This window comes from Chryseobacterium gregarium DSM 19109 (assembly GCF_000430845.1).
GTDB classification, from domain to species: Bacteria; Bacteroidota; Bacteroidia; order Flavobacteriales; family Weeksellaceae; genus Chryseobacterium; species Chryseobacterium gregarium.
Genome location: NZ_AUMU01000001.1, coordinates 115,343 through 173,013, shown reverse-complemented (window position 1 = coordinate 173,013; position 57,671 = coordinate 115,343). Strand labels below are relative to the sequence as shown.

48 protein-coding genes (1 of these 48 cut by a window edge) are annotated in these 57,671 nt (G+C 39.6%); 21 read left to right on the top strand and 27 right to left on the bottom strand.

What is annotated here, in order from left to right:
* Positions 1 to 33 precede the first annotated feature (33 nt).
* The gene (locus H561_RS0100910; RefSeq protein ID WP_027385286.1) at positions 34 to 477 is read right to left on the bottom strand and encodes an RNA recognition motif domain-containing protein; all 444 of its coding nucleotides are present in this window, start codon (positions 475 to 477) and stop codon (positions 34 to 36) included.
* Between the two features lie 437 nt (positions 478 to 914).
* Between H561_RS0100910 and H561_RS0100905 the strand changes: the two genes are divergently transcribed.
* The 7 genes from H561_RS0100905 (at position 915) to H561_RS0100875 (ending at position 9,122) form a co-directional block, all read left to right on the top strand.
* Positions 915 to 1,316, top strand: a complete 402-nt coding sequence (locus tag H561_RS0100905; protein WP_027385285.1) for an acyl-CoA thioesterase — start codon at positions 915 to 917, stop codon at positions 1,314 to 1,316.
* On the top strand, positions 1,313 to 1,873 hold the full coding sequence (locus H561_RS0100900; protein ID WP_027385284.1) for a helix-turn-helix domain-containing protein: 561 nt from the start codon (positions 1,313 to 1,315) through the stop codon (positions 1,871 to 1,873). The genes H561_RS0100905 and H561_RS0100900 overlap by 4 nt, the downstream gene beginning before the upstream one ends.
* 108 nt (positions 1,874 to 1,981) lie before the next feature.
* Positions 1,982 to 4,816: a heavy metal translocating P-type ATPase gene (locus H561_RS0100895; RefSeq protein WP_027385283.1), complete on the top strand. Its 2,835-nt coding sequence runs from the start codon at positions 1,982 to 1,984 to the stop codon at positions 4,814 to 4,816.
* Between the two features lie 4 nt (positions 4,817 to 4,820).
* Positions 4,821 to 5,558, top strand: a complete 738-nt coding sequence (locus H561_RS0100890) for a DUF72 domain-containing protein (protein ID WP_027385282.1) — start codon at positions 4,821 to 4,823, stop codon at positions 5,556 to 5,558.
* A 57-nt stretch (positions 5,559 to 5,615) separates the two neighbouring features.
* Positions 5,616 to 6,284, top strand: coding sequence for a YggS family pyridoxal phosphate-dependent enzyme (locus tag H561_RS0100885; RefSeq protein ID WP_027385281.1), 669 nt, complete (start codon positions 5,616 to 5,618; stop codon positions 6,282 to 6,284).
* A 47-nt stretch (positions 6,285 to 6,331) separates the two neighbouring features.
* Positions 6,332 to 7,516, top strand: coding sequence for a sigma-54-dependent transcriptional regulator (locus H561_RS0100880; protein WP_027385280.1), 1,185 nt, complete (start codon positions 6,332 to 6,334; stop codon positions 7,514 to 7,516).
* A 244-nt stretch (positions 7,517 to 7,760) separates the two neighbouring features.
* A complete protein-coding gene (locus H561_RS0100875) occupies positions 7,761 to 9,122 on the top strand; it encodes an MATE family efflux transporter (protein WP_027385279.1) in 1,362 nt (453 codons plus the stop codon).
* Positions 9,123 to 9,357: 235 nt separating this feature from the next.
* Here the strand turns inward: H561_RS0100875 and H561_RS0100870 are convergent, their stop codons facing one another.
* From H561_RS0100870 to H561_RS0100850, 5 genes are all read right to left on the bottom strand, one after another.
* Positions 9,358 to 9,864, bottom strand: a complete 507-nt coding sequence (locus H561_RS0100870) for a GNAT family N-acetyltransferase (protein WP_228372202.1) — start codon at positions 9,862 to 9,864, stop codon at positions 9,358 to 9,360.
* Positions 9,865 to 10,019: 155 nt separating this feature from the next.
* A complete protein-coding gene (locus tag H561_RS0100865; protein WP_027385277.1) occupies positions 10,020 to 12,422 on the bottom strand; it encodes an alpha/beta hydrolase family protein in 2,403 nt (800 codons plus the stop codon).
* A gap of 184 nt (positions 12,423 to 12,606) precedes the next feature.
* Positions 12,607 to 13,038, bottom strand: coding sequence for a DoxX family protein (locus H561_RS0100860; protein ID WP_027385276.1), 432 nt, complete (start codon positions 13,036 to 13,038; stop codon positions 12,607 to 12,609).
* 55 nt (positions 13,039 to 13,093) lie between these two features.
* The gene (era, locus tag H561_RS0100855; protein ID WP_027385275.1) at positions 13,094 to 13,969 is read right to left on the bottom strand and encodes a GTPase Era; all 876 of its coding nucleotides are present in this window, start codon (positions 13,967 to 13,969) and stop codon (positions 13,094 to 13,096) included.
* A gap of 403 nt (positions 13,970 to 14,372) precedes the next feature.
* On the bottom strand, positions 14,373 to 15,368 hold the full coding sequence (locus H561_RS0100850; protein ID WP_027385274.1) for a LacI family DNA-binding transcriptional regulator: 996 nt from the start codon (positions 15,366 to 15,368) through the stop codon (positions 14,373 to 14,375).
* 414 nt (positions 15,369 to 15,782) lie between these two features.
* Here H561_RS0100850 and H561_RS0100845 point away from each other — a divergent pair, with 414 nt between their 5' ends.
* Both H561_RS0100845 and H561_RS0100840 read left to right on the top strand, forming a co-directional pair.
* Positions 15,783 to 16,109, top strand: coding sequence for a DMT family transporter (locus H561_RS0100845; protein ID WP_027385273.1), 327 nt, complete (start codon positions 15,783 to 15,785; stop codon positions 16,107 to 16,109).
* Between the two features lie 45 nt (positions 16,110 to 16,154).
* Positions 16,155 to 16,865 (top strand): T9SS type A sorting domain-containing protein, encoded by a 711-nt coding sequence (locus tag H561_RS0100840; RefSeq protein WP_027385272.1) that lies wholly within the window; start codon positions 16,155 to 16,157, stop codon positions 16,863 to 16,865.
* Between the two features lie 46 nt (positions 16,866 to 16,911).
* Here the strand turns inward: H561_RS0100840 and H561_RS0100835 are convergent, their stop codons facing one another.
* From H561_RS0100835 to gpmI, 5 genes are all read right to left on the bottom strand, one after another.
* Positions 16,912 to 17,679, bottom strand: a complete 768-nt coding sequence (locus tag H561_RS0100835) for a class I SAM-dependent methyltransferase (protein ID WP_027385271.1) — start codon at positions 17,677 to 17,679, stop codon at positions 16,912 to 16,914.
* Positions 17,679 to 18,488 (bottom strand): type I methionyl aminopeptidase, encoded by an 810-nt coding sequence (gene map / locus H561_RS0100830; RefSeq protein ID WP_027385270.1) that lies wholly within the window; start codon positions 18,486 to 18,488, stop codon positions 17,679 to 17,681. Before map ends, H561_RS0100835 begins: the two co-directional genes overlap by 1 nt.
* A 160-nt stretch (positions 18,489 to 18,648) precedes the next feature.
* The gene (locus H561_RS0100825; protein WP_027385269.1) at positions 18,649 to 19,080 is read right to left on the bottom strand and encodes a BT0820 family HAD-type phosphatase; all 432 of its coding nucleotides are present in this window, start codon (positions 19,078 to 19,080) and stop codon (positions 18,649 to 18,651) included.
* A 90-nt stretch (positions 19,081 to 19,170) separates the two neighbouring features.
* On the bottom strand, positions 19,171 to 20,151 hold the full coding sequence (locus H561_RS0100820) for an acyl-ACP desaturase (RefSeq protein WP_027385268.1): 981 nt from the start codon (positions 20,149 to 20,151) through the stop codon (positions 19,171 to 19,173).
* A gap of 141 nt (positions 20,152 to 20,292) precedes the next feature.
* Complete coding sequence (gene gpmI, locus H561_RS0100815; RefSeq protein ID WP_027385267.1) at positions 20,293 to 21,834, bottom strand: 2,3-bisphosphoglycerate-independent phosphoglycerate mutase; 1,542 nt, start codon at positions 21,832 to 21,834, stop codon at positions 20,293 to 20,295.
* A gap of 343 nt (positions 21,835 to 22,177) precedes the next feature.
* Here gpmI and H561_RS0100810 point away from each other — a divergent pair, with 343 nt between their 5' ends.
* Entirely contained in the window at positions 22,178 to 22,501 is a 324-nt protein-coding gene (locus H561_RS0100810; protein WP_027385266.1) for a translation initiation factor, read from the top strand.
* A 96-nt stretch (positions 22,502 to 22,597) separates the two neighbouring features.
* On the opposite strand, the gene H561_RS0100805 is transcribed toward H561_RS0100810, so the two are convergent.
* From H561_RS0100805 to H561_RS0100795, 3 genes are all read right to left on the bottom strand, one after another.
* Positions 22,598 to 23,497 carry a leucine-rich repeat domain-containing protein gene (locus H561_RS0100805; protein WP_027385265.1) on the bottom strand — a complete coding sequence of 300 codons (900 nt, stop codon included), beginning with the start codon at positions 23,495 to 23,497 and terminating at the stop codon, positions 22,598 to 22,600.
* 56 nt (positions 23,498 to 23,553) lie between these two features.
* Positions 23,554 to 25,701, bottom strand: coding sequence for an alkaline phosphatase PhoX (locus H561_RS0100800; protein ID WP_027385264.1), 2,148 nt, complete (start codon positions 25,699 to 25,701; stop codon positions 23,554 to 23,556).
* 281 nt (positions 25,702 to 25,982) lie between these two features.
* Positions 25,983 to 27,809: a cytochrome-c peroxidase gene (locus H561_RS0100795; RefSeq protein ID WP_027385263.1), complete on the bottom strand. Its 1,827-nt coding sequence runs from the start codon at positions 27,807 to 27,809 to the stop codon at positions 25,983 to 25,985.
* A 280-nt stretch (positions 27,810 to 28,089) separates the two neighbouring features.
* On the opposite strand from H561_RS0100795, the gene H561_RS0100785 reads away from it, so the two are divergent.
* The 3 genes from H561_RS0100785 (at position 28,090) to H561_RS0100775 (ending at position 30,534) form a co-directional block, all read left to right on the top strand.
* A complete protein-coding gene (locus H561_RS0100785) occupies positions 28,090 to 28,944 on the top strand; it encodes a nucleoside phosphorylase (protein WP_027385262.1) in 855 nt (284 codons plus the stop codon).
* Positions 28,945 to 29,305: 361 nt separating this feature from the next.
* Positions 29,306 to 29,605 carry a hypothetical protein gene (locus H561_RS0100780; protein WP_027385261.1) on the top strand — a complete coding sequence of 100 codons (300 nt, stop codon included), beginning with the start codon at positions 29,306 to 29,308 and terminating at the stop codon, positions 29,603 to 29,605.
* Between the two features lie 119 nt (positions 29,606 to 29,724).
* Positions 29,725 to 30,534 carry an enoyl-ACP reductase FabI gene (locus H561_RS0100775; RefSeq protein WP_027385260.1) on the top strand — a complete coding sequence of 270 codons (810 nt, stop codon included), beginning with the start codon at positions 29,725 to 29,727 and terminating at the stop codon, positions 30,532 to 30,534.
* Between the two features lie 142 nt (positions 30,535 to 30,676).
* Here the strand turns inward: H561_RS0100775 and H561_RS0100765 are convergent, their stop codons facing one another.
* The 7 genes from H561_RS0100765 to H561_RS0100735 all read right to left on the bottom strand — a co-directional run bounded on the left by H561_RS0100765 (position 30,677) and on the right by H561_RS0100735 (position 42,270).
* Entirely contained in the window at positions 30,677 to 32,116 is a 1,440-nt protein-coding gene (locus tag H561_RS0100765) for a glycoside hydrolase family 30 protein (protein WP_027385259.1), read from the bottom strand.
* A gap of 85 nt (positions 32,117 to 32,201) precedes the next feature.
* Positions 32,202 to 33,011, bottom strand: a complete 810-nt coding sequence (locus H561_RS0100760) for a glycoside hydrolase family 16 protein (RefSeq protein ID WP_228372201.1) — start codon at positions 33,009 to 33,011, stop codon at positions 32,202 to 32,204.
* A 202-nt stretch (positions 33,012 to 33,213) separates the two neighbouring features.
* Positions 33,214 to 35,436, bottom strand: coding sequence for a beta-glucosidase BglX (bglX, locus tag H561_RS0100755; RefSeq protein ID WP_027385257.1), 2,223 nt, complete (start codon positions 35,434 to 35,436; stop codon positions 33,214 to 33,216).
* A 9-nt stretch (positions 35,437 to 35,445) separates the two neighbouring features.
* Positions 35,446 to 36,906: a glycoside hydrolase family 30 protein gene (locus tag H561_RS0100750; RefSeq protein WP_027385256.1), complete on the bottom strand. Its 1,461-nt coding sequence runs from the start codon at positions 36,904 to 36,906 to the stop codon at positions 35,446 to 35,448.
* A gap of 22 nt (positions 36,907 to 36,928) precedes the next feature.
* On the bottom strand, positions 36,929 to 37,783 hold the full coding sequence (locus H561_RS0100745) for a hypothetical protein (RefSeq protein ID WP_155845708.1): 855 nt from the start codon (positions 37,781 to 37,783) through the stop codon (positions 36,929 to 36,931).
* A gap of 19 nt (positions 37,784 to 37,802) precedes the next feature.
* Positions 37,803 to 39,350 (bottom strand): RagB/SusD family nutrient uptake outer membrane protein, encoded by a 1,548-nt coding sequence (locus tag H561_RS0100740; protein ID WP_027385254.1) that lies wholly within the window; start codon positions 39,348 to 39,350, stop codon positions 37,803 to 37,805.
* A 10-nt stretch (positions 39,351 to 39,360) separates the two neighbouring features.
* On the bottom strand, positions 39,361 to 42,270 hold the full coding sequence (locus H561_RS0100735) for a SusC/RagA family TonB-linked outer membrane protein (protein WP_027385253.1): 2,910 nt from the start codon (positions 42,268 to 42,270) through the stop codon (positions 39,361 to 39,363).
* A gap of 175 nt (positions 42,271 to 42,445) precedes the next feature.
* Between H561_RS0100735 and H561_RS0100725 the strand changes: the two genes are divergently transcribed.
* From H561_RS0100725 to H561_RS0100715, 3 genes are all read left to right on the top strand, one after another.
* Entirely contained in the window at positions 42,446 to 43,639 is a 1,194-nt protein-coding gene (locus H561_RS0100725) for an MFS transporter (protein WP_228372200.1), read from the top strand.
* Positions 43,640 to 43,655: 16 nt separating this feature from the next.
* The gene (locus H561_RS0100720) at positions 43,656 to 44,444 is read left to right on the top strand and encodes an NUDIX hydrolase (protein ID WP_027385251.1); all 789 of its coding nucleotides are present in this window, start codon (positions 43,656 to 43,658) and stop codon (positions 44,442 to 44,444) included.
* A 121-nt stretch (positions 44,445 to 44,565) separates the two neighbouring features.
* Positions 44,566 to 45,744 (top strand): acyl-CoA dehydrogenase family protein, encoded by a 1,179-nt coding sequence (locus H561_RS0100715; protein ID WP_027385250.1) that lies wholly within the window; start codon positions 44,566 to 44,568, stop codon positions 45,742 to 45,744.
* 75 nt (positions 45,745 to 45,819) lie between these two features.
* Here H561_RS0100715 and H561_RS0100710 read toward each other — a convergent pair whose 3' ends face one another.
* Genes H561_RS0100710 through rsmG form a run of 4 tightly spaced genes read right to left on the bottom strand, consistent with a single transcriptional unit; the run spans position 45,820 to position 50,154 of the window.
* Complete coding sequence (locus H561_RS0100710; protein ID WP_027385249.1) at positions 45,820 to 48,513, bottom strand: PD-(D/E)XK nuclease family protein; 2,694 nt, start codon at positions 48,511 to 48,513, stop codon at positions 45,820 to 45,822.
* On the bottom strand, positions 48,510 to 49,046 hold the full coding sequence (locus H561_RS0100705) for a DUF922 domain-containing protein (RefSeq protein WP_027385248.1): 537 nt from the start codon (positions 49,044 to 49,046) through the stop codon (positions 48,510 to 48,512). The genes H561_RS0100710 and H561_RS0100705 overlap by 4 nt, the downstream gene beginning before the upstream one ends.
* A 4-nt stretch (positions 49,047 to 49,050) precedes the next feature.
* Positions 49,051 to 49,458, bottom strand: coding sequence for a hypothetical protein (locus H561_RS0100700; RefSeq protein ID WP_027385247.1), 408 nt, complete (start codon positions 49,456 to 49,458; stop codon positions 49,051 to 49,053).
* Positions 49,459 to 49,518: 60 nt separating this feature from the next.
* Positions 49,519 to 50,154 carry a 16S rRNA (guanine(527)-N(7))-methyltransferase RsmG gene (gene rsmG, locus H561_RS0100695; protein WP_027385246.1) on the bottom strand — a complete coding sequence of 212 codons (636 nt, stop codon included), beginning with the start codon at positions 50,152 to 50,154 and terminating at the stop codon, positions 49,519 to 49,521.
* Positions 50,155 to 50,245: 91 nt separating this feature from the next.
* On the opposite strand from rsmG, the gene H561_RS0100690 reads away from it, so the two are divergent.
* From H561_RS0100690 to H561_RS0100670, 5 genes are all read left to right on the top strand, one after another.
* Complete coding sequence (locus tag H561_RS0100690) at positions 50,246 to 51,439, top strand: pyridoxal phosphate-dependent aminotransferase (RefSeq protein ID WP_027385245.1); 1,194 nt, start codon at positions 50,246 to 50,248, stop codon at positions 51,437 to 51,439.
* A gap of 45 nt (positions 51,440 to 51,484) precedes the next feature.
* Positions 51,485 to 54,424, top strand: a complete 2,940-nt coding sequence (locus tag H561_RS0100685) for a M16 family metallopeptidase (protein ID WP_027385244.1) — start codon at positions 51,485 to 51,487, stop codon at positions 54,422 to 54,424.
* 265 nt (positions 54,425 to 54,689) lie between these two features.
* Positions 54,690 to 55,322 carry a peroxiredoxin gene (locus tag H561_RS0100680; RefSeq protein WP_027385243.1) on the top strand — a complete coding sequence of 211 codons (633 nt, stop codon included), beginning with the start codon at positions 54,690 to 54,692 and terminating at the stop codon, positions 55,320 to 55,322.
* 129 nt (positions 55,323 to 55,451) lie between these two features.
* Positions 55,452 to 55,757 carry a thioredoxin family protein gene (locus H561_RS0100675; protein ID WP_027385242.1) on the top strand — a complete coding sequence of 102 codons (306 nt, stop codon included), beginning with the start codon at positions 55,452 to 55,454 and terminating at the stop codon, positions 55,755 to 55,757.
* A gap of 2 nt (positions 55,758 to 55,759) precedes the next feature.
* Positions 55,760 to 56,008 (top strand): DUF6952 family protein, encoded by a 249-nt coding sequence (locus H561_RS0100670; protein WP_027385241.1) that lies wholly within the window; start codon positions 55,760 to 55,762, stop codon positions 56,006 to 56,008.
* 160 nt (positions 56,009 to 56,168) lie between these two features.
* On the opposite strand, the gene H561_RS0100665 is transcribed toward H561_RS0100670, so the two are convergent.
* Positions 56,169 to 56,855 (bottom strand): Bax inhibitor-1/YccA family protein, encoded by a 687-nt coding sequence (locus H561_RS0100665; protein ID WP_027385240.1) that lies wholly within the window; start codon positions 56,853 to 56,855, stop codon positions 56,169 to 56,171.
* 18 nt (positions 56,856 to 56,873) lie between these two features.
* Positions 56,874 to 57,671: the 3' portion of a hypothetical protein gene (locus H561_RS21860; protein ID WP_034761032.1), read on the bottom strand. Its footprint extends 162 nt past the window's final position; 798 of the gene's 960 nt are visible here — the last part of the coding sequence; its start codon lies off the right edge, out of view — the gene reads right to left on this strand; it ends in the stop codon at positions 56,874 to 56,876.

Sequence of the window (57,671 nt, the reverse complement as noted above, 5' to 3'; positions counted from 1 at the left end):
AAAGCGGCTTCGAACTGAAGCCGCCTATATTTTTTACCAACGTTTTCCACCGCCGTTTCCGCCACGGTCTCCACCGCCGCCATAACCGCCGCTTCCACCTCTGTTGCTGCTTCCGCCGTAACCACCGCTACCGCCGCCGCTTCCACCTCTGTTTCCGCCGCCGCCGTAACCGCCGCTTCCGCCTCTGTTACCGCCACCACCAGTGTTACCACCGCCGAAAGCTCTTCTTGGCTTCTCTTCTCTTGGTTTAGCTTCTGAAACATTAAGTGTTTTACCGTTGAATTCTTTCTCATTAAGAGCTTCAATAGCTTGCTGCCCTTCAGCATCTTCCATTTCAACAAAACCGAAACCTCTTGAACGACCTGTTTCTTTGTCTGTAATGATTTTTACTGAAGAAACTTCTCCAAATTCTGAAAATAGATCCTGCAACTCATAATCTTTAGTTGCGTAATTGATGTTTGAAACAAAAATGTTCATCTGAATAAAAAAATTAAAAATGTTAAAAATGATTTGGTTTATAAAAGAAAAACAACATATAGAATGAACAAATATTGATTTCAGATATAAGACAGGTGCAAGATACGATTATTAATTTCATATCAAAATTTTTTTTCGGAAATTTTTAGTAAAGTTTTCAATTAAATTATTATTTCGCTAAAAACTGTTAATTATGATGAATTATTTGTTAAAATTCACCTGAAACACTTAATTTTTAATTAAATAATCAGATAAAATCAATATTCCGAACATAATTATTGCTTTAATTAACGTATAATATTATATTTAACGATGCAGATAGAATAGACAGTATCCGTAATTGTATATATAAATAATGCTCTTTTGTTAACTCAATTTGTATAAATTGAACAAGTCGGTTTTAAACATTAAATTTGTGCTTTAAAATTATAACGAATATGAATTATCACACCAGAAAATGGGTAAAGCCTGAAGATTTAAATCCCAATCAGTCGCTTTTCGGCGGGAAACTGCTTCAATGGATTGATGAAGAAGCCGCTTTATATGCCGTGATTCAGCTAGAGAATAAAAAAGTAGTGACCAAATTTATTTCAGAGATCAATTTTGTAAGCTCGGCCAAACAGGGTGATATTATAGAAATCGGTATTGAAGTTTCAGCTTTCGGCTCTACATCCCTTACCTTAAGATGCGATGTGCGAAATAAAATGACCCATCAGACCATTATTACTGTCGACAGAATCGTAATGGTTAATCTTGATGAGGACGGAAACCCTGCGCCGCATGGGAAAACAAAAGTCGAATTTGTAAAAGACAGGCTGAGCAATCAGAACCTTTTATGAAAATCTTTATAAAAAATATGGTTTGCGCGAGGTGCATTTCTGCAGTTTCGGATATTTTTGATAAAGCCGGGATTAAAATCAAATCCGTTTCCCTGGGTGAAGTGGAAATAGAATCCGGTGTTTCAGATGAAGACCTCTGTACGGTTGAAAAGCATTTGGAGGAGACAGGATTTGAAAGGATCAGAGATTCCGCCCGTCAGCTGGTTGAAAAAATCAAGACCCTGATTATTACAAAAATCAGCGGACTTGATATCGATGACAATTTTCTGTTATCCGAATTTTTAAGCTCAGCCTTTCATAAAGAGTACAGCTCGCTTTCCAAAACATTTTCCCAGAACGAAACGGTAACGCTGGAACAGTTCTTTATTCTTCAGAAAATTGAAAAAGTAAAAGAACTTCTTCTTTATAATGAACTCACCCTGACGGAAATGGCCGGAAAATTAGGTTATAAGAGCGTGCAGCATCTCTCCTCCCAGTTCCGCAGCAGCACAGGCTTCACCCCTACTGAGTTTAAAAAATTGAAAACCCATCACAGGAAACCGCTGGATCAGGTTTGATAAGTTGATTATGTTCCTGGCTTAATTTTATAATCATTATCCTTAAATTTATAACACGTTTCCATTTGCATTTTGGAAATTTGTACTATACATTAAAAAGGACTGATCATGCAGCAACAATATAAAATCCTCGGGATGACCTGTTCGGGATGTCGGAAGAAAATTTCTGAAAAACTGAACAGTATTGAAGGTATCACAGCAGATATTGACTTAGAAAATCATACAGCGACCATCATTTCCGATAAAAAAGTCGAATTATCCGTTTTAAATAAAGCTTTGGAAGAAATCGGAAACTATAAACTTGAAGATCCGTCCCAGCCTGACCATGCTCCTTTTGAAAAACTGCAGGACCGTATCTCCCCTTCTTCCGTTTACTACTGCCCGATGGAATGCGAAGGTGATAAAGTGTATTTCCAGCAGGGAAAAAGATGCCCGGTCTGCAACATGTACCTGGTTCCTATTGAAGAAAAACATTCAAAAGATCCGGATTACAAGCCTGCCTATTCATTAACCCATCTTCCTGAAAATTTCAAAGACCATATCGGGAGCTATTACTGTCCGATGTTTTGTGAAAAGGACAAAATATATCCTGAAAAAGGCGACTGTCCCGTTTGCCACATGCATCTGGAACTGATTACGGAAGAACTGGTTAAAAATATGAAATCCCGTGCCCATACTCATCATCATAACCATGATCACGAAGCCCCTAAAGTTACCGATGAAATGGCCGGGAAATACTATTGTCCAATGTATTGTGAAGGCGATAAAGTCTACGACAGCAATGTTGGCTGTCCTGTCTGTGGAATGGATCTGGTAAAATATCCGGAAAAGAAAACGGCAACCTATACCTGCCCGATGCACCCTGAAATTATTAAGCATGAACCCGGGGACTGTCCAATCTGCGGGATGGATCTGGTAAGGATGGCGGATAAAGATGAAGACACAGATGAGACCTATAAAATTTTAAAAAGAAAGTTCATCATTTCATTGGCTTTTACCGTTCCTGTTTTTATTCTCTCGATGGGCGGGATGTTATTCAGTTTTCCGTTTTCCCATCAGGTTCAGGGAATTCTTGAACTGATTTTAACGCTTCCCGTTTTATTTTATTCGGGCTGGTTCCTGGTCAGAAGAGGCTGGGTATCTTTCAGAACCATGAACCTGAACATGTTCAGTTTAATTGTTTTAGGAGTGTCAGCCGCATTTATTTTCAGTATTGCAGCATTGGCTTTTCCAGATATAGTTCCGCATGAAATCAGGGGGCATAACCATGAAGTCCCGTTGTATTTTGAGGCGGTCTGTGTGATTTTAACCCTGGTGATTCTGGGCCAGCTGATGGAAGCCCTTGCCCATAAAAAAACGGGGAATGCCATACGGGAATTAATGAATTTATCCCCTGATGAAGCCACCCTACTGATTAACGGAGAAGAGAAAAAAGTGTTGATCTCCCAGGTAAAAACCGGTAATCTATTAAAAGTAAAACCGGGTGAAAAAATCCCGGTGGACGGACAGATCACAGAAGGGACTTCCTCTGTGGACGAGAGCATGATTACGGGCGAACCGGTGCCTGTTGAAAAAAATATACATGATAAGGTTTCAGCGGGAACCATCAACGGCAACCAGGTGTTTATCATGAAAGCTGAAAAAGTAGGCGATGAAACCCTGCTTTCCCAGATCATACGACTGGTTAACGAGGCAAGCCGGAGCAAAGCCCCGATCCAGAAACTCACGGATAAAGTGGCAAAAATATTTGTTCCCACGGTTATTTTAACAGCTGTGGCCACCTTTATTATCTGGCAGCTTTTTGGGCCGGAAGGTAAAAAAAGCCTGTTTGCTTTTGTCAATGCCGTTGCTGTATTGATTGTGGCCTGCCCATGTGCGTTAGGCTTGGCCACACCGATGTCTTTGATGGTAGGGATCGGTAAAGGAGCTAATAACGGCATCCTTATTAAAAATGCGGAAGCGCTTGAACAGATGAATAAGGTCAATGTTTTGATTACCGATAAGACAGCAACCCTGACTGAAGGGAAACCTTCTGTAGAATACATTGAAGCCGTTCACGGAGACCGCATTCTCATCTTGCAGCTGGCATTTTCATTGAATCAGAATTCAGAACACCCTTTATCGGGTGCCGTTATCAGAAAAGCACAGGATGAAAACATTTCCCCTGAAAAAACAAATGGTTTTGAAAATATTTCCGGAAAAGGCATCAAAGGAAATATCATGGATAAAACCGTTTACCTGGGAAATGAGAGCCTGCTGAACGAACATCAGATCTTAATTCCTGAAAACCTAAAAAAGAAAGCTGTTGAAATCCAGTCAAAAGCCCATACCATTTCTTATGTGGCCCAGGGAAATGAAGTATTGGGATTCATCAGTTTTACGGATAAAATAAAAGAAAGCTCCAGAAAGGCAGTTCAGCAGCTGTCGGATGAAGGCATTGAAATTATGATGATGACCGGGGATAATGAGCATACGGCAAAAGCAGTAGCGGATGAACTGGGGATCAGGAATTTTAAAGCCAACTGCCTTCCTGAAGACAAATTAAATGAGGTTAAAAGACTGCAGCAGGAAGGCAAAATTGTAGCGATGACCGGTGACGGAATCAATGACTCCCCTGCTTTGGCGCAGGCCGATATTGGTATTGCGATGGGAACCGGAACTGATGTTGCGATTGAAAGTTCGGAAATTACCCTGTTGAAAGGTGATCTTTCAGGCATTGCAAAAGCCCGGTTATTAAGTGAAAAGCTTCTGAAAAATATAAGGGAAAACCTGTTTTTTGCTTTTATCTATAATGTTCTGGGCATTCCCGTTGCGGCAGGCTTATTGTATCCTTTTTTCGGAATCTTATTATCCCCGATGATCGCAGCGGCGGCTATGAGCTTCAGCTCCCTGTCGGTGATTTTAAATTCTCTGCGGCTGAATTCTGTTAATCTAAACAAATAAAATTATGGAAAAGGAAAATCTTTATATTGGATGCTCAGGTTTTTATAATAATGACTGGAAAGGATCGCTGTACCCCGAAGACGCAAAGAGCAAAGACTTTCTTACATTATATTCCCGGGAATTCAATTGTGTGGAAATCAATTCTACCTTTTACAGGAAGCCGACTGCTAAAACCCTTTTAAAATGGGCGGAGGAAACGCCTGATGATTTCAGGTTTTTCATCAAGATTCCCAAGACCATTTCTCATGAGAAAAGGCTTGAAAACTGCCGGGAAGAAATTTCGGAGTTCTGCCTTCATATTCAGGATCATCTGAAAAAGAAACTCTCCGGATTTCTATACCAGTTTCCGCCTTCGTTTAAGAACACGCCTGAAAATATCAGTCTGATCATGAATAACCTTGATTTCAGCTATCTCAATGTCATTGAATTCCGTCATGAATCCTGGTGGCGGGATGAAGTTTTCAATCTTTTAAAAGACCATCAGATTATTTTTTCAGGCGTAAGTTTCCCAGGTAACCTTCCTGAAGATGTCATTTTGAATCATTCCGGAATCCTGTATTACAGGCTGCACGGAACACCCGTTCTTTACAAATCGGAATACAGTGAGGAATCCATTAATCATCTGGCTGAAAAAATTAAAGCTACGCAACACCAGGCCTTTATCTTTTTCAATAATACCTGGGGTACGGCCGCTATTCATAATTCTTTATACCTGAAGAAAATTACAGAGCAGCAATATTAAATCCATATCCAGCAGACAGCATTATGTTTTCTGCTTTAAATTTCAGAAATTTGCCCTATGAACATTCAGGAAAATTACAATGATATAAAAAATCAGCTGCCGGAACAAGTGCAGCTGGTTGCAGTCTCAAAAACACATCCCGTTTCAGCTATCCGGGAAGTCTATGATCTCGGACAAAGGGTTTTCGGTGAAAATAAAGTGCAGGAACTTACGGAGAAATATCCGCTTCTTCCCAAAGATATCCAATGGCATATTATCGGGCATTTACAGACAAATAAGGTAAAATATATCGCGGAATTTGTTGACACCATCCAAAGTGTGGATTCGGAAAAACTGATCAGGGAAATCAGCAAAGAGGCTTTGAAATACAACCGGACCATCAAGGTACTGCTACAGGTAAAAATTGCTGAAGAGGAAAGCAAATTCGGATTGGAGCCTGAAGAAGCCAGGGAAATCTTTGATAAATATGTACAGGGAGATTTCTCGAATATTGAAATTACAGGATTGATGGGAATGGCTACTTTCACCGATAATAAAGAACAGGTAAAAAAGGAATTCCTGACGCTGAAACATATTTTTGATGAATTCAGCCGGCTGAAACCTCTTGAAACATTATCGATGGGGATGAGTGATGATTTTCCTGTCGCGATTGAATGCGGTGCCAATTCCGTACGCGTAGGATCGGCTATTTTTGGGCAGAGGGATTATTCAAAACAGATCATTTAGGTATAGTTTTTGCTAATAATTCAATCAAAAAATCTAAATTTGCAACTATGCAAAAAATCCTTATTGTAGAAGACGAAAAAGCAATTTCAGGAGTACTCCAGAGTATCCTATCCGACGAACTTACTGAATATGAATTTATTATCGCTGAAGACGGCCTTGAAGGCTACAAACAAATAGAAAAAGAAGATTTTGCCCTGGTAATTTCTGATATTAAGATGCCTAAAGTTTCAGGAACTGAACTTTTAAAACAGAGTCTGGCTCTAAAACCGGAATCTACCTTCATTATGATTTCAGGCCATGCGGATATTGACTCTGCAGTTTCCTGCCTGAGAGACGGTGCATACGATTTTATTTCTAAGCCTATCGATATCAACAGACTGATTACAAGCGTAAAAAATGCGCTGGCTAAAGAGCATCTGAAAAAAGAGAACAAAAACCTTCAGACAGAAAACAAAACCCTTAAAAAGAAAGTCAGCAAAAAGTACCAGATGATCGGCGAATCGGCAGGTTTAAAGAAAATCCAGGACATGATTGAAAAAGTTGCGGCTTCTGACGCAAGGGTTTTAATCACGGGGCCAAACGGGGCCGGAAAAGAACTGGTAGCCCACGCCATCCACAACCAGAGCGACCGGGCCAGAGGGCCGATGATTGAGGTCAACTGTGCGGCAATCCCTTCCGAACTGATTGAATCTGAATTATTCGGACACGTAAAAGGATCTTTTACAGGCGCTATTAAAGATAAACAAGGGAAATTCGAGCAGGCTAACGGAGGTACTATTTTTCTGGATGAGATCGGTGATATGAGCTTAATTGCCCAGGCCAAAGTGTTAAGGGCTTTACAGGAAAGCAAGGTTTCCCCCGTAGGAAGCGATAAGGAAATTAAAGTGGACGTAAGGGTTCTTGCCGCTACCAATAAAAACATGCAGAAGGAAATTGAAGCTGGAAGATTCAGGGAAGACCTTTACCACAGGCTTTCTGTCATTGAAATCTATGTTCCTTCCCTGGATGAAAGGAAAGAAGACATCGCAATGCTGGTGGATCATTTTTCAGGAATAATTGCCGATGAGCACGGTACGGCTGTAAAAAAATTCGATGATCAAGCGGTTGAAGCGTTAAAAGCACTTTCATGGACCGGAAACGTCAGAGAGCTCAGAAACGTAGTGGAAAGGCTGATTATTTTAGGAGGCAACACCGTTTCTGCCGATGACGTCGCAAGTTTTGTAAGGAAATAATGTAATTATTACTTTAAATAAATTATAAAAATTGCAGTATCACTGATTACTGCAATTTTTTTTGCGACAGGCATACATTTAAAAGATAATTAAAAACCGGTCATTTGAAACGAACCAGATTTACGCTTAATGAATAGATCTTTGATGATTCATTAATAGTATAATATCAAATTCTGATTGTAATAATATTGCCGTGTTATTGTTCAAATCAGTCACAATTAAACGATAGGAATTATAAACTGTTATGAGATTTTTACATAAAAACTATACCAAAGAATGCATTACTTTGGCCCTGCCTGTGATGCTGACCCAGGTTGGCCAGGTTTCGGTAAACCTTTTTGACAATATCATTGTCGGGAGATTGCTCGGAGCAGATGCCCTGGCTTCCGTTTCATTGGGGAATGCGGTATTTTTTTCCATATTCGTGCTGGCTTTAGGATTTTCTTTTGCTATTCCGCCACTGGTATCTGAAGCCCATTCAAAACAGGATCATAAAACGATCAATTCGGTTTTCAGTCACGGGTTTATTATTAATATGAGCGTCGGGATCCTGCTGATGGGAATTTTGCTGTTGGCCATGCCGCTGCTCTATCATTCCGGGCAGCCTGCGAAAATCATTCCGGATACGGTTAATTTCTTAACCATTATGGCTATCAGTATTGTTCCGTTTATGGCCTTTCAGACGCTGAGGGAAGTTTCAGAAGGCTTATCCTATACCATCGGGGTGACCAAAGCTACCATTATCGCAAACATCATTAATATTGTACTGAATTATGTTTTTATCAAAGGGCTTTTCGGGTTCCCGGAAATGGGCGTAAAAGGTTCGGCGCTGGCAGGGCTGATTGCCAGGATTTTCATGGTAGTCTTCCTGTATTATGTCCTTCTTCATGAAAAGAAAACCAGGCAGTACATCAAAGACTTTTCACTTAAAATGGAAGTTTTTTCAAAACAGATGTTTGAAAAGATGATCCGTCTGGGCCTGCCTACGGCACTGCAGATGTTTTTCGAAGTAACGGCATTTGCGGGAGCTGCATTTATATGCGGGCTGATCTCGGCTCACGATATTGCCTCCCATCAGATTGCTTTGAGCATGGCTTCCTTTACCTTTAATTTATGCATCGGATTCAGCGTGGCTTCTACAGTCATGATCGGCAGGAAACTGGGTGAGAGAAACTTTACGGAACTGAGAAAAGTAGGAATCAACAACCTGAAAATCGCTTTTATCTTCATGTGCATCTGCGGAATACTTTTCATTCTCGGACGCAATATCCTTCCGACCTTCTTTACAAAGAAAGAGGAAGTTGAAGTGATTACGCTGGCCTCAAAACTGATGATTATTGCAGCTTTATTCCAGCTTTCTGACGGAATCCAGGTGACGGCCTTAGGAATATTAAGAGGACTGCAGGATGTGAAAATTCCTTCTATTTATACTTTTATTGCCTACTGGCTGATTACCATTCCTTTGGGCTACTTCCTGTGTGTTACCCTGAATATGGGGGCTTTCGGAATGTGGATCGCTTTAGGGCTGGGGCTTACGATTTCTGCTGTGATGCTGGTCAAACGGTTTCTGAACTTGTCTGCGAAAAGAATTGAACAGAATATATAATTGAGAAGCACTCTTTTGGGACCGCTTTTTTATAAATTAATTTTTATCTGAGCTTGTGTAGAGACGGTCATCTCATTCATGATCACAATGCTGAAGTTATTATAGAACCTTTTTCTTTTTTTTATAATCACTGAACTACTTCCAAAACCTACTCCCGATGCAGTGAAAATCCTTTCACTTTTTTGACGCAAGTCAAAGATTCAACGGAAACGGAAAACCGTTTCTGGAAAAATGATTAAGTTATTCTCTTTCCTAAGATTACCAACGTGCGCTCTACTCCATCCAGCAACGCCACATCAGGAAATGTCCCCCAGGCTTCAAACCCGAAATGGCTGAACAGCTTTAAGCTTGGTTCATTGTGTAGAAAAATAAATCCAAGCAATGTTTTCACACCAAATTTCCCTGCGTTATCGATACAATATCCGAGCACCTGCTTCCCCAATCCCCTTCCACGGCAGCTTTCATCCATGTAAATGCTGACCTCCACAGTTCCGTTATAAGCCGGCCGGCCGTAAAATGAGGAGAAGCTTACCCAACCCAGCGTATTATACTGACTGTCTTCAACAATCCAGAGGGGCCGTGTTTCAGCGTTGTGCTCGTGAAACCATGGCATCCTGCTTTCGATAGAAACAGGTTCTGTGTCGGCAGTTACCATTCGTGATGGTATGGTTGAATTATAAATTTCAACAATTTTAGGTAAATCTTTAAGGATTGCATTTCTGAATATGATCTCCTGCATCATATGATAAAATATTTCTTACAAAGATATGAGGTTAATCGGTAGACTTGTTTATTTCGAGCCTGTAAAAATTTAGATATTCCTGTATATCCAGAATCATCAGGTTTTAAACTTCAAAAACAAACCCGTTCAGATCTGAACGGGTCTATTTTAAATGATTATTTCTTCAGGCATTTCTCCAAAAACTGATCCTGTTCCCAAAGCAGGTGCAGGATGTTTTCTTTTGCAGCATACCCGTGTGCTTCTTTCGGCAGGAGAACCATTTTTACAGGGGCACCGAGGTTTTTCAAAGCCTGGAAATACCTTTCCGTCTGTAAGGTAAAGGTTCCCGGATTGTTGTCGGCATCCCCGTGAATAAGCAGCAAAGGAGTTTTCATTTTATCGGCATTCATGAATGGCGACATTGTATTGTATACGTCCGGCACATCCCAATAGTTTCTCTGTTCGCTCTGGAAACCGAACGGTGTCAGGGTCCTGTTATAAGCGCCGCTTCTTGCAATTCCGCAGGCAAATAACTTGGAATGGGTCAGCAGGTTCGCCGTCATGAACGCCCCATACGAATGCCCGCCGACTGCTACTTTTTTTCTGTCAATATATCCTAGCTGGTCCACCGCATTGATGGCTGCTTCTGCATTGGCTACAAGCTGTGGGATAAAGGTATCATTCGGTTCTGTTTTTCCTTCCCCAATGATCGGGAAAGCAGCATCATCCAGAACGGCATAGCCCTTAGCGGTCCAGTATACAAACGATCCGTAGTATGGGAAGGTAAAGTCATTCGGGTTCTGGGTGTTTTGTCCCGCGGTATTTTTATCTTTATATTCCGTAGGATAGGCCCAGATCAGCAGCGGCAGCTTTTCGGTTTTGTTTTTCCGGTCATAACCAGCCGGCAGGTAAAGGGTTCCCGTAAGCGTTACCCCGTCACTTCTCTTATAGGTAATAACTTCCTTATATACATCTTTTATGCTTTCAAAAGGGTTGGCAAAATTGGTAACGGCTTCTGCTTTGTCCGACTTAATATTTTTCCTGAAATAATTAGGATACAGGCTTGGAGATTGTCGGGTCGTTAAAATGTCGCCTTTTGAAGGGTTCAAAATATCGAGGATTTCTTCTTTGGCATTTTTGATATTGGATGTGTACAGCCTTTTTTTCTTCAGGGTTTTCATATCCATTTCATCAATAAAGGGATGCTGGCCTTCTTTTGTGAAGCCGGCTCCTATCAGGTAAGACTTCCCCCCTTTCATATCCACTACATATCTTCCGTACTGGTTCTTGGTGGTATTGAAATTTCCCGGGTCACTGTAAACATCCTGGTAATTCCGGTCATCAATCACTTTTGATGTCCCGTTATTCAGGTCAACAAGATAAGATTTCGTATTTCTGGTATCATACCATCCCTCGGAAACTATCGCATAATGATCATTGGTCCAGTTTATCCCTTCATACCGTTGCCTGGTCTTAAAGAACGATTTGGGTGCTGCTGCAAACGGAGCCTCCCATGTAAAAACCTCATCCCTGAAATCTGTTGTTTTAGACTGGTCCCCATCGTCTAAAGCTTCTGCATAGACTAAAGTCGCGGGGAGATCATTTCTCCATCCCATATCTCTTTTCCCGGTTCTTACCGATGAGAAACCCTTCGGCATAATTTCGTTCAGCGGGGTTTCATTCACTATTTTTACCACGTTTCCATTACTGTCATACACCGTAGTGGTCATAGGGAACCTGTTCAGGGGAACGATGTAGGAGAATGGTTTTTTCAGAGTGGTTGCCATCAGGTAGTTTCCGTCCGGCGAATAGCTCAGTCCGCTATACATGTCCTGGTCTTTTACCTTTTTCAGGTTTCCGTCTGTATCAACATTATAAATATAGGAAGACGTAAGAATTTCAAAATTCTTTTCGTCCTGCGGGTTTTTCAGTAAATCCTGGTAAGTCCTGTTCTGGGAGACTTTTCCGTCTGCTGTAGAAACAATCGGTCCTGTCGGAAGATCTTTTGCAGGATCAGTTAAGGCAGCCCTGTTCTGTGGAAGGGTTTTGATCAAAAGGTTTTTTGAATCTTTGTTCCAGACATACGGGCTTCCCAGATTTGCATTCAGGTTGTCCGGGGTAATTTTCTTTGCCGTTGCGGTTTCCAGATCAACAATCCACAGCTCTACCCCTTTTCCGGTGGTATTGGTAAAGGCTAGTTTCTTTTCATCCGGGGAAAATGAAGTATAGGTAATCTTAGGATTTGCAGGTAAATTCTTAACCTGTACTTCAGTTTTATCATTGAGTTTTCTGACTTTCAGATTATTGGAATAGGTGGCCGTACTTGAAATATTGGTTACCGGGTTGATCCTTAACCCTCCGAGTTTCATTTCCTGCTGGCTGAGGTCTTCCAGCGTCTTGTAGGTCGGACGGTAGGTAAAAATAATCCAGTCTTTTTTACTGTTCATCAATACACCTGGCGGCCTTTCATAATCCGCCAGCTTAAGGATTTCTGCGGATGGCTTCTGATAGGTAATATTCTCCTGAGCTTCGTAAAAATTAAGGAAAGCCAGCAGGCAGATGGTAAGTTTGATCTTCATTATATGATAATATTATTTTCTCTTCCTGACGAATTTAATGAATTTACAGGTAACCGCAAAAAGCATAAAATTTTCTTTGACAAATTGCTGACATCCAATTATTTCTTACTATCAGGAAACCGAAAATTTCAGCATAAAAAAAGCAGCAAGAAAACTTACTGCTTGTATTTTATTTTTAGATTAATTACCAGTCACTGGCTCTTTTCCTTTTTTCGATCATATAATCTACTGAAATCTTACCTACTCCAAAAACCATTAACATCAGATAGACCGAAAGATAAATCAGGCTCATTTCCTGTTTTTCAAACGGATCCGATGAATGAACAATAAATCCGGCTACTGCCATGGTAAAGATCAGGAAGCCTAAAGCCACTCTCGAGAACAGACCTAAGATCAGAAGAATCGAACATGCGAATTCTGCAAATACGGTAAGTCCCAAGGAAATCTGCGGCCCCATTCCCAGAAAATCAAAAAATTCAGGTTTGCCGCCTTCTATCAGCATCTGAAGTTTCGGGAATCCGTGAGACAGCATGGCAAAACCAATAAATACCCTCACCACCAATAAAACAATATCTTTGATAACAGAATCGGAATGTGCAGTGTTTAAAGAATTCATTCAGTTAAAATTTAAAAAAATCTTTTAATATAACGGCAGTTCAGCCTCAATTAGTCTATCTGTACCCGAAATTCTTAAGGTCCCGGTCATTTTTCCTCCAGTCTTTTTTCACTTTTACAAAAAGGTTTAAGTGAATTTTTTTATTGAAGAATTTTTCCAGGTCAATTCTTGATTCAGTTCCGACTTTCTTGATCGCTTCTCCCTTGTGACCGATAATGATTCCTTTCTGCGTATCCCTTTCCACATAAATAATAGAATCAATAAGGATAATTCCTTCTTTTTCCTTAAACTGCTCCGTCACCACTTCTACAGAATACGGGATTTCCTTTTCGTAATTCAGAAGAATTTTTTCCCGGATTGCTTCATTGACAAAAAACCGTTCAGGCTTATCCGTATACTGATCCTTATCATAATAAGGAGGATTTTCAGGAAGCATGGATTTTAATTTAGGCAGAATAATATCCGTATTAAAAGCATTTAATGCAGAAATAGGAAGGATTTCCGCTTTCGGAATCCTTTCATGCCATACTTCAACCAATTTCTCAAGTCCTTCCTGATTGGTCTGGTCTACTTTATTTAACAGGAGCAGAACCGGAACCGGAATTTTATTCAGTTTTTCAATAAGAAATTCTGAAGGTTCCGCTTTATCGGTTACATCAACAATGAATAAGAATACATCGGCATCCTGCAAAGAATCCTTTACGAAATCCATCATTTTTTCCTGCAACCCGTATTTCGGGTCTAAAACTCCCGGCGTATCTGAAAATACGATCTGCAAATCTTCTTCATTATAAATTCCAAAAATCCTGTGGCGCGTTGTCTGTGCCTTCTGGGTAACAATAGCCAGTTTTTCCCCCATTAACTGGTTCAACAATGTAGATTTTCCGGCATTCGGCTTTCCGACAATATTTACAAATCCTGCTTTGTGCATAAAAAATATGTTATGAAGTGCAAAGTTAGTAAAACAATCCGGTCTTTGCGCCTATTCCCGAAAAAAGCCCTTTAGATCGTCAGAATTAATTGTATGTTAGATCCTGAATTTAGAATTTAATGTTTAACTGTTCCTAAAGTTTTATGTAAACTAACCTACGCCCGGGATAAAAAAATAGGTAAAATCACTTTCAATTTTATCACAAAGGCAAACAAAAAGCATTTCTGGTATTTTTGCAATGAGGAAAACCATAGCATTTCATCTAACAAAAAAAATATAAATATTTCCGATGTATTGCTTGTTTATTAATAAAACAGTTTTGTTAAAATTAAAAATCAATTGACTGATTTATAAATCGTTGTTCATATCAATTAACTCTTAAAATCTTAAACTGTTTATTTTATTATACCGAACCCCGCTCCATAAACAGGGCATTGAGTATCACTCTTTTTCCGTAGGGTGTATAATGGTCGATCTGATTGTCAAGGAGGTTGACCGATTCTTTCGCCATATCCGTTAATGGCTGCTGCACAAAGCTTATTTCGGTAGGAAAAAGATAATATGCTTCGGTTTCATCAAAGGCCACCACCGAGAGATCTTCCGGAACCTTAATGTTGTTATCAATAAGGTAACGAAGTCCTGCAATGCCTAATTTGTTGCTGGAAAAATAAACTGCCGTTTTTTTTGACAGGTCAATGCTTTCTTTCAATTTGACCGGAATTTCTTCTGCAATGGTATGAATATCAATCAAAATTCTTTTGGCGGAAATATCAGTTTTCGAAATCCGTTGGTCAAAGCCATACTGCCGGTCCAGCAGGTGCGGAAGCTCCGTATCATAGCCGACATAGATAATTTCATCAAAATTCCTGCTAACCAGATGATCACATATATATTCCGAGATTTCGGAATTATTGATCATTATTCCGGGAAGGCTTAGATTTTTCAGATAACGGTCTATGGTAACTACCGGATATTCTTCCCTGATCAGTTTACTGATGGCTTCATCAGAACCTACCACCGGAGCGATGATCATCCCGTCCACCTGCTGTTCAGAGAATAATTCCGTAAGCTTTCTGAATTTTTCAGGGTTTTCATCACAGCTTCCGATCAGAAGGGTGTAGCCCAGTTTCATTGCTTCATCTTCAATGCTCCGGGCGATATTCGAATAAAAATCATTGGAAATATCCGCCACAATTAAGCCGATCAGCTTACTTTTACTCATTTTCAGGCTCCGGGCTATTTTGTTTGGGGTATAATTAATGTTTTCCGCCACCTCAAGTACCTTTTTCCTTGTCGCTTCACTGATCCGGCTTCCTTCTTTTCTGTTGAGAACATACGAAACCGTGGCAACGGATACTTCTGCAATTCTGGCTATATCTTTTATCGAAGCTCGCTTCATTTTTTAGTTTTGCTGCAAAAATATTTTATTCCCTATATTAAAACAATAGAGGCATAATTTGGTCTGAATTAAAAATAAATGTAGTTTGGCAAATTTTTCAAAGATTGAATAACAATGATATAATTATATACAAATCAGCACATTAAATAATATTTATGAATTATGAAGCTATTGAGATAGCCTAAATATTAATTCACAGAACACCATGCCCGATCATTTCGGTTAAACGTTTACTTCTATAATTTGATAAAAATGATCATAAATCCTGAATACTGTTTAAATATGAACTGTTAAATGATTAAAACATTAATTTTTGAATACTATATGGATAATCAGGTTTAAAGATCAGTTTAATTACTGCAACGGTGATTATTTATTTTTAAATCCTGAAATTTGCATCAGAAAAATATAAAAATGAATTGGGTTATCTTAGTTATTGCGGGTTTATTTGAAGTTGCATTTGCTTCATGTTTAGGAAAAGTAAAAGAAACGTCCGGGACAGCCATGTACCTCTGGTTTACCGGCTTTCTTGTTTCTCTGACGATCAGTATGCTTCTGCTGATTAAGGCAACACAGACCCTGCCTATAGGCACTGCCTATGCGGTATGGACGGGAATCGGTGCGGTCGGAACCGTTCTGGTGGGTATTTTCTTCTTTAAAGATCCGGTAAGCTTCTGGAGGATTTTCTTTATTATTACATTAATCGGTTCCGTAATAGGACTGAAGGCAGTTTCACATTAAAAATCAGGATTATTTTACTTAAGTTTACAGAAAACTTTTAAACTTATGAAAAAAGCTTTACTTCTTTTATTTGCAGGCAGTTTATTATCTGCCCAGACTTCAGAATTACTATCCAACAGCTGGTATATTTCGAAAATGGTAACCAGCACCGGACAGACCACGAACACGCCTTTAATAGATGCCGGAGTACCTGCTTCTACTTTTAGTGCAACAGGAGGCACAAGCTATGTTCTTAATTCAAAATATTATAATACCTCTCTTCTGGGGTTCGGGATTATGCCCGGAAGCAACAATATGATCAAAACAAGCGGAGGATGTACACTGGCTTATTATAACGGAGGAAATGCTTTTGCCGTACGTAATTATGATCAGAAGAATTGTAATATTTATACAAATGGTGCTTATGCATCCATCTATAATTATCAGGTTACAACGAATGGCAACGTAAAAACACTGGTCATTACAGATCCTTCAGGAAATAAAGTATATTATAACAATACCTTGCAGTTAAGTACCCAGGAAAACGAAATACTAAAGAAGGGATTGACTGCCTATCCGAATCCCGTCAAAGAAGTTTTACATATTGACAATATTGAAAAGAAACTTGGGTTAAGAATTTATGATATTTCGGGGAAACTGGTGTATGAAACAAAAACTTCTGACCGTAAAATCAAGATCGATACCAACCGCTTTCAGAAAGGCCAGTATATTTTAGCCCTAGAAAATTATCAGTCATTCCCATTTATTAAAGAATAAAAAAAGACTGTTTATTCATAAGAAAGTCCCGAATTTCGGGCCTTTCTTATTTTTTATATACTACCGGAAGAATTTCATTTTTCCTTAAGCCGTATCTTTTAATTTCTTCTTCTGAAAAATTTTGGGAATAGAAGTTGGGTTCCGCCTCAAAACCGGCTTTCCTTAAACGGTCGAAATAATCCATTCCATACCAGCGGACGTGGTCATACTGCCCGAAATGTTTCTGCCTTTCTTTGGGATCCCTGATGTTGAAATCCTCATAGGTCTCTTCCAGAGCATTTTTCATAGGAACCTGAAGAATCCCCCAGCCTCCCGGCCTTAATACCCGGTAGAGCTCGCTTATTGCTTTTGCATCATCTTCGATATGTTCCAATACATGGTTACAGAATATAATATCAAAACTTTCATCTGCAAAAGGCAGATCCAGGATATCGGCTTTTACATCAACAATGGGAGAAAATAAATCGGCTGAAATATAATCCAGATTCCTCATCCTCTTGAACTTTCTCAAAAATTCCTGTTCGGGAGCAATGTGCAGGACCTTATAATTTTTAATGAAAAAATCAGTCTCGTTCTGAAGATAGAGCCACATCTGCCGGTGCCGCTCCAGGCTTAATGTTCCCGGGGACAGTGCATTCTCACGCTGGTTCCCGTAGCCATACGGAAGAAATTTCCGGTATGATTTCCCGTCAATCGGGTCCGTAAAACGGTCTCCTTTGAACAACTGATAAATCAACGGGCGGGCCCAGATGCTCATTTTAATCAGCATCGGACGCGGAATGGTATTCAGCAAAAGCTTCGCGACTTTTTTCATTAAAAATCTAATTGGAAAGCCTTTTCTTCATCGCTTTGAATTCCGAGTGCCTCATAGATATACTGAAACGTAGACAGTAATACCGGTTTCCCGTTGATTACAGCTACATCATGCTCAAAATGGGCGGAAGGCTGATTGTCAAGAGTCGTCACCGTCCAGCCGTCATTATGGAACTTTACTTTTTCAGTGCCCAGGTTGATCATCGGTTCTATGGCAATGGTCAATCCGTCTTTGATAACTTTGCCGCTTCCCTGCCTGCCATAGTTCGGGACTTGGGGATCTTCGTGCATTTTTCTACCGACTCCATGTCCTACAAGCTCTCTGACTACGCCATATCCTTCCTTTTCACAATGGGCCTGGATGGCATGGGAAATATCCCCGATCCTTTTTCCTCTGACGCATTGCTCAATACCTTTGTATAAAGATTCTTTGGCAATTTTCAGCAGTTTCCGGGTTTCAGGTTTTACTTCACCGATTTCAAATGTATAGGCATGATCTCCTACAAAACCGTTTAAAACCGCTCCGCAATCCACAGAAAGCACATCGCCTTCCCTGATCTCATCCTTATTCGGAAAACCGTGAACCACCTGATCATTCGGTGAAATACACAAAGAATACGGAAACCCGCCATAGCCTAAAAAGGCTGGTTCAGCACCATGATCTTTGATAAAATCATGTGCCAATTTATCTAAATGCAAAGTGGTAATTCCGGGTTTGATTTCTTTTGCCAGCATTCCTAACGTTTTCGAAACCAACCGTGCACTCTGCTTCATCAGACGCAATTCGTCTATTGTTTTTAACTGAATCATTTTTAATATAGATGTTAGATATTAGATGTCAGATATTAGATTAAAATTTTATGGATATTTTAAGTCTAATTCTAAGCATCTATTATATTCCGGCTACTATTGTTTAAATCAGAAGCTGATTGAGAACTAATTTCTAATCCCTGACTCCTAATTTCTTTATCTACCAGAATAATCCTTTTTTCTTTTCTTTTTTAAGTTTTGAGTAGGCCAGTACTTCTTTGCCTTCTACACGGAACTCTATTCTTTCCTGAATAATATTGTAGATCTCGCCCCAGCCCGGGAATCCGCCAAGATTCCTGTCATCGATAAACCAGTCTGCATCCAGTTTTCTCGATTGGTTTTCAGGATCAAAAGTTTCACCCTCAAAACTTGAATTGACGGCATAAAACTCAACGCCGTTTTTCTTGCAGAATTCTACCGCTTCATCCAGGGTTTTCCCATGCCGGTAGGTCCAGAGAATAAGCCTGTAGCCATCAGACTGAAGTTTTTTTAAAGTTTCGAACGCAAAAATTTTAGTCTTCCCAATTGCAGGATAAGCATCATCAACAATAGTTCCGTCAAAATCTACAGCGATTTTTTTATTATTCATCATTTGAATATACTTTTGAAAATGCAAAGATACAAATAAAAAAAGTGCCAGGGAAACCCGGCACTTTTACTTTTATTATTTACTTATACAGAATCAGCTTTTCACCCAGTTAAAATGGAACTGAAGATCCGGCGTTGAAATCCTGTCTGTAATCTTCTGAAGTCTTGAAGGAAGTTTCATCAAGTATTCCTGAGCTTTTTCAGCCTTTTCATTCAACCCTTTCACATGCTCAATTTTCCATTCATCCAGAAGGTCTTTCATGATATTGATATAATCCTGGCCCGTATACACCATGCATCTCTGAGCCGCATCTGAAAAATGGCCCCAAAGTTCTCCTGCTTTCTGCCCGGACTGTCTCATCATATGGGCAGGCATAACGATTTTTTTACGCATCATGTCTTCAAATGCAATAATCATCTCCGATGGATCGATTTCCATGATTTTTGTTACAAAATGCTTATACGCTTTTGCATGTCTTGCCTCATCGGCAGCAATAACGGCACACATTTTAGCCAGTTTGGTATTGCCTGACTGTTTAGCCAGAGTCCCTACCCTTCTGTGGGAGATATTGGTTGCTGTTTCCTGAAAGCTTGTATATATGAAATTTCTATATGGATCCATACTGGTTCCTAGATCGAAACCATCATTGATCAGATACTGGGTAGTGATCTCCATCTGTCTCATATTCACCCTTCCGCACAGATATAAATATTTACTTAAAAGATCACCGTGTCGGTTTTCTTCACCGGTCCATGCTCTTATCCAGTTGGCCCAGCCGATTTCTTTCTTTTCCTGATCAATCCCGTCAACGCCCATAAGCCATGATTCATAAGAAGGCAACGCTTCTTCGGTAATACAGTCACCGATTAAGGTTACAAACAAATCATAAGGCATTTCCCGCGCGAACGTCTGGATCTCTTCTAAGTCATGTTTAAAATCTGAGCTTGAAGGATCCGGAAGATAATCTGAAGGCTGCCATATTTTTTCAATTGGCGTTAAAAACTTTTCCAGAAAAGAACCGACTTCCTTTTCCAAAATCCCCATTACTTCTTTCCTTACGAGCTGTTGATACATTTTTAGATTTTAGAATTAAACTACAAAGTTATGATATTATTATTATTTAGGACATAATATTATTTCAATTCCTCCTGATATTAATCATAAATAATGCCATTATACATAATATAACGGCATTTTTCATGGAATAGTATGGTTTTAACTCACTAAAATATCACCGTTCATGATTTCCGGAATTTCCACACCCATAACTTTTAAAATAGTCGGAGCCACGTCCCCAAGCTTACCCGGTTTTAAATTCCAGGTATGTTCTTTATCCATTACGATAAAAGGAACAAGGTTGGTGGAATGCTGTGTGTTCGGGCTTCCGTCAGGGTTCATCATCACATCAGAATTCCCGTGATCGGCTAAGATGAATACCGCATATCCGTGTTCATATGCCGTTGTGGCTACTTTTTCGATGCAGTGGTCAACGGTTTCCGCAGCTGTTATGGCTGCCTGAAAGACGCCTGTATGGCCCACCATATCAGTATTGGCAAAATTTAAGCAAATGAAATCCGCAGTTTCGTTTTCCAGCTCCGGAAGAATAGCATTGGTTATGTCATAAGCAGACATTTCAGGCTTGAGATCATAGGTCGGAACATCCTTCGGACTCGGACAAAGCAGTCTTTTTTCACCGGCAAACGGCTCTTCCCGGCCTCCCGAGAAGAAAAATGTTACGTGAGGGTACTTTTCTGTCTCTGCAATTCTGATCTGTGTCTTGTGATTCCTTTCCAGTATTTCACCCATGGTTTCATGCAGTACTTCTTCATCAAAAACGACATGGACATTCTGGAAGGTTTTATCATAGTTTGTTAACGTCACATAATAAAGCGGCAGCTTCCTCATGAAATATTCCGGATTATCATGCTGGCAAAGAACCTCCGTGATTTCCCTTCCGCGGTCTGTACGGAAATTGAAAGAGATCACCACATCCTGATCATTAATTTTGGCTACAGGAACTACATTTCCGATAGCCGTAGAATCGATCATAATGATCGGCTTCATAAATTCATCGGTTATATTTTCCTCATAAGACTTCTGAATGGTCATTAAAGCATTGGTGGTCTGGTCCCCTACCCCTTCTACCATGGCATCATAGGCAATTTTCACGCGCTCCCAACGTTTGTCTCTGTCCATAGCGTAGTATCTTCCGACCACCGAAGCCAGTTTACCTACCGTTGTCTCCATATGGTTCTGAAGGTCTTCGATAAACCCTTTCCCGGAATGCGGATCACAGTCGCGGCCGTCTGTAAAAGCATGCACGAATACATTTTCATGCAAGCCGAATTCATGGGCTGCCGTGAGCAGGCCCTTTAAATGATTGATATGGGAGTGCACACCACCGTCTGATACCAGACCGATGAAGTGTACCTTTTTATTTTCTCTCTTAGCATATTCAAAAGCATCCTGAATCACTTTCTGCTTGCCCAGCGTTCCGTTTTCCACTGCCATATTCAGCTTTACCAGGTTTTGGTAGACCACTCTTCCCGCTCCGAGATTCATGTGCCCCACTTCAGAATTGCCCATTTGCCCCAAAGGCAGCCCAACAGCCAGCCCGCTTGCTTCAAGCGTGGTGTTCGGGAAATTTTTAAGACAGCTATCGATAAACGGTGTATTGGCCTGGTCTATTGCGGAAACGGCAGGATTCTGGCCCAGCCCCCATCCGTCAAGGATTGCTAATATTGCTTTTTTTGACATTTTGTATAAACTTTTGTATCACAAATTTATTTAATTTGAAATGAATCGAAGAATTTGAACAACTTAAATTTTTATTAAAAGATTTGAGCTGTTCAAATTTATTTTAAAAAGATAATTTCTTACAGATTATTAGATTGCCCAGATTTATGTTCATTTAAATCTGTTTAATCTAAAAAATAGCGGGAACATATAAGTTTTAAAACGTTTTTTATAAACTTCCGATACTGAAGTGTAAACAGGTTCTTGGTTTCTTCCTGAATTGGGTGAGCCTTCATTTAAACAGGTTTTAGTCTTCTCAGTTCATTATCTTTCTTTGCCTTGAATATTTTATTAATTTTACAGCATGGATTTACGAGACCAACTGAAAAACCTTTTTCCTGAACATGAAGAAAAGGATTTTAAAATGCCCGAAGAGCAGTTTAAGCAGCAGGAACCGCTGGTATGCAAGTTTGAAAAGAAAGGCAGAAACGGAAAGCCGGTAACTATTGTCGAAGGCTGGGAAGGCAGTGAAGAAGAATTGAAAAACATTTCTAAAAAAATAAAAACCACCTTGGGAATCGGTGGTTCTGAAAAGGACGGAACGATCATTATTCAGGGTGATAACCGTGATAAGATCATGAATATCCTAAAAGAAATGGGCTATAAAACCAAGAGGGTCGGCGGATAAAAGAACGTATGCTGACTTTAGCTTTCTGCTAAACCAAACTGTACACCCAATGATAGATTTGGTATCTTTTGCGGGTAGATATCTGAGTCAACAATTTTAGAAATAAATCTGCGTTTGCGGCATCAGGGCTCTTAATTTTTCAACGGTTGATTTTTCCATCGGGTTTCCGGTTAATATGAGTGTCTTAAGATTCTTTAATTTTGAAAATCCGGCTGGAAGATCTTTTAAATTATTGTTTGCCAGATTCATACTGACCACATTCTTCAGGCCTTTTACTTCAGGCGTAATTTCTCCGATCTTGTTATTGCTTACATTTAAAAACTCAAGGTTCCTGCACTGAAACAGTTTTTCAGGAAGTCTTGAGATGGAATTATGCTGCAGTTCAAGGTATTTTAACGATTTTGGAAATTCCAGGTTTTCCATATCGTTAATCTGATTGGAAGAAAGGTTCAATGATTTTAAATTTCTGATCTTATCCAGGTCCTTTGCAATAAAACTGATCTGGTTTCCCTGCAGGTTGATCTCTTCCAGGCTTGGAATCCGCATTAATGCTTCGGGGAAAATATTCAGGTTATTGGCATCGAGATGGATTACTTTCAGCTTCTGAAGCTCAGCAACGTGTGGATTGATGCTGGTAAGACTGTTCAGGTTTATTGAAAAACTTTCCAGTTTCCGGAGTTGACTTATTTCGTCGGGGATATATTTGATGCTGTTTTCATTCAGGTTTAAGATCGTCAGTTCTTTCAGCGTAAAGATTGATTCATCCATCTTTTCAAATTTATTTTCCATTAAATTCAGGAAAAATACAGAATCCAGCTGCTGGATCTCAGAAGGAAGATTAAACATTCCCTTACCCCTTAAACTCATGCTGTAAACGGTTTTGCCGCTTTTCAATGCTTCGTCAATGTTGGTATAGGTCGGGTATTTTATCGGATCAATCTGAGCTTTTACCTGTGAAAGAGCTGCAATGGAAATTAAAAAAAACAGTTTTTTCATACATCAAAAAAACTACCGGCAACAAAATGTCGCCGGCAGTATTGGAAATTATATCGTTATTTTTTCAAAAGCTTTACCGTCTGCTGGAATCCTCCTTCCGCTTCGATGTTTAGAATCAAAACTTTTGAAGCTTCAAGCTGATGCGTAAAATCAAGGTCCAACGCTTTGTTAGTCCCTGAATATTTCTGGGTGAAAACAATTTTACCGTCGATGCTGTAGGCGGTAACAGCAATGTTTTTCAGTCCTTTCGGTGAATTGATCTTTACGATCCCTGACGTCGGGTTCGGAGCTACCGTTACCGTATTTTCTACCTGTGTGTCAATAGCAGCCAAAGAACCTGCTGTTCCTAGATTATTTTTAAGAGCAATCACAACCGTAGCAGACTTCCCTCTGTAATCTATTGTATTTCCTGTGGCATCAACATCTGTAGAAATGGTAGAATCCGGATGCTGAACCGAGAAGAATCCGAATTTATGATCCGGCGTAAAAGTAAGCCCTGTAGGTTCTGACCCTGCAGGCATGGAAGCAAACAGTTTCACTTTCGGGTTGGCCTGCGTATGATCAGGAGCAATTACCCAGATATAGTTTTTACCACCGTCCTGAAGCACCCAAAGGTTACCCAGTTCGTCAAAGGTAAGGTTGTCGTTCCCGTCTCCCCATACTTCGGTTTTTGTTCCCTGAGCCGTATCAAAAGAATAGTTTGTGGAAAGTCCTCCGACAAATGTTTCTACCTGGGAAGCTGTGGTTCCGTTATCCTGAAGCCTGTATACTTTATTCAATCCTTTGGCGGTAAAGTAAATTTTACCATCCAGCGGACTGATGTCCACATCTTCGATCCCGTTGAAAGAAGTTCCGCCCAGCGACTGCGCTAAGGAAGTTGTATTGTTCTGGTCGGCTTTTGTTTTGTTGGGAACCTGAACCCAAGTTGCTGTCGTGGCTACAGGATCTCCGCCGCTTAATCCCTGATCCAGCTTCAATACATAAAGATTTCCTGAAGAAAGGTTGTTCGGAGTATCCATCACATATTTGTATACCATGTGGGTCCCGCCGTCTTCACCGTAATAAGCGATCGTCCCGGCATTATTCACTACAACATTTTCGTGGTTCATAATTCCCATCTGCCAGAGCTTCCCTTTAGAACCGTCTGCATTCTGAGATATCACCTGGGCTGTTGCAGGATCAATCTCTACCAGCCAGCCGTAATCCTTCATTCCGTCACCGTTAACATCGCTTGAAGTTGTCTGTTCTTCAGCAGTGACTACCGTTCCCCAAGGCGTTATCCCTCCGGAACAGTTTCTTATGGTCTGAACCAGGCTCGGAGACGAGAAGCTTACCGCTCTTGACCTCGACAATTGCCAAAGCTTTGTAACAGCATTATAATTGATTTCCGCCATGGTAATCCCACCTGGATTCGTTTCGTGGTTTACAGAAAGATACCCGTTGGTGCTGCTTGCATTTTTTGCAACGTAAGCCGTGAAATCATTCTGACCGCCTACCAATCCTCCGCCTTCGGTGTAATTATCGCCTTCTTTTAAAATCAGCTGGTATTTGTGTTCAGCCGGAATAAGTAATTTATTAGTCTGTGCGGTCGGAACGATAGAGGTAAAACAGCTGATGTGGTTCGCGTTACAAGGAACCGGTGTTGTTGTAGTGACTACTGTTTTAAGGTAAGCATCGATTCTTAAATCTGAACTTGATGCGCCTCTGTTGTGCAGCTCGATAGAAATCCTGTTGTTTCCGTTAACAAATTTGGATTTCGGGATAGAAAAAACATTGTATACACTTTCTGCAGCACCGTCAACCGTTGTACTGGATAATGTAGTAAATTCAATGGTTCCGGCCGGCATATTATCCCGTACGATTTCTTCACCGTTCAGGTACACCACGATACCGTCATCTCTCATAACGCCCAATTCCATAGAAGCGGAAAGATCATTCAGGTTAACCGTAAAATCTTTTGCAAAATAGGCCGTAACAAGACCTGTGGCCGTTGTCGTTGTTACCGGATCACCATAACCGAGAGGTCCGTTCCCCTGAGGCCACGCAGAAACATTATAATCGGTATCTTTCCACTGGGCGGCCAGCGCGGTATTGCCGTCATTGTATTTCCATGAAGAATTCTTGTTAAAAACAAAAGTCTGGGCATTCAAGAATGAGCTTGTCATCAACGCAAGCGCTGCCACTGTAAGTAATTTTCTTTTCATTTCAAATTTCGATTTATTGAACGTTGCAAAGCTATTTTTTTACCGGGAACCCGCTGTTAATAGGAGTTTAAATAAACATTGCCGAATATTAATTAATAGGGAACCGAATATTAAGGAGATGAATCGTATGTTAAATTAAGGGATGATGGCGACCACTGAATTTTGCTTTATCAATAATGAAATTTCTAAACTGATCAACTGGGGCGCATTTATTCTATTCTAAAGAAATCAGAATGGGTTAAGCCGCTGTGAACCGATCATTCAGCGTTCGGAATTCATATTTATTTTCTGCTTACATCGGTCAGCGAGTTCAGGAATGCAATGATCTGCCCGATCTCTGTTTTTGTCAGGTTCAGTTTATCCGGAGCCAGCGTCTGGTTTTTAACGGGCAGGCCGAGCCCTTCCCCTCCGCCTTCATTATAGAAGTCCATTACTTCTTCCAGCGTATTGAATGCGCCGTTGTGGAAATACGGTTTTGTCAGTTCAATATTTCTTACCGTCACTGTTTTAAAGGAATTCTCGTAAATCCATGAATTTTCTTTTTTTACCGGGCTGTTGAGCCTTCCTTTATCTGCATCCAACCGGAGCGGCTTCTGACTGACCGGTTTTGCAGTAATTCCTAAAACTTCAGACTCATTTTCATTAAATAACGGCGGCACCAGTCCTGAAAAATTAGGCACAAAATGACATGTGGCGCAGTTGGCTTTCCCCATAAACAGGTTAAAACCTTTTTTCGCATCAGAAGAAATATCTTTTTCACTGCGCATGAAGCGGTCAAAATCACTATCATAGGAATACAATGAGGCCACATAAGAACTTAAGGCTTTGGAAAAATTTTCTTTGCTGATATTCCCGTTTTTAAAGGCTTTTTTAAACGCCTTTCTGTATTCAGGTTTTGTTTTTAATTTTTTAATGATGCTTTCATAGCTGGTATTGAATTCATCTTTATTGTAGATTACATGTTCTGCCTGCTGTTCCAGGTAAAAAGCCCGTAAATCGTAGAAAAATCTCTTGGCAAAAACGGCATTGTATAGAGACGGAGAGTTCCGCAATACGGTTTTCCCTTCTACATTGCTTGGAGATTTCGCTTTCAGATCCGTAAAGGCATTTTCCGGGAGGTGGCAGGTGGCACAGCTCATTTTCCCGTTATCACTGACTCCCTGATCAAAGAAAATCTCTTTTCCCAGTTTTCTCAATTCCGGATTATCATCTTCCTTTTTTAAAAGGGTATAAAAATAGGGATCCAGGAAATCACTGCTGAAAAAATTTTTATTGCCGGCATTCCATCCTGAAAATTCTTTCAGGTCATCACTTCTTCCGTCCCAGTTTCCGAATTCTTCGTATAAAGGCTGTATGTATTTTTTATAAAATGCAATCCTGTCAAAGGTTTCAAAATCTTTATTCTTCGATAAATAATTAATGGCCTCTTTTAAAATGGTATCTGCTTTCTGAACATTATAATTTTTAAAATAAGGATCATCATTGATGTATTTATTCATTCCTGAAAAAGCATGCGCGGCTTCTTCGGAAATATTCAAAGAGCCCGGCGTATCAAAACCCGTTATGCCCAGACTGTATATTCTGATAAGCTCGATTCTCAACGGTAAGGTTTTGTTATTCCCTTTACTTAATCCGTTTTTAACGGAACTTAAATAGAAACCCGCGTAACTGTTGTATAAGAAATCAGTGATGGTTTTGATTTCTTCTTTATGGTCTGCCGCTTCATCGGAAAACACAAGCTCATCCAGTACCTGCAGACCTTCCGGGGGAAGCGTATATGCCGTCGTTCCCGCTGCTTCAATATGGAATAAAGGAGCAGCATTAAGATGGGTTTTTGTAAATTCAGGGTAATGATAAGCTACATAGAATTCTATTTCTTTAAAAGAATTTCTCGTATTTTTCAGGGATTGCTGTAAGTCGGTAAGCGAAATGTGATCTTCTGAAAACTGATGAGCATCTGATTTCAGCTGCTCCAGTTTGTTTTTAAAGTCTGCCAGCCCTTTATTAATCACTGTATTCTCAGTTTCCATCCCTTTGTGAACAGGATTGAAAGACATCACCGCAAAACCTATCAACAGAATAACAATGGCCAAAGGGTAAAATTTCATGATAATTTTTGCGCAAAACTACCGATAGACAGCGGATCCGATGTTACTACAGTTTTAAATTTGAATTAAATAATGGGTATCTTTTAAAACCGGTTGCTGCTTTTTAGGATTCGATGCATTGGCCGTAACAGCCTTCAGGTTAATTTTTTTTACTAATTTTAAACTCCTAATCATATTCATTATTAGCAAACGGCCAGCTTCTTTTTGGCTATGGTTTTAAATGATGGTGAAGAAGTTTGGGACGGATTTTAAAACAACCTTTAATTCAAATAAAAAATATATGCTTAATAAACTGGCGGCTTCAGAACTGGTTCTGAACGATGACGGAAGTGTTTACCACCTTAACCTTTTACCTGAAGATATTGCTGAAAAGATTATTCTCGTAGGTGACCCCGACCGTGTGGCGAAAGTTTCGGCCTATTTCGATACGGTGGAGATCAGGAAAAACAAAAGGGAATTTTATACGCACACGGGAACATTGCGCGGCGAAAGGATTACCGTGATGTCAACAGGGATTGGCACCGAGAACATTGACATTGTCATGAATGAACTGGATGCTTTGGTGAACATTGATCTTAAAAATAAAATGTTTAAAACGGAGCATTCGGCATTGCAGCTTTTCAGGATGGGAACCTGCGGAAGTGTAAACCCTGATGTTCAGGTGGATAATATGCTGGTGACCCAAAACGTGGTAGGACTGGACGGGCTTATGCATTTTTACCCGGATTATGAATTTGAAAATGACTTCTCAAAAAATTTCATGGAAAAATTCCCTTACCCCAAAATTAAGCCGATGCTTTATTTTTCGGATTGGGCAGAAGAACTGGGCGATTTATACAAGGATGCGAAATACCACGGCAATACCGCCACCTTTCCGGGATTCTATGCACCGCAGGGAAGGCAGCTTCGCCTGAAATCCGTAGATGACCAGTTTCTGGAAACACTGAATGACCTCGGCGTAACGAATTTTGAAATGGAAACGTCTGCGATTTATGCACTTTCCAAATTGCTGGGGCATAAAGCCATTACCGTAAACAATGTCATTGCCAACAGAAGGCGCGGCGAGTTCTCGGCAAATCACCATGGTTCGGAGAAAAAGCTGATCACATGGGTATTGGACAGAATTATTAAATAATATTTCAAATAGTATTTTTAATAAATATAATATCAGCATAAGATAAAAAGGATTTCAATATTGAAATCCTTTTTCATTAACTGCTACGGTACATTTTAAAATTAAAGTCTATCAGAACCTTTGTACTTCATTGTATTACAATTCATTTACTGTTACACAAAAGTCAATAAGTAAGGGTTGTACGTAATTTGTGAAATAGTTGATATCAAAGTCAATTTTTGGCTTTAAAAAGAAATCATAATACCTCTGAAATTCCGAGCCAAAACTTTTATGAAAAATTTAACAGTATGCAAAAAATTTAGGAATACTTATTGTTTGTTGATAAATATCAATAAAAATAATCAAACAAAATATTACAGTTATGAACAATTCAGATTACAACAAAGCGGAAAATGCAGTTAACAATACAGAAGATTCATTGAAAAGCACGGCAAACGATGCAAAATGGAAAGTTGAGGAGCTGGCTGACAGAGCGAAAGATTATATTAATGAAAAAAGGAATAATGATGAAGAGGCACAACAGGAAGACTGGTTTGACAGAGTGAAAAACAATGCATCAGATGCATGGGATAATATCAAGGATAAAGCAAATGATGCATGGGAAAAGACCAAAGATGCATCAGAAGATGTAAAAGCAGAATGGAATAAGAAGACCAATTAAAATTTCAGTCATATAAATATTTTCAATAAAACGGAGCCTTATATAAAAAGGCTCCGTTTTTTATTATGCCATCAGCACAAATATTGCTACATTTGTAAATTAATAAACATTAAAAAATTATGTCATACGGTTTACTTAAAGGCAAAAAGGGGATTATTTTCGGAGCCCTTAATGAACAATCAATCGCATGGAAAGTTGCAGAGAGATGTCATGAAGAAGGTGCTGAATTTATATTATCCAATGCTCCTATTGCATTAAGAATGGGAGAACTTAACGGTTTAGCAGAAAAAACAGGATCTGAAGTGATCGGCGCAGATGCCACTTCTATTGAAGATCTGGAAAAACTTTTTGATGCTGCCGTTGCTAAATTCGGTAAAATCGACTTTATTCTTCACTCTATCGGAATGTCTATCAACGTAAGAAAAGGAAAACCCTATACCGAAATGAATTACGACTGGCTGGAAAAAGGCTGGGATATTTCAGCGGTTTCTTTTCACAAGGTGATGCGTGTTGCTTATGAAAAAGACTGTATGAATGAATGGGGAAGTATTTTGGCGCTTTCTTACATTGCCGCCCAGAGAACGTTTCCTGATTATAATGATATGTCAGATAACAAGGCTTATCTTGAAAGCATTGCCAGAACCTTCGGAAACTACTGGGGAGAAAGAAAAGTACGGGTCAACACCGTTTCTCAGTCACCAACGCCTACCACTGCCGGAAGCGGTGTGAAAGGTTTCGGAAGTTTCCTGGGCTTTGCAGAAGATATGTCTCCGCTGGGGAATGCTACGGCTCTTGAATGTGCCGACTACTGTGTAACACTTTTCTCTGACCTTACTAAAAAAGTAACCATGCAGAACCTTTTCCATGACGGAGGCTTCAGCAGTACCGGGGTTACGCAGAAAGTGATCAGGAAATATGACACCGAATAATTATTATTGAAATATTTTTATAACATACTCCCCATGCCGAAACAAATTGTTTCGGCTTTTTTATCTGCAGGAAATTTTAATAGGAAAGCGGCGGCACCTTTAGTGCCGCCGCTTCTAAAAAAATAATCTAATATGAAGTCTTTTATAAAATAACCGTCTGTATCGAATGCGCGGGAGCTGACAGCTTAGCCGACATTCCTTCAATCCAAAGATTCGTATCAATGTCCTGATCGGAATCATTCATGATGACAGTAACCAATTGTCCGTTTTCATTCATAAACGTTGTGGAGGTCAGAGCAGCCCTGTTGGATGAACTTCCGATTCTTTGGGCATTGGGCTTGATGAATTTTGAAACATGGCCTACATAATAATATTCATAGGTATAATGAACCTCTCCGGTTTTAGTATCAGCGATGATGGGTGCGAAACAGAAATTCCCGACATGATTCGGGCCGCCGGTTTCGTCCAGGAGGACATTCCAGTCGGTCCATAAAGCGGTTCCTTTATTAAAATCGTTGATCATATTCCTTCCGTACAATTCCCCTAAACTGACGTCGTAAATTTTAGCCATATCAAACTGTTCTTTACAGCCTTCCGTAAAGGCAAGGAATTTATCCGGAAAAGCCCTTTGGGTTTCCAGTAAATTATCGAAAAGCTGGGTTTTGTTATTCCAGGTTTCATACCAGTGATATCCGATTCCTGAAGCATATTTTGAAGTTTCGGGATCGCTTAAGGTGGTGGTTGCTCTCTGATAGATCAGGTCACGGTTATGATCCCAGATCATTACTTTTTTATCTTTATAGCCGTTTTTCCAAAGCGTTGGGCCGAGATTTTTCTTAAGGAACTTCCCTTCTTCGTCTGCGGTATAAATACAGGATTCCCAAGTCTGTGTTGCCATCGGCTCATTCTGGATTGTCAGTCCCCAGATGTTAATCCCTCTTTTTTCGTATTCTTTAATGAATTTAATATAATAATCTGCCCAGGTCTGATAGAAGGTGTTATCCAGCCTTCCTCCTTTCAGCATGCTTTTGTTCGATTTCATCCAGGCCGGTGGACTCCAGGGTGAAAAATAAAAGGTAAAATCATTGCCGATCGCTTTCTGCGCTTCTTTGATCATCGGAATCTTAAATTTTTCATCATGCGCTACATTAAATGATTTCAATGAAGCATCATTGTCCTGAACATAGGTATAAGAATCGCTTGAGAAATCACATGAGTTCATATTAGTACGGACAACCGTATATCCTAATCCATTTTTTCCGTAATAGGCATCAATAATTTCTTTCTGCTTATTTTTAGGGAGTTTGTAAAAAGTTTCGGCTGAAGCATCCGTAATGGCGCCCCCGATTCCGATTAATTTCTGATATTTAAAATCCGGATCCACAAAAATACAGGCATCCGTTTCTTTCGGCTGAGCCATCTTCTCGAATTTTACAGTCCCTTTATCAACCATTTTTTCGTTCGTCTTAGAACCGGTAAAAATTACTTTTGCCGGTTTCCCTGCATTTTTTTTCCAGTAATTCTGAGCATTGGCATTTACAGCCATTCCTGCTACCAAACAACTTACAATAAGTTTCTTCATTTCTTTCTTCTTTCTGTTTTACTACTCTAATGATCTAATTCGTTAGAAATTCTCCTGAATTTTCAGCTCTTTTATAAAAGCAATTTTAATAGGAGCCGTTTTTATAAACCCTTACGTAATCGATGTAATACTTCTGGGGGAAAATGGTATCATCGATCCCTTCTTTCCCGCCCCAGAACCCTCCGATTGCCAGGTTTAAAATAATAAAATACGGCTGGTCAAAAGGCCATGCCGAATAAGTTTTCTCTATATTTTCACATGTAAAGAACTTCTGGTTATCAACATAAGCATCAATTCTTTTCGGGGTCCAGTCTAATTTATAGACATGGAATTTTTCACTGGCATCCTTCACAAAGACCGTATCCGTTTTCTGGGTATTGATTTTATGGTTATAATTTTTGGTATGGACCGATGCATGAATATATCCCTGGTTATAGCCTACATGTTCCATAATATCCAATTCCCCGTCATTCGGCCAGGTCCTCATCTTTTCGCTCAGCATCCAGATAGCCGGCCACGTGCCGCGCCCTTTCGGAAGTTTGGCACGAACTTCTACCGTTCCGTACTGAAAGGAAAACTTCCCTTTGGTTAAAAGCCTCGCTGAAGTATATTTATTATCTTCCCAGTTTTCTTTCCTGGCTTCAATCACCAGGTTTCCCTTTTCCATTCTTGCATTTTCCGTACGGTTTTTAGTATAAAACTGGGATTCTTCATTTCCGAAACCACTGCCGCCGACATCGTAATTCCATTTTGATGGATCGGGTAAACCTTTTCCGTTGAACTCATCGTTCCATATCAGTTTTCTGTTAGGATCAGGCTGATTTGCAGCACAATCCGAAAGAGAAAAAAGCAGTATTCCCCCGATGAGCAGATTAAAAATAGGTTGGAATTTCATTCTCATGATCTAATATTAAAAGTTAGTTCTGTCATTCTGAGGTATGAATAGTCTCTTCTCATAACGATTTCAGAGATTCTCCATCTTCCCTACTTTGTTCAAAATGACAGCAGTTCCCATTCAGTTCCATTAAAAAATTAATGTCTGTTACCGCCAAAAGCGGGTTTCATCCCGCTCTCAGTGAAGTAAAAGTAACTATTATTTATTTTAACCAATTGATTTTTTTTGTCTGAACCTGTTGTGAATCGGTTCCGACCATGATCTCAAATTCTCCGGCTTCCCAGTCATAGTTCAATTCATCATCATAAAATTTGAGATTTTCCGGAGTCAGTGTAAAGTTTACCGTTTTGCTTTCTCCTTTTCTGATGAATACTTTCCGGAAACCTTTCAGCTCTTTTACAGGCCTTACGACTTTGCCTACCAGATCCCTGAGGTACATCTGCACCACTTCTTCACCGTCATAATTCCCGGTATTGGCAATGTTGACACTGATATTCAACGTCTGGTTCCCCTTAAGGTCTGCGGCACTTAAATTCATGTCAGAATATTTAAAATTCGTGTAGCTTAAACCGTATCCGAACGGAAATTTCGGGTCATTATCCAGATCAATATAAGCAGAAACGTAATTTCTGTCGGTATTATTTTTAGCCGGCCTTCCGGTATTGTAATGATTGTAATATACCGGAATCTGACCTTCCGTTCTTGGAAACGTCATCGGAAGTTTCCCGGCCGGATTTACGGTTCCGAAAAGCACATCTGCAATAGCGTTTCCGGCTTCCGTTCCCAGCCACCAGGTATACATAATCGCAGGAATGTTGTCAGCAGCCCAGTCGAATACCAAAGGCCTTCCGGCATTGATCATCAGCACAACCGGTTTTCCGGTTTTGGCAATTTCTTTTAGCAAATCTCCCTGAACTCCCGAAAAACGGATACTGCTTCTGCTTTTGGCCTCGCCGCTCATGGCATGACCTTCACCCAAAGTCATAATCACAACGTCTGCTTTTTTTGCCGTTTCCACCGCTTCGGCAAACATGGATTTGTCCTGGTCATCAACATTGGCTCCTTTTGCATAGAGTAATGTCGAATTTTTATCCAACTGATCTTTAATCCCGTCAAACTGCGTCACAATCCTCTGGCTGTCATCCTTAAAAGCGACTGACCAAAACCCGTGATTCGCAACCGTCTCTTTTCCGAAAGGCCCGATTAGTGCCACGGTTTTTACAGATCTTGAAAGCGGAAGAATATTTTTTTGATTCTTTAATAAAACAATACTTTTCGAACCGAATTCCCTTCCGAACTTTCTGTTTTCTTTATTGTTTAACTGCTCTTTCTGTCTTTTTTCATTGCTGAACCGGTAAGGATCATCAAACAGCCCCATTTCAAATTTTTTAAGTAAAATCCTTCTGGCTGCATCATCAATTAACTTGGGATCCACTTTCCCTTCCTGAACCAATTTAGGAAGTTCGGCCATGTAGGCACGGCTTTCCATATCCATATCGCTTCCGGCAAGAATGGCTTTTTCCGAAGCTTCTTTATTGTCTTTTGCGTACCCGTGAGGCACCATCTCACCGATGCTTCCCCAGTCTGAGACCACAAAACCCTGATAGTTCCATTGGCCTTTCAATAAGTCTCTCAGGATATATTTGTTCGCCGTTGCGGGAATTCCGTTAATGTCATTGAAAGAATTCATGAACGTGGCCACACCGGCTTCTGCCGCTGCTTTAAAAGGCGGCAGATAAGTCTCATTCAACTGGCGTAAACTCATGTCGACTGAATTGTAATCTCTTCCGCCGACTGCCCCTCCATAGGCGGCAAAATGTTTTGCACAGGCCATTATCGCATCAAGGTTTCCAAGACCTTTTCCCTGAAACCCCCTGATTCTTGCCAGACCGATCTGGGTTCCCAAATACGTATCTTCCCCTGAACCTTCCATCACCCTGCCCCATCTCGGGTCTCTGGCAATGTCGACCATCGGAGCAAATGTCCAGTGGATTCCGTACGCCGAGGCTTCCGTAGCCGCAATCCTTTCTGATTTTTCTATCAAAGCCAGATCCCAGCTTGCTGCCTGCCCCAGGTTCACGGGAAACGTTGTCCGGTACCCGTGGATCACATCCTGGCCGAACAGCAAAGGAATTTTTAGCCTTGACTGTAAAGCCAGCTTCTGGAAATTCCTGGTTTCTTCAGCACCTGATACATTGAGCATAGAACCTACTTTTCCTTTTTTAATTTCATCTAAAACCGTTGCCGAATTGGAATTCTGAGGGCCTGTGGCGTATTCAAAACCGCTGTACTGAACCAGCTGCCCTACTTTTTCCTCCAACGTCATTTTAGACAACAGCTCAGAAACTTTCTGATCTATTGTCTTTTGCCCGAATACATTTATTCCGAATGCTGATAATAGTAATACGAATGAAATTTTCCTCATGGTTTTACTTTAAAAAATATAGGTCGCTGTAGAAATTCCGGGCATGGTAACGGAAGCGGTTTTCTGATTATACTTAATACTAAATGCCTTGTCTCCGGAATTGCTGTTCTGTACAATTAAAACCGTTTTTCCCTGAGGTGTTTTAAAAGCTACCGTTGAAAGGTTATCTCCCTGTGTAGAGGCGATTCTCTGAGAATTTGCCGGAACAAATTTTGAAGCATGGGCAATGATATAATAGGCTACATTTTTTTCATATCCCGATGCGCCAGTAATGGTAACAGCACCTTTACATTGCGTACATCCGCCCGGCGTATGCGGCCCGAACGATGCATCATTAGCGACATTCCATTCTAGTGCATTCCTGCTCCAGTTCCTCATGGAACCGATAATAATGTTTTTCACATGCCAGTCCAGATCTCCTGAGAAATTTCCTGTAGAGCTTGTCCATTGTTCGGTGAAATACACATTTTTATTCGGGAACAGATTATGTACGGTTCCTAAAGCGGAAATATCACCGGAATATAAATGAAATGCTGAACCGTCTACAAAAGGATTTGCTGCGGGATCATTTAAAACAGCCAAAGGATAGGCCGGATTATCACAATTATGATCATAGGCAATAATCTTGGTATTGATATTGGCAGCCTGGAAAGCGGGACCTAAATGAGCTTTAATAAAAGTTGCCTGATCTCCTGCTGCCATGTACATGCTCGGATTATTGCCGGGATGCAGAGGTTCATTCTGAGGCGTAATGGCATCAATCTTAATTCCCTCAACCTGCATGGCCTGAATATATTTTACAAAGTATTTGGCATAAACACTGTAATATTCTGGTTTTAAGCTTCCGCCGATACTGTTTCCGTTGTCTTTCATCCACACCGGAGCCGTCCATGGCGTAGCGAGGATTTTGATATTGGGGTTGATCACCAGGATATCTTTTAACATCTGAATAACAGCCTGGTCTTTTGTAAGGCTGAACTGTAAAAGATTTGCATCCGTCTGTCCGGCTGGTAAATCATTATAAGTAAAAACTTCACTGTTAAGATCCGAAGCGCCGATACTGATTCTTAAGTAGCTTACTCCGATTCCTGAACTGCTGAACAGGTCATTTAACAGTTCCTGTTTTTTGGCTGTACCCAGCTGATTGATGACCTGCACACTTCCTCCTGTGAGGGTATAGCCGAAACCGTCCACGGTCTGGAAAACCTGTGAAGCATCTACTTCAATAATTGTTCCCGTACCTGTAGTTCCGGAAAAGGCTGCATTGCCCTGTTGCTGAAGTTTTATCGACTGGTCTCCTTTTGTGAGCCATACCTGTACAGGATCCCCTGTGCCGGTTCCACCGCCATTTCCGGGATTATCATTATTTGACAAATCCGAAGAAGTACTGCTGCAGTTAAAAAAAGAAAGAAGTGCTACACCGCAAAGTGCAGCACCTCTAAAGAAACTATATGAATATTGTGAAATCATATTGAAATTTGTATGTAATAATTTATTGCATTCTGCGGAACTCCACTTTGTCTATGCTTAAGCTGTTGACGGTAGTTCCCCCACATTTGATTTCCAGGTAAACAGTTCCTGTGGTCGTTGCCGTATATACACCTGCATTTTTAACTGCATCACAGCCAATAGATGAAACTTTTCCCTTAAATGCAGACTTTCCGCATCCTGCCCAGGTATTGATATTACGGTAGACCGTTCCCCCGATATCCTGACCTGTAACCGGCATGCTATTTAAAACATACACTTCAAACCAAGTATCCTGTAAAGCCGAATCTGAAGAAGCTACCAAATCAATGGAATATTTCTGCCCTGCCACTACATTGACAGCCTGATAGATACCCTGCTGACTGCCACCATTGGCCACAATAGTAGCTTTTTTGTTAGCAAAAACCCACTGGGCTCCGGAAGCACTTATTTTATGGACTGTCCATTTTGAAATTTCTTCCGGTGTATCGAATCTACCTCCTTGGATCATATTTCCGGAAATAGGGTCTGAGGTAGGAACTACGATAGTCTCACTTGAAGTTCCACCAATTACCCCACCAATACCTATTGCTTGATGTTGAATAACATATGTACCTGCATCAGGTAAGAAAATATTTTCTTCACTTTTTCCTGTATTATAACCATCATCATCTATATTCCATTTAGAGAAAATATAATTATTAGAGTTAGCTCTCAGAGAATATTTATTTTCAGCAGTTTTGGTAACTTTAAAAGAAGCATCAACTGCATTTTGCACAAGACCGTTTCCGTCACCATCTATGGTATCTGGTGTACAGCCTGCCATAAATACAATAGCCGAGCTTATTAAGAAACTTTTATTAATATATTTAGTTATCATTTTTTTATTTTTTTCTTGATTAATAGCCAGGGTTTTGTTTTAAAGCGGTGTTTGTCAATTCATTAAATGGGATAGGAAGAATTTCATTTTTACCTGCTGTAAATCCTCTTGATCCTAATTTTGAAGGAGCATCTCCCCATCTTACCAAGTCAAACCATCTGTGACCCTCACCTGCGAGTTCTCTTCTTCTCTCGTCTTTAATGGCCTGCATAGAAACCGGAACGGATGTTAAACCAACCCTAGCTCTTACAGCATCTAATAATTGTTGAGCTCTTGTTCCTGATCCTCCTAATGCTTCTGCTTCCATTAAATAAGTATCCGCTAATCTGATTGCAATGTAATTTTGACGGAAATTCAATTCTACAACCCCTGGCAAAGTAGTTTCATCATCAGTTCTTGGTAAATATTTATTCAAGAAATATCCTGTATCTTTAAACCCTGGAGAATATGTTACTTTATTTTGTTGTACTAAGGCTCTAGCATTAAAAATTGTTGCATCTAAACGAGGATCTCCCTGCATAAAACTAAACAAGTCATCCGTTGCCGGATTGAAGCCCCAACCTTTATGAATTTTTGGTGAGTTATTAACAATAGGTGAAGTATCTACCAGACCATAAGAAACAATTCCTACCATTTGATTGATTGAATTTCCTTCATCTTTTCCTGTACCCCAAAATCCCCAATCTGCATTGCTTCCATTAGTGTGCATCACTTCTAAAATGGATTCAGATGTGAACTTATTATCAATAATCCATAAACTTGCAAAATTATCCACTAATTTATATCCATACTGGCTTGTTGTTCCCGGAGTTCCATTTACCTGAGCAAATTCAGCGGCTGCCTGAGTATATTTTTTATCATAAAGATAAATTTTTCCTAAAATAGCACGAGCCGAACCTTGTGTAATTCTTCCTAATTCAGCTTTATTAGCAGTACTGATCGTCATGGGAAGATCGCTAATTGCTGAAACAATATCTCCTTCTATTTGATTATAAACATCTTCAGGTTTAGCCTGAGGGATATTATAATAGTCATCTGTAACCAAAATAGGTTTTAAAACCATCGGAATATTTTTGAACATTCTAAGCAACTCAAAATAATATAATGATCTCAAAACTTTAGCTTCTGCAATAAATCTTTTTCTGGTTTGATCATTCATGTTAGCATTAGGAATTCTGTCTAATAGCAAGTTTGCCTTTGCAATTCCCTGATAATAATCTTTCCAATAACTGGCCGGCATAATTACGGAATTTATAGAATAGTTTGAAAATCCTTGAATTCCTGCGCCATCTGAAGAATTTCCTCCTCCTGAATAGAAGTCATCCGAGGCCCCATTAAAAAATGTCACCATATTTTCAAAACCTCCTGAATACTTTCTCAGCATATCATAAGTAGCGACAAGACCCGAATATGATTGTTCCTCATTTTGAAAATAGTTGTTTGAGTCAAAAGTTCCGGTGTTTTGAACATCTTCAAGATTACTGTTATTACAAGAAACAGCTCCAAAACCAATTCCTGCAAGCATTAAAACAGAAATACCTTTATATATAAATCTTTTATTTTTCATTTTATTAAAATTAGAATTGAACATTAGCACCAAAAAGAAAAGTTCTTGCCTGTGGGTAGTATGCCCTGTCTATACCAAAGGTATCGCCACCCGCAATTTCAGGATCGTAACCTGTATATTTTGTAAAAGTCACAAGGTTTTCCCCTGTCACATAAAATCTTATTTTAGAAGCACCAATAGTTTGTGCTACATCTTTAGAGAGTGTATAACCTATTTGAACTAATTTCAAACGTAAGTAATCTCCTTTTTGAAGATAATAATCTGACATTCTTGTGTAGTTTTGGTTAGGATCGTCTTTTGTAAGTCTTGCGATTGTATTTGAAGACCCTTCACCTGTCCACCGATCAAGAATGGCAGTCTGATAGTTTGATTCAGGAATATCAAGTCTTCTTAGTCCCTGGAAAATTTTATTACCGGCTTGTCCTTGTGCAAATAACATTACGTCAAAATTCTTGTAATTCATATTTAAAGTAAAACCGAATGTATATTTTGGTACTGAATTACCAAGATTAATGTAATCGTTTTCATCGATCTTACCGTCTCCGTTTGCATCCAGCCTTTTGAAATCACCAGGTTTTGCATTAGCTTGAATCAATCCTCCATTGGAATTTCTATAAGCATCAATTTCTGCTTGGTTCTGGAAAATGCCTAAATTCTGATAGCCGTAAAAAGATCCGTAAGATTGGCCTACCTGCAACCTAGAAACCGTTCCAAGTGTCTGGAAAGAAGCAAAATTCACATAATCTTTACCTCCTTCAAGCCGAGTAATTTCATTCTTTAAATAAGAAAAATTACCGTTTGCTGAAATCCCAAAATCTCCCCAGTTCTTTTTGTATCCAAGAGTTACTTCCACACCATCATTATTCATATCTCCAATATTTCTCCATGGATTATTGATTAATCCTAAATAGCCTGGTACTTCGACTTGTCTCAAAATATCGCTACTTTTCTTTCTGTAAACATCAACACTTAAATCGAAATTTCTGAAAAGTTTGATATCTGCAGCGATGTTAAACTGAGATGTTCTTTCCCACTTTAAATCCGGATTTTCTAAAGTACTTGGTGCGTATCCTACACGAATAATATTATCTCCAAAAGTATAATTACTTCCAGCTACCAAAAAGTTGGCAAACTGGAAATCTGCAATGGCATCATTTCCTAAAACTCCGTATCCACCTCTTAATTTGACACTGTTTACTACGCTATTTTCTGGCCAAAAACTTTCGTTTGACAAATTCCATCCCAAAGACATTGCCGGAAACGTTCCCCAGTGATTATTTCTTCCAAATTTAGAAGATCCATCTCTACGAACTGTCCCAGTGAAAAGGTATCTGTTATCATAATCGTATACAATTCTTCCAAAGTAAGAGGCTTTGTGCGTTTGTTTACCGTCCCAAGCGTTTGAAGTTTTATCAGACGGCGCAATATCAAAATTAAATGAAGCTTCTTGCCAGTCATTTGTTGGAAGATTTTTGTACGTTGTATTTTGTCCGTAAGAAATATTATACTCATAATATCCTTGACCTAATAATACATTTAAATTATGTAACCCAAACTTATTTTGATAGGTAAGAGTATTTTCGGTATTCCATTCAAATTTCTTTTGAATTTCTCTAAATAAGCTATTTGTAGAATTAGAGTTAGCAGAACTTAGATATGATTTTGGAGTAAAGGCCTGATTCCCCCAGTAAGAAAGCTTACCGTTTACGCTTGACTTAAAATTAAAATTCTTATTAATTTTCCAGTCCCCAAAAACATTCGCAATAATATCATCAGACCATCTGTATCTTCCTCTCTGGGTTTCCTGAAATGCCAAAGGATTTGTCATTTCTTTACTTACATAATGTGAAATTCCATAAGGATTTCCATTAACATCTCTTATTATATTAGCATTATTTGTATAGTCACTTGGAAAAGGCTGATTAGCAATACTATTAACAATAACAGGCGTTGTAGGATCTAAGTTAATAGCTGAACTTAAAGGTCCACCAAATTCATTATTATCATTAATTCCCTGCGCTTTTACGTGAGTATATGCGAAAGTTTGCCCTATTGTTAAAAAGTCAAAAACTTTATGTGTTGAATTTAATCTTGCATTAAGTCTTTTGTAATTTGAAATATCTCTCATGACAATCCCTTCCTGATCGTAATATCCAAATGAAGAATAGAAGGTAGACTTATCATTTCCTCCACTGATACTGAATTCATGAGACTGCCGTTGCGCCGTATTGAAAATCTGTTTTTGCCAGTCGGTCCCTGTCCCTAAAGAACCTGGATTAGAAAACATAGGAGTCTTACCATCATTAACATTGGCTTCATTCATAATGGTTGCATACTGTGTTGCATTTAGCAAGTCCAACTTTCTAGCAGCACTTCCAACACCAAAGAAACCATTGTAAGAAAGGTTCATTCTTCCTTTTGCGCCTTTTTTGGTAGTTATAAGTACAACCCCTTTTGCGGCTGAAACACCATAAATTGCAGCAGAAGCTCCGTCTTTTAATATTTCCATTCCTTCAATATCAGACTGGCTTAGCCATCCAATGTTATCTACAACAATTCCGTCTACTACCCAAAGTGGATCGTTACTCCCGGCTCCGAAGCTGGTGATTCCTCTTACTCTTACAGTAGGAGCAGATCCTGGCTGTCCGGAATTTGAAATTACAGAAACGCCAGCAGCCCTACCTTGAAGCACTTGTTCTGGTCTGCCCGCTGCAGGAGCATTTTCAATGTCACTTGCTTTAATACTGGAAATCGCACCCGTCACATTACTCTTCTTCTGGGTACCGTAACCGATCATGACCACTTCCTCGATTTTGGTCTCTTTGGAAATGGTGTCATTCGTTGTGTTCTGGGCACTGAAATTTGCCGTAAAATAGAGCACGGCAATCATCCCTAAACTTCTAGATACTTTTACATTCATATACAGTTAGTTTTTTATTCTCAAATTGAGACAATAAAAATATATTTTTTTTTAAATAATTAACATTATCTTAATAAATATTTTAATTTTTCCTTTATTTTTGGGGGTTCATAGGACTATTTTTTACCCTGCTTTTCATAAAAAATCATAAAAAAGAATAAAAACAATCCCCAAAATGATGACCAACACCGCCCGAATCTCCCTTCCGCTGAAACTTACTTTTCTTATTTTTTCAATGGTACTTAACTGTATGGGCATTGTCATCCTTCAGCTTTCCGAGGCAAAAATTACTTATGAAAAGCTCGGTTTTCTGGAATCTTTCAAAGACCTACCAATTGCATTTATCTCGCTTTTTGCCGTGAATTTTATCAGCAGGTTCGGGACTAAAAAATCTCTGATTCTCGCTTTGTCTATTGTCGGAATCTGCTCTTTGATCCTTCCGTTTGTGGAAGTCTTCTGGTTTTACAAAGTATGGTTTGCCATTATCGGGACCTGTTTCGCCATCGGGAAAATCTGTGTGTACGGAATGATCAGGCATAATATTTCAGATGAGAAGTCCCTGGCCAAGACCATGAACAGTGTAGAAGCTTCTTTTATGATCGGCATCTTCGTGGTTAATATCGGCTTCGGATGGCTGATTTCCAGCCGGTTTTCAGAATTCTGGAAATTCGGTTTCCTATCCATTTCATTATTGTCAGCCATTACGATTTTTCTTTTTTCAAGACTTTCTGTTTCAGAATCCGCCGGAACGGAAAATAAGAGCATGCTCAAAGAGGTACTAAAACTGATTAATCCTTTGATTGTTATATTTTTAGCGATTATTTTCTCTATTGTACTTATTGAGCAGAGTTTCAATTCATGGCTGCCTTCATTTTATAAAAACCACCTAAAGGTCAATTCTTTTTTTTCGCTTCAGGCTACATCACTCATGGCTGTTTTTTCCTATATCGGAAGAATCATTACGGCCAATATAATCCAGAGGTTTTCCCTGTCGAAGTATTACATCGTATGTGTTTCGCTGATTATGCTGCTGCTGGCCATCATCAGCAGCATTCAATTTTTCGGTGCCGATGATGCCGGAATACTGCTGTTTCTGTTTCCGGTTATTGGCCTTTTCCTTTCGCCGCTTTATCCTGTCATCAGCTCGAAAATGATTACGCAGGTTGATAAAAGCAGAATGAATCTTTTTACCTCGCTGATTGTTATTTTTTCATCTTTGGGAAGTGCCGTGAGTTCTATTATCATGTCTGTATTATTTGGAAATCAGATGCTAAGCTATTATTCACTGTATATCTTTTCAGCTGTTTCCGTACTGTTTATTATAAGTTTGATTTATTTTAAACTTGCAGACCGGACTTCTGAAAAATAATTTTATTTTTACTGTCATGAAAATCAAAAACGAGAAAAATAAAGAAACTCTTCAGGAACTTATTGATACAAAAGACTTTGTAGCGCATGTATCTGTCGACTGCACCATATTTGGTTTTCATAATAACATCCTGAAAGTCCTTCTTTTAAAATATCACGACCTGAATCTGTGGTCCCTGCCCGGAGGTTTTGTATTTAATGATGAAGATCTCCGTGAAGCTGCCGCACGGGTTTTACATGAAAGAACCCATCTTAAGGATATTTTCCTGAAACAGTTTCATACTTTCGGCAGAATCGACAGAACCGAAAACAATGTTCACCAGATCCTGCTTAAAAACAAAGGTATTGCAGTCCCGAAAAACCACTGGATCTTTCAGCGCTTTATTACGGTCGGCTACTGCAGCCTGATTGATTTTTCAATGGCCAATACCTTTCCTGATGCCTTTAACGAAAGCTGTGAATGGTTTGAAGTGAACAAACTTCCGCAGATGGCCTTTGACCATGACCGGATTATTGAAACCGGACTTGAATACCTGAGAATGAACATCAACACCGAAGTGGCAGCCAGTAACTTGTTACCTGAAAAATTCACGATGAAGGACCTGCAGTCGCTCTATGAAACCATTTTAGGGGAAACATTCAGAAGAAACAACTTTCAGCGTAAGATATTAAGTCTGAACATTTTGGAAAGACTGGAGAAACTGTATGACGGTTCTGCCAACAAAGCGCCGTATTTGTACAAGTTTAAAAACAGAATCTATCATCCGGCTAATCAATACCCCATTTCCAACAAAGAGGAAAAGTAATGCAATTTTCAATCAAATAGCATTTTAACTTTAAATTACTCAATATCAACTGATAAAATGCATGTAAAAAAAATTTCCGTGAACTCATGAAAAGTGCTATTTTTAGGAAAATTAAATTACAATGTCATATTATCCCCTTACAAGCATTCCTGATTATTTCGGAATCGATGCTTTACTTACCGAAGAACACAAGCTGATCCGTCAATCCGTCAGAGATTGGGTAGAAAGTTCTGTGATGCCCCGGATTGACCAGGCAGCCCAGGACCATACTGATATCCCGGGACTGATGAAGGAACTGGGACAGATCGGGGCTTTGGGTCCCTATATTCCGGTGGAGTACGGAGGTTCCGGGCTTGATCAGATTTCTTATGGCCTTATCATGCAAGAACTGGAAAGAGGTGATTCTGCTGTACGTTCTGCCGCTTCCGTACAGAGTTCGCTCGTGATGTTCCCGATCAATGAATTCGGTTCCGAAGAACAGAAAAAGAAATATCTGCCTCAATTGGCTGCAGGGGAAATGATCGGATCTTTCGGGCTAACCGAACCTAATCACGGTTCAGACCCCGGTTCTATGGAAACCAATTTTAAAGACATGGGTGATTATTACCTGCTGAACGGTGCCAAAATGTGGATTACCAATTCCCCGATTTGCGATATTGCCGTAGTCTGGGGGAAAAATGAAGAAGGAAAAGTGCAGGGACTGATCGTTGAAAGAGGGACGGAAGGATTTACCACCCCTGAAACCCATAATAAATGGAGCTTAAGGGCTTCTAAAACAGGAGAACTGGTATTCAACAATGTTAAAGTACCGAAAGAAAACCTGCTTCCGGGTGTTACCGGACTGAAAGGGCCTTTATCCTGTCTGAATTCTGCAAGATACGGAATATCATGGGGCGTTATCGGTGCGGCGATTGACTGCTACTGTACTGCCGTTCAGTATTCCAAAGAAAGAAAACAGTTCGGCAAACCCATCGGCTCGTATCAGCTGCAGCAGAAGAAGCTGGCAGAATTCCTGACTGAAATTACCAAAGCCCAGTTGCTCTGCTTACAGCTGGGGAACCTTAAAAACGACCATAAGGCAACACCCGCCCAGATTTCAATGGCGAAAAGAAACAATGTAAAAATGGCCATTGATATTGCAAGGGAATCCCGGCAGATCCTGGGTGGAATGGGAATTATGGGTGAATTCCCGATGATGAGGCATGCCGCTAATCTGGAATCAGTAATCACCTACGAAGGCACCCACGATGTCCATTTGCTGATTACAGGGATGGATATTACCGGATTCAATGCTTTCTAGACCTTGCATAGCCAATTAAATAAAAAGAGCCTGATATTCTGTCAGGCTCTTTCATATTTTAATCGAATAATTGAATCAATTTGAATACGGCTTAAGCCTTTCAATAAAGTTCATATCCGGATTCAGGATTTCTTCGATCAGGCTTTTTACTGATTTCATGGCGACATCGATATCCCCTTTTTCAAACTGAAGGGAAATTACCCCTTTTCTGGCTTCAGCAAAACTCCAGATTCCCGTTTCTATCGGCATTCCCCAGAATTCAGGAAGGTTCTGGACTACATATTGGTAGATGCATAGCTGCAGGGCCTGTTTCCGGTCATTGTTATGGAAATAGTCATCTGCTTTGTCCTCGTCTATTTTTACCACGAGGTTCTTGATCTTTGCCGTTTTATAATCAATAATCCTTAAGGTTCCGTTCAGTCTGTCAATTCTGTCTATAAAACCGAAAAAGGAAATTTTATCATGTTCATCAAGATAAAAATCCACGCCTTCAAATCTTTTCTCAATGTCCAGAATTTCGAGTGCATTGCCGTTTTTCACCAAATCCAGATCATAATCCAAAATGTTTCTGATGACTTTTTTAGCAATGGCCTTATGAATAAAATTCATTCCCTTTTCGTAAAATTCCGGCTGGTGTTTTAATTTATTGATCGCACTTTCTATATATTGATCTATCGCTGCAATTGACTGCTTTAAGTCATTTTCTTTTAATACTTTGCCTTTTAACACTTCATAAACATCTTGAAGGGTATAATGTACAAGATTTCCATAATTCCTTACTGATAATTCCTCTTCGATCTCATCACTTTCCGAAGTATTCAGAATCTTGGAAAGATAAAAATCAATAGGGTTATATAAATAACTGGTAAGATGGGAAGCCGAAACTTTCTGCTTCCACCGCTGAAGCCTTTCGAGAACAACAGGCGTTTTTGAGACCTCAATAGGCTGGGTAATGATCGGTTCGGAGGAATTTTCAATGATCAGATGTTCGATATGATGTGAGCTTTCCATTTCAATCTGGGTAATGAACCTGCTTTTTTCTCCGGTATTGACCCCGGAGCTTAATGCATTGAATAACAGGTGTACATTCTTGGCATCCTGGATCAGACGGTAAAAATGATAGGCATAAATACTGTCATTCTCCAGAAAAGTATGCAGATCAAAGAACTTCCTGATATCAAAAGGAATATAGGTATTCTGGGAATTACCCAGCGGTAACTTCCCTTCGTTCACAGACAGCAGGATGACATTTTCAAAGTTCAGAAGACGGGTTTCCAATAATCCCATCACCTGCAGCCCCTGCAGGGGCTCTCCCTGAAAGTCGATACTTTCCGAATTGATATGCTGGTTAATCAGGATTTCCAGCGTTTCCATTTTAATTTCAAAGCTGTACGGAGACAGCTGGTTCCTGATCATTCTGAATGCATTCTCGAAATGGGAAACGTTTTCGTACTGGATATCATCGATGTCAAGCCATTTAATCTGCTGGCAGAAGGCAATTAATGAATCAAGATAAATACTGGTAGACTCCGCTTTCTGAAGCAGGTTGTAATAGGAAAGTTTTCCCAGCAGTTCGTACAGAAGTTTTTTTGAAATATAAACAATATTCCTTTGTTCTATACTGGCTTTAAAAGTATTGATGGTCTGCTCATCTTCATCAGATTTCGGAAGTTCTTCCAGGATGGGATAAACATCCCGGTAATAATAAGAAGACCTGTTTTTTTCCAGCTGCTTCTGGAGATAGAAAAGCTGTTTGACGGCATTGGAAAATGAAAGGTTTTTCAAAGGGAAACCCATGGTAATATTCAGGTTCTGAACCCCGTGCATCGCATCCAGGCTGGCCGGAAGCAGGTTTTCATCCAATAACACTACGGCAGTATTGGAATAGATTTTGTTCTCAATTTCATTAAGGATTTCAGGAAGGATTTTGGTCTGGGTAATGTTTCCGGATACTTCATACACCTTGATGTTTTTCGGCTGGTTAAAATCCTCTTCGATCCACTGGAACGGGCGTTCATCAGTGAATTCTTTCCATGTCTTATGATTCCTCAGGAACTTTCCTGCTTCCTGTCTTTCATCATCAAAATAATAATGGTCTGCCTGGAAAAAGCACTGCGCTTTATTCCACTGCAAAAGGCTTCGTACCAGCTTCTCTTCTACCGGAGTAAAGGCATTAAAACCACAGAACACAAACTGCTGCGGTGTACTTTTAGCAAAATCAACAATCTTTTTCCCTGCCGTTTCATGGATCATCCCTGAGGTAGCCCAGTTTTTTTCCTGTAACTTTTTCTTAAGTACAGGCAGGAAAACATTCATATTTTTCCAGAAAGTAAGGAATTTTTTTCTGGGCACATCCTCATCTTCCCCAAGATCCTGTGCCCACTCCTTGATTCTTTCCTCATCAAACATATACTGAAGAACCGCTTCATCATTTCCTGAAAATTTCAGAATATCATCCCAGTCTTTCTGTAAAGTGGGAAACCATTTCAGGAACTCGGAAAATTCATCATTGGGAATCAGGTTCAGGCTTTTGTATACATCAAAGGCAAACAGCCATAGGGAAATCCCATCAATTTCCTGCTGATCAGCAATGGTATTGACCAATTCTTCAATCGTATAAAAATGCGGGAGAAATCCCGAATAATTGTTCTCTTCCAGAATCCGGCGGATAAATACAACTGGCCTCTTCCCGGGCAATACCATATTGAAGTCAGAAAGATCGCGGTTTTGTGCCAGCAATTCGCTGATGACTTTATTGAGGAATTTCAAGACGTTTTATAGCTTTTGTAGTTTTCTAATTCTTCAGCAATAATACGATTATATTCCGACTGTTTTTCTTCCAAAACCCCGTTTTGGGTTTCTCTATCGTATGTTTTCTGAAAATCCTGGTATTCTCTGAGAACTCGGCTGTAGATGGATTTAAAATACTTGTCAAAATCCGAGGAGGTCCTGATCTTTTCTGCAATTTCTTTCCGCAGCTTGCGCGCAAAAACTTCTGCTGCATCAAAATGCTTCTGCTCATGCAGAAGGACATAATTATTGATCCGTTTTACATCTTTCCAGGATTGGTTTTCATTAAAAATGGTTTCAATCTTTATTTTGATAGGTGCTTTAGGGTTTGAGGATTTAACGTAGGAATAGGACCATCCACAATTGGTATAAGCCACTACATTGGTACCCAGCTGGTTGTTGGTCCTGCTTTTAAAATTATCCCAGGTGAGTTTCCTGTCTTCCTCCCAATATATTTTCTGTCCGTATAAAACATTGGAAATCAGAAAGCAGGCTGTAAAAATCCATTTCATCTATTTATTCAACTACAATTGTTTTGGTGATCCAGCTGTTGCCGCCGTTCCAGAATTTGAAAGTATAGCTTCCGGTATGTTTGGGGCTGAAATTAATCTGGCTTGCCGCTGTATAACTGCCGTCCGCACAGGGCCCACTGGCAATATATTTATAGGCTGTAACGGTTCTTGTAACATCATCATTATAAACATAATCATACCCGTAAAACCCTTCACAGTGGGACGGATATGTAGAATAGGTTCTGATGCTCTGAATTCCGTACACATCCATCGTATCATTAACAATTTTCACACTGTCAATTTTAATCTTATCTGCAGATTCTATCGTCTGATAGTCGTCATCGTTCTGGCACGATGTTAAAAATAACCCTAAAATCAATGCAGAAAGTCCAATAGAGAAAAGTTTTTTCATAACTACAAATTTTGATGATCATCAATTATTTCATCAGATCGTGTTTTTAAGCAAAATTCATCAAGAATTAAAATTGCCTTTTGATACGTAGACTACTTTTTTTGTATCAAAAAATTCTTCATCAAAATAATTCTTAAGCGAAAAAATCTCACATCTGAGGCCTGCAAGCTCTTCGGCAAGGTCGCCGCCTTTCAGATATAAAATCCCGTTGTGCCTGGAATTGAACTGTTCTTTTTCAAATTTGCCTTTCAGCCATTTCAAAAATTCAGGCATCTGCGTTACGGCACGGCTTACCACAAAATGGAATTTTTCCTTTACTTTTTCCGCCCTTCCGTGAATGGCCGTCACGTTTTTCAGTCCTGTTCCTTCTGCCACGGCCTGTACTACGCTGATTTTCTTCCCGATGGAATCAACCAGGGTAAATTCGGTTTCCGGAAATAAAATCGCCAAGGGAATTCCGGGAAAGCCGCCTCCGGTTCCGATATCCAATACCTTGGTTCCGGGAGCAAACTCCATGACTTTCGCGATTCCCAATGAATGTAAAATATGTTTTTCGTACAGCGATTCCATATCTTTTCTAGAAATCACGTTGATTTTTTCATTCCATTCCTCATATAAATCTTCCAGTTTGTTAAACTGTCCGATTTGTGTTTCTGTAAGTTGGGGAAAGTATTTTAATAATAACGTTGTAGACATTTGAAATATTATAAAAAGCAAAAATAAGTTTTTATTCACATTTTATTCAAATTAAGTTTTTATTATATATTTGTTCAAATGCAAAAACTATATGAATAAACTTTCAGAAAGGGTTCAGAGATTAGGTTACTCCCAGACCTTTGTCATGTCAAATAAGGCCAGAGAAATGAAAGCCAGCGGAATAGACGTTATCAGCTTAACCCTCGGCGAGCCCGATTTTGATGTGCCCGACAATATTAAACAGGCGGCTTTTGATGCCATTAATCAAAATTACAGCCACTACTCGCCTGTTCCGGGATTTTTAGAGCTTCGGGAAGCCATCTCCCATAAACTGAAAAGAGACAATCATTTAGAATATAAACCTGCACAGATCTGTGTGTCAAACGGTGCAAAACAGGCCATTTTAAATGTTCTGGCAGCACTCCTTAACGACGGAGACGAAGTGATCCTTCCTAATCCGTATTGGGTAAGCTATGATGAAATGGTAAAGATGATGGGTGGAACTTCCGTAATGCTTCCCACATCTTACGTTACCGACTTTAAAATAACGGCCGAACAGCTTGAAGAAGCAATTACCGATAACACAAAAGCGATTTTATTCAGTTCACCATGCAATCCTTCCGGCGGATATTATACTTATGATGAATTGAAATCTTTGGCAAAAGTGATTGCCAAATATCCTCATGTCACCGTAATTTCAGATGAAATTTACGAATACATTAATTACGAGACAAAATCTACTTCAATCGCGCAGTTCCAGGAAGTATATGAGCAGACCGCCGTGATCAACGGAATGTCTAAGGCATTTGCCATGACAGGCTGGAGAATCGGGTATTCCGCCTGTCCGGAATGGCTGGCGAAAGCCTGTGAAAAAATACAGGGACAGATGACCAGCGGTGCAAATACGGTGGCACAAAGAGCTTCCATTGTTGCATTAAAAACCGATCCGTCGGAGTATAAATATATGATTGATGCCTTCCGGCAGAGAAGAGATCTGGTGTATGATTTAATCAAAAAAATTCCCGGGTTTAAGGTTGTACTGCCAAAAGCGGCATTTTACTTCTTCCCTGATATTTCCTATTACATCGGTAAAACCCTGAACGGAACGGAAATCAAAGATGCTGATGACTTCGCGATGTTTATTTTGGAAAATGCCCATGTGGGATGTGTCGGCGGCGTTTCTTTCGGGAGTCCGGAATGCATCAGGTTTTCATATGCCGCTTCAGAAGAAGATTTAACTGAAGCAATGGGCAGGATCAAAAAATTACTGGAGAAATTCAGCTAAACAATCTATTAATCATCAAAGAAAATACTCAACAGAGCAACTACAATGAATTTTTTAAAAAGAATCACACTTGTCACAAGCATTGCTGCGGCCAGTTACTGCGGATACGCTTACGGACAAGATTTCCAGTGGAAAGAAGCACAGTCCAATGGGTATACTTACAAATTTGTAACGAATGACCCTACTTCGGCAAGATATTATACATTGAAAAACGGGCTGACCGTTATTTTAAGTCCGACCAAAAAAGATCCGAGAATCCAGACCTATATTGCGACCAAGGCAGGAAGCAAAACAGATCCTTCAGATCATACCGGCCTCGCCCACTATCTTGAGCACATGCTTTTCAAGGGGACCAACCAGTTCGGCTCAAAAGACTGGGCAAAAGAGAAGCCATTGTTAGACCAGATCGATGGGCTGTATGAAAAATACAACCAAACCAAGGATGAGGCTAAGAGAAAAGAAATCTACAAAGAGATCGATAAAGTTTCCGGTGAAGCCTCCCAATATGCCATTGCCAATGAATACGACAAAATGATGGCCGGAATGGGCGCTGACGGTACCAACGCATTTACTTCCTTTGAACAGACGGTTTACACTGAAGATATCCCTGCCAACGTTACCGATAAGTTTCTGGCTGTTCAGGCAGAACGATTCAGGGAACCGGTGCTGCGACTTTTCCATACGGAGCTGGAAGCGGTTTATGAAGAAAAGAACAGAGGTCTTGACAATGATCCGAGGAAAGTCTATGAGGCCATGTTTGCGGCCATTTTCCCAAACAATAACTACGGAAAGCAGACGACCATCGGAACTGTGGAACACTTGAAAAACCCATCCCTCAAAGCCATCAGGGCCTATTTTGACAGTTATTATGTCCCCAATAATATGGGAATCATCATGTCGGGCGATTTTAATCCTGATGAAATGATCGCAAAAATTGACAAGACGTTTTCTTATATGAAATCGAAACCGGTGCCCGGCTATACAGTCGGGAGGGAACAACCGATTAATGTGCCTGTTACCAGAGAGGTTTACGGGCCGAATCCTGAAAACATCACCATCGGGTTCAGATTTCCGGGCGCAACGACAAAAGAGGCAAGGATGCTGAATTTTATCGGAAGCATGCTCACCAACGGTCAGGCCGGACTGATCGATCTGGATCTTATTAAAAAGCAAAAGCTGCTGGCGGCCTATGCTTCGCCCTATGTATTAAAAGACTATTCAGTTCTGCTGCTGCAGGGGAATCCGATCGAAGGCCAGTCGCTGGATGAAGTAAAAATGTTGCTGCTTCAGGAAATTGACAAGTTGAAAAAAGGCGAATTTTCGGATGACCTGATCCAGTCGATTGTCAATAATGAAAAGAAAAACACCATTCAGAAGTATGAAAAATATACTTCAAGGGCAGAATCCCTGATGGATGAGTTTACTTCTGATGTAGACCACAAAACCCAGCTGCAGTATGTGGAGGAGATTTCAAAGATCACCAAAAAGGATATCATGGACTTTGCTTCGAAATACCTTCAGAATAATAATTATGTAGCGGTATACAAAAGAAAAGGTGAAGATAAGAATATTGTAAAAGTCGATAAGCCGTCTATTACGCCGGTATCGGTCAACAGGGAAAGCCAGTCTCCGTTTCTTAAAAAGATCGATGAAATGCCGGAAGCCCCGATCACTCCGGTATGGGTAAATTTTGACCATGATATTGCTAAAAATACATTGGGCAGTGTAGATGTGCTTTCGGTAAAAAACACAGACAATGCTTTGTTCAGGCTGTACTATTATTTTGATTCGGGAAAATGGAACAATAAAATACTTCCTTTAGCGGCAGAATACCTTGAGTATTTGGGAACAAAGGATAAATCTTCGGAAGCAATCAGCAAAGAATTTTACAAACTGGCTTCCAGCTTTAATGTAAGCGCAGGAAATGAAGAAACCTATGTTACCCTCGAAGGCCTAAATGAAAACTTTAATCAGACAGCAGCCTTATTTGAAAACCTCATTAAAAACTGTCAACCGGATCAGAAAGCACTGGAAGCTTATAAGGCAAGGGTGAAAAAATCAAGAGCCAATGCCAAGCAGAACAAAGGATCCATCATGAACGGATTGAGAAGCTATGCGCAGTACGGCCCTCAGAATCCGTTTAACAATGTGCTGAGCGATGCGGAACTGGACGCTCTGAAAGCAGAGGACCTGGTGAATGTGCTTCATGACCTGTTTAATTTCAAACATAAAGTTTTATACTATGGTCCTAAATCCGCAAATGAGCTGACCACTTCTTTAAAATCGGTTCACAAAGTATCAGGTTCACTGAAAGAAATGCCTAAGTCTAAAACTTTTGTACAGATTCCAACGGATAAAAACAAAGTGCTGTTTGCGCATTATGATATGGTTCAGGCAGAAGTTTTCTGGGTGAGAAACAGTGATCCTTATAACTCAGGTATTACTCCGACGGTAAGTCTATTCAACAATTATTTCGGTGGCGGAATGGGATCTGTCGTTTTCCAGACGATCAGGGAGTCCAAAGCATTAGCGTATTCTACCTATTCTTATTTTTCACTTCCGGGCAAAAAAGAAGATAAAGATATGATTACAGCCTATGTAGGAACCCAGGCCGATAAATTCAATGAATCGACCACTGCGATGAATGAACTGCTGACCACCCTTCCGAAATCCGACCAGCTGTTTGAAACGGCAAAAAGCGGACTGCGAAAAGCCATTGCATCGGAAAGAATTACCCAGGATGGAATTATCTTCACGTATTTAAGAGCCCAAAAGCTCGGCAATACAACGGATATCAGGAGAAACACGTATGAACAGGCACCAAAATTAACGTTTGCCGATATCAATAATTTCCACAATAAGGAAATGAAGAGTAAAAATTACACCTACTGTTTGGTGGCTTCCCAGGATAAAGTCAGTGAAGCCGATATGCAGAAACTCGGTGAAGTGAAGAAACTTAATCTGACTGAAATATTCGGTTATTAAAAAGAGAAAGCAGCTGTTTGAAATGGCTGCTTTTATTTTATGGAGCATTATTCTATGTCAAATAAATCACTTTTTAAATGTAAAATCAGATGAAACATTATATCTGAATAAATGCAATAGTATTAAAATAATCATTTGAAGCATAGAATTAACATTACAACAAATCAAAAATTATAATAGATTTTATTAATCAATATCTAATTGTTTGATAGACTAAATAGTTTTATATTTGCTAAAGAAAATTTAAATAAAAAAACAAGAAATTATGTCTTTAGTAGGAAAAAAATTCCCGAATGTAGCCGTTGATGCTATGTCAGAAATGGGTGACGATCTTAGGATCAATATCTTTGAAGAAGCCACTGTTAACCAGCAGAAAGTTATTTTATTCTGGTACCCGAAAGATTTCACTTTCGTTTGCCCGACTGAGCTTCACGCGTTCCAGGAAGCTTTGGGAGAATTCGAAAAGAGAAACACGAAGGTAATCGGTGCCTCTTGTGATACCAATGAAGTACATTTTGCATGGCTGAATGTATCAAAAGACAACGGAGGAATTGAAGGGGTAACTTATCCGATCCTTGCTGATACGCACAGACAGCTGGCTAACCTTTTAGGTATTGTTGATCAGGATTTCGAATACAATGAAGAAGGTGAAGAAGTATTCACAGGATCCAACGTGACGTACAGAGCTACCTATCTTATCGACGAAACGGGGAAAATTTTCCACGAGTCTGTAAACGATATGCCTTTGGGAAGAAACGTTAAAGAATACCTGAGATTGATCGATGCCTATACGCACGTTCAGAAGCATGGTGAGGTTTGTCCTGCCAACTGGGAAGAAGGAAAGGATGCAATGAAAGCTGACAGAAATTCTACCGCTGAATATTTATCAAAAAATTAAAATTTTAATATAACAATGTAGCCATCTAACCATATAATAATTATCATTCTGAATGAAGTGAAAAATCTCATTGCTTAGATTGGTAAATTATCAGATTGCTACATTGTTATTTTCCCTAAAAAATATACAATGTATACAGAATTAACAGAAGATACGCTGCAGTCCATTGTCAGCGATAATGAAAAAGTAGTGGTACAGTACGGCGCTTCATGGTGCGGAAACTGCAGGATTATGAAGCCGAAATTCAAAAAGTTAGCTTCTGAAAATGATAGCATTCCATTTCTTTATGTAGATGCTGAAAAATTACCCGAAAGCAGAAAATTAGCCAAAGTTGATAACCTGCCCACATTCGCGATTTTCAGAAACGGGGAACTGGTAAACCAGGTTCAGAGCAACAAAACAGAAAGTTTAACTGAATTATTTAATGAATTGTAATTATGAAGTTACCTGTAATTAGACAGTTTTATCAGAATCAGACTCCGGAAAACCTGGAAAAAACACTGGAAGTTTTGGAAAGCTTCTGCGAGTTCAGAGGAACCAGTGAAGAAGACCTGAATGTTGCCGGGGAATTGATTACCAATATCTGCGGAGCCCTTGAAGTTCATGCTGCCGTTCAAAACGGAATGAGTGAAAAGGATGCTTTGAACTCTTTTGCCCAAAAGGTATTGGGATCCATTGATAAATAATTTAAATTAAATATTGAAAGATTTTAATATTTAAAAATTACCGAGAACCAGCCTTCCTGGAATAAAAAATCCCGATGAATCAACATCAGGATTTTTTGGGTTTATTAAATTCGTTATAAATTTACGATAAAGAATTCAACTCATAATTTATAACCTGTAATCAGTTTCTCCTGCTCATCAGGATGCTTAAGATATACCAGAATAAAAGCATAATCGAAGCAAACAGCTGCAGTGATGCGCCAACATACTGATTGGTGCTGTAAGAATCTTTCAGCCTGCTCGTCTGATATAGGATAGTGGCAGAAGCAAGGATTACCATGCCTACTGAAAACCAAAGTCCAAGATTAAAACCGAAAACCATTCCGCCAACAATTAATCCAATAGAAATAAATCCTCCGATAACAATAATATTTCTGAGGAATGAAAAATCTCTTTTAGAAGTAAATGCTACGGCTGAAATTCCAGCAAACATGGCGATTGTCAACATCGCAGCCTGAAAGATCACCTGCGGCCCGGCATACAGGGTGGCTATTTTAATCAGCGGAAGAAAAATAACGGATTCCAGGATAACATAAAATCCCAGCCCGAAATACTGGGTGGATTTACTCACCGAAAGCGACCATTTTGTAGCCAGCACCGAAGCCAGCCAGAATACCCCGATAATCAGCAGCCAGATATACCGCTGGGCAAACATGGCAAAGATCAGCTGATCCGGGACCATCTGTAACAGAACAGCTTCTGCCCCGATAAAAGCTAAGATTGCTAAAGCAACGTGCAGATACGTTTTCCTGTAAAAGCCCGCTTTTTCAACATCTGAAGATTGTGCGACTAAAACATCTGTCATCATAGTTATTTAAATTTAATATTAATTCAATCTTTTTATTGGTTTAATTCCCAATATTTTTCCATCCTGTTCAAAAATAACAGTTATAATCTCTTTTGGAGGTACAGATCTATCTTCAACATATTTATATTGTAGCATTGGATATTGGTTTCCATCTTCGATAAGTTGATAACCTGTTGTGAAAATCTCAATAGTATTTTCGAAATGAGTATTTTCAATTAAGCCTTTAAGAATATCATCAGTTGCAGAAGTTCTGATTCTTTCAGAAAGAAAATTTCGGGTCTCACTAAAATCAGAGATCTTTAACTTATCAATAAGTTTTAGAAACTCATCATTAAACAGTTTTATATTTTCTGTACTTAAAACATCTCCACTATTATCTTTCTCTTCTTTTTCTTTGGTTACATATAATCTGATTTTATGTGTCGGAACAGTTATAACCATCTCATTTCTTTCGTAAAATTCTGATAGATTAATATATGAAGATATTTTAAGACCATCATTTACTTCCCAACGATCACTTCTCTCGATCCCGCCATCAGAAGTAAGAAATTCTAATTTTTCTAAACTTTCTTCACGTTCACTTTTACCATATTTTTTAGAAATTTCAGCAACAATATCATGATATTTTTTGATCATTGCTTTACTGAAATTTAATGGCTTTTTAACATCATCTCCTTTTTCAAAATTATGAATATCCCATTCATAAAGAATTTCAGCAATTGTAGAATCTTTTTTATAAGGCGTATAAAACACCAGAAGATTGGGAATTTCTCTTTCTTTTCGTTCAAAAATAATAGGCTGAAGAACCGGTCCGGG

Coding starts and splice junctions, on each gene's coding strand:
- H561_RS0100910 (WP_027385286.1), bottom strand. CDS start 477: ATGAACATTTTTGTTTCAAACATCAATTACGCAACTAAAGATTATGAG.
- H561_RS0100905 (WP_027385285.1), top strand. CDS start 915: ATGAATTATCACACCAGAAAATGGGTAAAGCCTGAAGATTTAAATCCC.
- H561_RS0100900 (WP_027385284.1), top strand. CDS start 1,313: ATGAAAATCTTTATAAAAAATATGGTTTGCGCGAGGTGCATTTCTGCA.
- H561_RS0100895 (WP_027385283.1), top strand. CDS start 1,982: ATGCAGCAACAATATAAAATCCTCGGGATGACCTGTTCGGGATGTCGG.
- H561_RS0100890 (WP_027385282.1), top strand. CDS start 4,821: ATGGAAAAGGAAAATCTTTATATTGGATGCTCAGGTTTTTATAATAAT.
- H561_RS0100885 (WP_027385281.1), top strand. CDS start 5,616: ATGAACATTCAGGAAAATTACAATGATATAAAAAATCAGCTGCCGGAA.
- H561_RS0100880 (WP_027385280.1), top strand. CDS start 6,332: ATGCAAAAAATCCTTATTGTAGAAGACGAAAAAGCAATTTCAGGAGTA.
- H561_RS0100875 (WP_027385279.1), top strand. CDS start 7,761: ATGAGATTTTTACATAAAAACTATACCAAAGAATGCATTACTTTGGCC.
- H561_RS0100870 (WP_228372202.1), bottom strand. CDS start 9,864: ATGATGCAGGAGATCATATTCAGAAATGCAATCCTTAAAGATTTACCT.
- H561_RS0100865 (WP_027385277.1), bottom strand. CDS start 12,422: ATGAAGATCAAACTTACCATCTGCCTGCTGGCTTTCCTTAATTTTTAC.
- H561_RS0100860 (WP_027385276.1), bottom strand. CDS start 13,038: ATGAATTCTTTAAACACTGCACATTCCGATTCTGTTATCAAAGATATT.
- era (WP_027385275.1), bottom strand. CDS start 13,969: ATGCACAAAGCAGGATTTGTAAATATTGTCGGAAAGCCGAATGCCGGA.
- H561_RS0100850 (WP_027385274.1), bottom strand. CDS start 15,368: ATGAAGCGAGCTTCGATAAAAGATATAGCCAGAATTGCAGAAGTATCC.
- H561_RS0100845 (WP_027385273.1), top strand. CDS start 15,783: ATGAATTGGGTTATCTTAGTTATTGCGGGTTTATTTGAAGTTGCATTT.
- H561_RS0100840 (WP_027385272.1), top strand. CDS start 16,155: ATGAAAAAAGCTTTACTTCTTTTATTTGCAGGCAGTTTATTATCTGCC.
- H561_RS0100835 (WP_027385271.1), bottom strand. CDS start 17,679: ATGAAAAAAGTCGCGAAGCTTTTGCTGAATACCATTCCGCGTCCGATG.
- map (WP_027385270.1), bottom strand. CDS start 18,488: ATGATTCAGTTAAAAACAATAGACGAATTGCGTCTGATGAAGCAGAGT.
- H561_RS0100825 (WP_027385269.1), bottom strand. CDS start 19,080: ATGATGAATAATAAAAAAATCGCTGTAGATTTTGACGGAACTATTGTT.
- H561_RS0100820 (WP_027385268.1), bottom strand. CDS start 20,151: ATGTATCAACAGCTCGTAAGGAAAGAAGTAATGGGGATTTTGGAAAAG.
- gpmI (WP_027385267.1), bottom strand. CDS start 21,834: ATGTCAAAAAAAGCAATATTAGCAATCCTTGACGGATGGGGGCTGGGC.
- H561_RS0100810 (WP_027385266.1), top strand. CDS start 22,178: ATGGATTTACGAGACCAACTGAAAAACCTTTTTCCTGAACATGAAGAA.
- H561_RS0100805 (WP_027385265.1), bottom strand. CDS start 23,497: ATGAAAAAACTGTTTTTTTTAATTTCCATTGCAGCTCTTTCACAGGTA.
- H561_RS0100800 (WP_027385264.1), bottom strand. CDS start 25,701: ATGAAAAGAAAATTACTTACAGTGGCAGCGCTTGCGTTGATGACAAGC.
- H561_RS0100795 (WP_027385263.1), bottom strand. CDS start 27,809: ATGAAATTTTACCCTTTGGCCATTGTTATTCTGTTGATAGGTTTTGCG.
- H561_RS0100785 (WP_027385262.1), top strand. CDS start 28,090: ATGCTTAATAAACTGGCGGCTTCAGAACTGGTTCTGAACGATGACGGA.
- H561_RS0100780 (WP_027385261.1), top strand. CDS start 29,306: ATGAACAATTCAGATTACAACAAAGCGGAAAATGCAGTTAACAATACA.
- H561_RS0100775 (WP_027385260.1), top strand. CDS start 29,725: ATGTCATACGGTTTACTTAAAGGCAAAAAGGGGATTATTTTCGGAGCC.
- H561_RS0100765 (WP_027385259.1), bottom strand. CDS start 32,116: ATGAAGAAACTTATTGTAAGTTGTTTGGTAGCAGGAATGGCTGTAAAT.
- H561_RS0100760 (WP_228372201.1), bottom strand. CDS start 33,011: ATGAAATTCCAACCTATTTTTAATCTGCTCATCGGGGGAATACTGCTT.
- bglX (WP_027385257.1), bottom strand. CDS start 35,436: ATGAGGAAAATTTCATTCGTATTACTATTATCAGCATTCGGAATAAAT.
- H561_RS0100750 (WP_027385256.1), bottom strand. CDS start 36,906: ATGATTTCACAATATTCATATAGTTTCTTTAGAGGTGCTGCACTTTGC.
- H561_RS0100745 (WP_155845708.1), bottom strand. CDS start 37,783: ATGATAACTAAATATATTAATAAAAGTTTCTTAATAAGCTCGGCTATT.
- H561_RS0100740 (WP_027385254.1), bottom strand. CDS start 39,350: ATGAAAAATAAAAGATTTATATATAAAGGTATTTCTGTTTTAATGCTT.
- H561_RS0100735 (WP_027385253.1), bottom strand. CDS start 42,270: ATGAATGTAAAAGTATCTAGAAGTTTAGGGATGATTGCCGTGCTCTAT.
- H561_RS0100725 (WP_228372200.1), top strand. CDS start 42,446: ATGATGACCAACACCGCCCGAATCTCCCTTCCGCTGAAACTTACTTTT.
- H561_RS0100720 (WP_027385251.1), top strand. CDS start 43,656: ATGAAAATCAAAAACGAGAAAAATAAAGAAACTCTTCAGGAACTTATT.
- H561_RS0100715 (WP_027385250.1), top strand. CDS start 44,566: ATGTCATATTATCCCCTTACAAGCATTCCTGATTATTTCGGAATCGAT.
- H561_RS0100705 (WP_027385248.1), bottom strand. CDS start 49,046: ATGAAATGGATTTTTACAGCCTGCTTTCTGATTTCCAATGTTTTATAC.
- H561_RS0100700 (WP_027385247.1), bottom strand. CDS start 49,458: ATGAAAAAACTTTTCTCTATTGGACTTTCTGCATTGATTTTAGGGTTA.
- rsmG (WP_027385246.1), bottom strand. CDS start 50,154: ATGTCTACAACGTTATTATTAAAATACTTTCCCCAACTTACAGAAACA.
- H561_RS0100690 (WP_027385245.1), top strand. CDS start 50,246: ATGAATAAACTTTCAGAAAGGGTTCAGAGATTAGGTTACTCCCAGACC.
- H561_RS0100685 (WP_027385244.1), top strand. CDS start 51,485: ATGAATTTTTTAAAAAGAATCACACTTGTCACAAGCATTGCTGCGGCC.
- H561_RS0100680 (WP_027385243.1), top strand. CDS start 54,690: ATGTCTTTAGTAGGAAAAAAATTCCCGAATGTAGCCGTTGATGCTATG.
- H561_RS0100675 (WP_027385242.1), top strand. CDS start 55,452: ATGTATACAGAATTAACAGAAGATACGCTGCAGTCCATTGTCAGCGAT.
- H561_RS0100670 (WP_027385241.1), top strand. CDS start 55,760: ATGAAGTTACCTGTAATTAGACAGTTTTATCAGAATCAGACTCCGGAA.
- H561_RS0100665 (WP_027385240.1), bottom strand. CDS start 56,855: ATGATGACAGATGTTTTAGTCGCACAATCTTCAGATGTTGAAAAAGCG.